A 57671-nucleotide genomic window follows, 5' to 3' on the forward strand; every position below is an offset into this window, starting at 1 on the left:
GCGGTGACCTTCTGGTCGGCGTGCTCGGCGTTCCAGGCCGCGACCATCTGCTTGCCCCAGGCCACTTCCTCGGCGTTGTTCGAGTACCAGATCGTGATCCTGCCGCGGGCCTGGGTCCCCGCGCCTGTACTTCCGTCGTCCCCGCAGGCAACGGAACCGCCTGCTAGAGCGAGAACCAGCGCGCCTGCGGCAATCTTGCGTTTCATTACTCCTCCAGTGGATGAATGCAGTGCTGGGTGACGGTGGACCGCGAGATCGTCAGTGCTGGTGATGCGGCCGATCCAGACGGAGGATGCTGACGGCGAGCAGGCGATCCTCACCTGCCTGGGAGCAATGGGCGCAGAGGTACAAGTCGCAGTGTTCGCGGGATCGCGCGCTGATCGTCCGGAACACCCATTTGGACTGGGCCGGTGTACCGGGTCCGCAGCGGGCGCAGGTCTCCCTGGGATCGAACGTGAGGTCTGTTGTGCTCTGCGGCGCAAGGACGGACCTGGTGATGTGTGCTGCGGTTGTCATGGCGACTGCCTTCTGTCCGTTGGCCAGCGTTCTCAGTAGCCGGGTGCGACTGTGTCTTGTGTTGCGGCGCCGGCCGGGCTCGGGTTCGCCAGCGGAGCGCCGGCGGGGGAGACGACGGTCCAGATGCCACCGTCGAGGTTGATGCCCTGACCGTTGGTCTGGCCCGGAGTGGAGTCGCCGACGAAGACGTACAGGGGGTGGCCGGCGACGGTCAGTTGACGGTGCCCGTCGGCACGGGTGGTGGAGCCGACCTTGCCGGTCACGCCCGGCGAGGACTTCGGCAGTGAATCGGGCGCTGGCACGTAAGGCCAGTCGATCACGCACGCAGCGGCGCAGTTCGACAGGTTGTTCCTGTCGTTGGCGAACTGGTAGATAGTGCGGCCTTGGCCGTCAACGAGGATGGTGCCGAGCGCGGTGGTTTGGGCGCTGACCGGATCACCGGTCGCCGCCGGGACGGGCACTGGCGCCGATCCGGATGGACTGCCGCAATTGGCGGCGGTGAACGTCAAGGCGCCGGCTGCCAAGGACGCCGCTGCGAGCGGGAGGCGCCGGCGATGGATCGTGGCTGACTTCCGATGGGTGAACACTGGTCGCTCCTACCGTGAGCTGGTCGTCAGCTGGTGTGCTGACGGATCTAGGCTCGCGGCTAGCGACGTCTGTCGGCGCCGGTAGGGCCCCGGGTCCGACCCCCGGTCTGCGTGACCAGGGCACGAACTGCCAAGGCAGAGGACTGCCAATCGCCTCGAGAGGCTTGCCAAACCAGTGGGCGCGCTCCCTACCATCGACCATGGGTCCGTCCAGCGGTCACCCGCGGTCAGTGTTGCGTGGTCGGCGCAGCGAGTGCGAGGCACTGACCAGGCTGCTGGACGCGGTACCTACGGGGCGGAGCTCCGTGTTGGTGTTGCGCGGCGAGGCCGGCTGCGGCAAGTCCGCGCTGCTCGACTTCATGGTCGAGCGCGCGTCGGGTTTCCGTGTCGCGCGGGTCGTGGGCGTCGAGTCGGAGATGGAGCTCGCCTATGCCGGCCTTCACCAGCTCTGTGCGCCCATGCTGGACCGGGTCGAGAGGTTGCCGGCCCCACAACGCGATGCGCTGCGCGTCGCATTCGGGCAACAGGAGGGCGACGCGCCAGATCGCTTCCGCATCGGTCTTGCTGTCTTGACGCTGTTGGCCGACACGTCGGAGGAACAGCCGCTGGCTTGCCTGATCGATGACGCGCAGTGGCTTGACCGGGCCTCGGTGCAATGCCTGGCCTTCGTGGCACGACGTGTGATGGCCGATCCCATCGCCTTGATATTCGCCGTACGAGAGCCCAGCGACGAGCTGAATGGCCTGCCGGAGCTCAAAGTTGAGGGCCTCGGCGAGCGCGACTCCCACCTGGTCCTGGCATCGGCGATTCGTGGACCGCTCGACGTACAAGTGCGCGACCGCATCGTCGCCGAAACGCGCGGCAACCCGTTGGCGCTGTTGCAGCTGCCGCGAAGCCTGACGCCGACCGAGCTGGCGGGCGGATTCGGCCTTCCCAACACGGCGGCTGTGGTGAGCCGCGTCGAACAGAGTTTCTATCGACAGTTCCGATCGCTTCCGGACGATACTCAACAGCTGCTGCTCACTGCTGCCGCTGAGCCCATCGGCGACGTGACGCTCTTGCGACGCGCGGCCGAATTGCAGGGAATCGGAGCCGACGCCGCAGCGGCTGCCGTGGCTGCAGGACTGGTCGAACTCGGCACCCGGGTCCGGTTCCGCCATCCGCTGGTCCGCTCGGCGGTCTACCAGTCGGTGTCCGTGGGCGACCGGCAAGCGGTGCATCGTGCTCTGGCAGAAGCAACTGATCTGGTGCACGATCCCGATCGTCGCGCCTGGCATCTCGCCTGTGCGGCGTCAGGGCCGGATGAGGCAGTGGCCGACGAGCTGGAGCGTTCGGCCGACCGGGCGCGCGCCCGCGGCGGCGCGGTCGCAGCGGCCGCGTTTCTGGAACGCGCGACCGAGCTGACGCCCGATCGCGCGCGCCGTGGGGCGCGTGCACTCGCCGCCGCTCAGGCCAAGCTCCTGGCCGGCGCGCCAGACTCGGCGCAGGCGCTGCTTGCGGCGGCGGAGCTGGCGCCGCTCGGCGGCACCCGGCGGGCCGGACTGGAGCGCCTGCGCGCACAGCTGTCGTTCTTGCTCAGACGCGGCAACGACGCTCCAGCGCTACTGCTCAACGCCGCCGAACACCTCAAGGCGCTGGACACACCGTCGGCGCGTGAGACTTACCTCGAAGCGCTCGGGGCGGCGATCTTCGCCGGCCGCCTCAGCAAGCGCGGTGGCGGCGTGGCCGACGCCGCTGGCGCAGCCCGCACGGCGCCCCAGGCCCCGGAGCCGGCACGTGCGATCGATCTACTCCTCGACGGTCTGGTGAGAAGGTTCAGCGACGGCTACGGGGCAGGGGTGCAGCCGCTCCGGCGAGCGCTGGGTGCATTGTCCGAGGACGAGGGCCGCAGTCAGGACGACACCCGATGGCTCTGGCTAGGATGCCGAATCGCCCCGGATCTGTGGGATGACGAGTCGTGGCATGAGCTGGCCACCCGGCAGCTTCGGCACGCGCGGGATGCGGGCTGGCTGACCGCCCTCCCGATCTCGCTCACCTATCGTGCCGGCGTTGACGTACATGCGGGCGAGTTCGCCTCCGCAGCAGAGCTCATCGACGAGGCCGACGTGATCACCGAGGCAACAGGCAGCCCCCCGTTGATGTACACCTCGCTGGTGCTCTCCGCCTGGCGGGGCCAGGAAGCGCAGGCCACGGCGCTGATCAGGGCCAGCATCGAGGATGCAACAGCCAGGGGTGAAGGAAGGGCGATCGCCTTGGCGGACTACGCCACAGCGGTGCTCTACAACGGTCTCAGCCGCTACCAGGACTCGCTCGCCGCCGCGCAACGGGTCTGTGAACACGATGACCTGGGTCTCTTCGGCTGGGGTCTGACCGAGCTGGTCGAGGCGGCTGTGCGCAGCGATCGGCTCGACATCGGCGCTACAGCCCTGCAGCGACTTGAGGAACGAACACGCGCCGCCGGGACGGAGTGGGCGCTCGGAATCGAGGCCCGCTGCCGCGCGACCCTGAGCGACGGCCAAGCCGCCGACGCCCTCTACCGAGAGGCAGTCGACCGCCTCGCCCGGACTCGGATCACCGTCCACCTCGCCAGGGCTCAACTCTTGTACGGCGAATGGTTGCGTCGTGGGAACCGCCGCGTAGAGGCCCGCGAACACCTTCACCGTGCCCATGACACGTTCAGCCGCATCGGTGCAGACGGATTCGCGGAGCGTGCCCGTCGCGAGCTGCTCGCCACTGGTGAGACGGTTCGCAGGCGGACAATCGAGACACTCCAGGAACTGACCGCACAAGAGGCGCAGATCGCCCGGCTGGCCCGCGACGACCTCACGAATCCCGAGATCGGCGCCCAGCTGTTCATCAGTTCTCGCACCGTCGAATGGCACCTTGGCAAGGTGTTCGCCAAACTTGACATCACCTCCCGAAGGCAACTGCGCCGCGCGCTGCCCGACTCGAGCTCGGCTACCTCGTAGGCGCACTCGCACGAGGTCTTTGCGGACTGACGATCTCCGTGGCTCAGCTGACGGCTTCCTGCCAGGTCGGCGGGTGGTGCTGGACTGTTGTGGCCGTTGGCTCGGCGAGGTGGAGTGCCGTCGTGATGAGGCCGGCGTGGCTGAAGGCCTGCGGCGTGTTGCCGAGATGCCGTCCGGTGCTCGGGTCGTATTCCTCGCTGAGCAGGCCGACGTCGTTACGCAACGACAGCAGGCGGTCGAACAACTCGGCGGCCTCGTCCGTGCGACCGATTCCGTGCAGCGCGTCGGCCAACCAGAAAGAGCACGCCAAGAATGCGCCTTCCTCACCGTGGACGCCGTCGACGTTCGTGCCCTCGGTGCCGACGGCGTAGCGGAGGACGAGTCCGTCGCGGGTGAGGTCTTTTTGGATGGCGTCGACAGTGGCCACCATGCGCGGGTCTGCCCAGGGCAGGAATCCGTAGCGCGGCATGAGAAGGACCGAGGCGTCCAGACGCACGGAACCGTACGACTGGGTGAACGCACGTCGCGCCTGGCTGAATCCGCGATGGCAGACTTCGGTGTGGATCGCCTCCCGCAGATCGCGGAGTTCGTCCAGGGACTCACGCGTGTGGTGGTTCTCGAGGACGCGGACGGCTCGGTCCACTCCGACCCAAGCCATCAGTTTGGAGTGGACGAAATGTCGTTGCGGTCCGCGCACTTCCCAGATGCCGTTGTCCGGTTCGGCCCAGTTCTGTTCGAGCTGTGTGACCAGGCCGCGTTCCAGATCTGCGTCATGTGGGTGCGGCGGATCTTCTGCGGCGCGGGTCGCGTGCAGGACGTCGAGGACTTCGCCCCAAACATCGTTCTGTCGTTGGGTTGCCGCCTCGTTCCCGATGCGCACAGGCGTGGAGCCGGCGTGTCCAGGCAGCCAGTCCAGTGTCAGTTCGGGGAGGTGACACGTGCCGTCGATGGCGTACATGATCTGTGTTCCGGTCGGGTCGCCGGCGACCGCGCGCACCAACCAGTCACGCCAGGCAAGGGCTTCTTCGACATATCCAGTGGCGAGGAAGGCTCGCAGGGTAAAGGCCGCATCGCGTAACCAGCAGAATCGGTAGTCCCAGTTGCGCGAACCGCCGATCTGCTCGGGGAGCGATGTGGTTGCTGCGGCAAGGATGCCGCCGGTCGGCGCGAAGGTCAGTGCCTTCAAAGTGATGAGCGATCGCTTGACCGGGTCTGCCCAGGGACCGGAGTACGTGCACCTGCCCATCCACTCGAGCCAGTACCTCTCGGTGGTCGCGAGGTCGTCGGCGGCATCGACGGTGGGGAGTTCGAGCTCCGACGAGGGCGAGTGTTCAAGAGTGAAGGAAAGCCGCTGACCTGCCGAGATCACGAAGTCACCGCTCACCGTGCCCTGTGTGGCAGTCAGAGCGACGTCACTTCTCAGCCGGACAGAGTCTGGTCCCGCGGTTGCGACGAGGTGTCCTCCGACGCTGTCGAGACTCGGCACGATCTTGCCGTAGTCCATCCTGAGGTCGATGCACGTGTGCATGGGAACCTCGCCCGCCAGACCTTCCAGACTGCGGACCACGTGCGGCCGTGCGCTGGTCGGTGACATGAAGTCGGTGACGCGTACGGCGCCGTCCGAGGTGATCCATTCGGTGTCGAGAATCAGCGAGTCGCCACGGTACCGGCGCCGCGTACATCGTCCGCCGCTGTGCGGCGCCATGGTCCATCGGCCGTTCCGGGCATCGCCCAGGAGCGTCGCGAAGACGGCCCGCGAGTCGAATCGGGGGAGACAAAGCCAGTCGATGGATCCGTCGAGGCCCACGAGGGCCGCGGTGCGGAGGTCGCCGATGAGCGCATAGTCCTCGATCTGCTGCGTCATCATCGGCTCCCTCTGCTCGCGGTGGACGACCTTGCAGCAACCGTCGCGGATCGGACAGTCCATCGCCCCGGTGAAGACCCGGGTCGTTGCCCCGGCGGAGCTGCCAGAAGCGCTTGGGCTACCTCACGCCTGTTGCTGATGTTTTGCAGCGCACTTCCTCGGTTGTCGCCAGCACCTCATGCGACTTCCTCCGACGGCCGACGACGCGGCTGGTCCAGCGCGGCGTGGACACGGATCTCGACGTTTCCCTGCAGGGCTCGGGAGACCGGACAGCCTCGTTCAGCCTCCTGAGCTGCCCGCTCAAGCGATGCGGCATCCACTTGGTCGGCTACAGCGTGGACGTCGAGCCGGCTCGAGACGATCGTAGGAACGCCGGACGTCTCCAGCGTCACGGTGGCCACGACCCGCAAGAACTCCGGTGGCGTTCCGTACCCCGCGAGTACCGAACCCAGCGCCATGGCGAAGCATCCTGCATGTGCCGCCGCGATGAGCTCCTCCGGGCTCGTCTTGCCGGCCGACTCACCGAAACGGGATGCGAGCGTGACTGGCAGCTCCCGGAGCGCACCGCTTCCTCCGGAGGTGATCCCGGAGCCCCGTGCGATGCTTCCCGTCCAATCGACCTGCGCGGTTCTCTGTACTGCTGTCATTGAGATGCTCCTTCAATCATCGATGCGCCAGTTGGTCTGAAATTGACCAGGCCGGTCTATTTGCCTGGGTCAACTGTCACGCCGCGCAGTGCTGATCGCGCCAGGGAGGCCACGGGCCTACACCCTGGGGATGGCCGGGGCAGAGCCGCCTCCTGACTTTCCGCTCCAAGGCGCCGATTGGTGCTGCAACGCTTCTCGGCGGAGAGTGTGTCTCGTGAGAGAACTGGCGACTCTGGTCGGACGGCTTCGGCCGTGAACGCGCGATTCGAGGAACTCGACTGGCAGCAGACGCAGCTGGGCGAGATCAGTCTGCGGCGGCGCCACGATCCGACGCTGAATGCGGAGGTCTATGAGGTCAAGCTCGGCGAGGAATTCTTGATGTCGAGCTTCTTCACCGTTGCCGAGGTGGAGTTGGCGCGATTGGGACTTGCCGCTGTGCCGGGCACCGGACTCGATGTCGTTGTGGGTGGCCTCGGGCTGGGATACACGGCCCACGCGGTCTTGCAGGACGCACGCGTCAACTCGCTGATTGTCGTCGAGGCACTCGATGCGGTCATCGGCTGGCATCGGCAGGCATTGCTTCCGTTGGCCGCTGAGGTCACCAGAGATCCTCGCAGTCGACTCGTGCAAGGTGACTTCTTCGCACTGGCCGGCGGGGACGTCGGGTTCGATCGTGGACGACCGGGACGGCTCTTCCACGCCGTACTGCTCGATATCGATCACACGCCGCGCCACGTCCTACACCCCAGCCACGCCGCCTTTTACACCCCAGAGGGTTTGCGTCGTCTCGCCGACCACCTGTATCCCGGCGGCGTCTTCGCCTTGTGGTCGAACGATCCGCCCGATGTGGCGTTCGGCGATGCTCTGTCCGAGGTGTTCGACAGTCAGCTTGCGCACGTGGTGACGTTTCCCAACCCTCTGCAGGGCCACGAGGCCACCAATACCGTCTACGTGGCCCGTCGCAGCCGGGATCTATGACGACCTCTTCGCGGACAGTGCCACGCGCTCACTGGCCAGGCCCGAGGAAGAAGGCCTGGCCAGTGAGCTGCTCCGCTGAGGTGGCGCGGGGCTCGCGGTCACCCCGTTCGGGTTGAGCACACCGCGTGTTCGATGAGTTCGGTGAAGCGTGACGCCAGCCGGGTGATTCCGCCGGCGTGACTGGCGGTGGGGAATTCGACGACGGTGGCGCCGACGCGTGCTGCCATCCAACGTTCCTCGGCCGGGTCGATCATGCGGTCCTCGCCGGACACGGCGTACCAGGACGGGATGTTGTGCCAGCCGACCGGACCGGATGGAGTCCCGACGATCGGGAAGTTGAGCGGCAGTTGGGCGGCGTTCAACACGGCTGCCTGTCGTTTGCTCAGGTCTTGAGCGAAGTACTGATGGAAGAAGGCCGGATCGATGAAGGCCGGTGAGGCGAAGGGTTCGCCGGTGAAGATCAGGTGCCCAAAGGCCTCCGATTGGGTGAAATCGGCGCCGAGGCTGGCGATCGAGTCACCCTCGTCAGGTACCAGGGCGGCTGCGTAGACGAATGCGGAGACGTCCGTGCGGCCGTGGGAGGCACCGGCGGTGACGATGCCGCCGTACGAGTGCGATACCAGCACCTTCCTGCCCGAGATCTTGTTCAGCGCCGTACTGACGATTGCGACGTCCTCGGCGACGCTGTTCAGGCCGAGCTTGGGGGTCACGGTGCTGTACCCGTCGTCCTTGAGTTGCCGGGTGACCTTGTCCCAGCTGGTGCTGTCGGCCCAGGCGCCATGGACGAGGACGATTGTCGGCTTGGTGGTGTTGCCGGCCTCGGCCGGCACGGTGAGTGACACGGCGGCGGTCAGGACGGCCAGCCCCGCGGCCCCGAGTGCGGCAATTCTTCGGCGGCTGCGTTGGGCCGTCGTGCTCTCGGGTGTGGGATGACTCTGCATGGGGTCCTCCTGGTGTGTGTTGAGGGGATGCCGCCACTCTGGATGTGAAGGCAGGCCCAGGGCGCCCGCGTAGTCCCGGGTCAATGCCCGGGTCGCTCTCCAGTAGGTGACCCGCTGCGGGGTTCTTCTGGCCCCTGGGCCGCAGACCCGGGGGTGGCAGGGGTAGTCACAGGCGCGCGGTCATGGGCTCTTCTCCGACAGTTGAACTGCCTGGACCAGAGGCACTGATCGAAGTCTTGAGACCTGTTGATCGAGAGGGGTGGCTCGGGGATGACCTGGACTCCCACCATTCAGTCCTGCGACTCCTACCTGGACGATCGCACCGGCAAGTACGACTTCCGTGCCGTCCGGTACCGCGCTGCGGCCGGCTGGTTGACAGCTAGCGGCCTCAGCCATGACATGACCGTCGTGGACGTCGGCGCCGGGATGACCGAACTGGACTACTGCCTGCGCGCGGAATTCGGGTGGCGGGGTCGGTACATCCCCGTGGACGGCGGCATCGACGGTGTCGATCTGAACGACTGGACGCCACCACGGGAGGCACATTTCTTCGTCGCCCTGGAGATCATCGAGCACCTGTCCAACTGGCGCGACCTGATCGAGCGGATGCAGCAGATGGCGCTCATCGGGGTTGTTGTGTCGACACCGAATCCCCGCACCACGGACGTGATCGGCATGGACCCGACGCACGTGGTCGAGGTCTGGCCGGCAGATCTGGAGCCGTATGCGTTCCAGGTCTCGGAGGAGATGTTCTACGGCGGGACACTTTCGGACGGAGAGCCGGACGCCCTGTTCGCGACCTGGCGCCGCTGACCTGTCATTCCACCATCGCCCATGGGCTGACCGCTCGCCGTCGTGACCCTGGTCATCGCTGTCCTGGTCCTGCGCGACAGCTGATCTAGGTTCTGGGGCGGCACATCGCTTGGTCGATCGCGGTGATCGCGGCCATCACGGCAATGTCCGGATCCGGGTCGGCCAGGTTGTGCCAGACCTGGGGATCGCACGGACGGCCGCCGAGGTCCGGAGGCGTGGCCGAGCTGTCCCAGACGGCGCGGGCTGTCGCGCCGCTGGCTGCGAGCGGGATGACGCTCACACCGCGCTCGAGCGCCAATCGCACCTCCTCGGTGGTGCCGCTTCCTCCGCAGATGACAAGTAGTGCGCGGCAGTTGTCGAGGACGCTGCCGACGAGTTCTTCCCGCTCGAGGTCGGTGAAGATCGCGGTGCCGAAGTGCGCGTCCATCAGTGGCGTGTGCTCTCTGGGGTTCTTGCCGAAGTAGATGCGGAACCGGTCAGGCGTGTAGCGACCACTGGCGCGCAGGAGCTCGGCGAGCCGGCTCGTGACGCCCCATCCCGCCGGTCCGCCGAGCGAGGCGAGCTGCCACGACGGAGGACGAGCGGTGAGCGCGACCGCGAGCTTGTCGTACCACGGTTTCAGCTGTGACGTGTCACCACTCCCGCTGACGAACAGGCGTTCCGGCCGGGTGCGGGTGGTGATCGCGCGCAGCATCGGGGTGAGTTCGCTGAAGTCGCTCATCTCGCAGACGTGCACACCGCTGTTCTCGAGGTCGCGGACGCGCAACTCGTGGAGTTGGATGTCCTTGGGGTCGGCCGGTCGACGCAGGGCGGTGAGGTGCCGGTCGGCGGCAGTGGTGCCGTATCGGCGGGCGAGTCGCAGCAGGACGTCGATGTTGGGGTCAGCGAAGCTGAAACCGAGGAAGAGCATGGTGCGGGTGAGGTACGACGCCCGCAGGAGTGCCCACATCCGAGGATGAGTTTCCTCGTATTGTTCGAAGTCGCTGCGGGTGATCACCGGCGGAGCGGTCCAGACCGATGGGGTGTCGAGGCTGAGGCTGCCGTGCATCTTGATGATCGTCCGGCGCCCAGTGCCGATGTCGAGAGCATCGTTGTCATGAACGGCGACGCTGGCATCGGGAGCCGCCGCTTCCAGGAGCGAGTCGAAGTTGGTTGTCCAGATCTCGTCGATCGGGAGCTTCGCGATCAGACGATGGCTCTCCGCTGGTGTCCGGTACTCCGACAGCACGTTGCGCAGGTGGTTCTCCAGCGCCGGCCGCCGACCGGGACCGTTCTGCTCGTAGTACTCGGCGAGCAGCGGTAGATCCGCGAACTCACCCGCTACGCCGATCTCGGCGGCGAGCGGGCCGAGGAGGTCGCCCCAGCTCGGCAGCCCGGCCGCCGCGGACAGGCCGGCGCCTACGAACAGCGAGGCGACGCCGGCATCGACAGCGCCGCCGAAGATCCCCACGAGCTCGTACCGGTCAGTGGTCACCCGACCAGCGTGCCACGTCCGACCCGCGCTCGTTCCCCTCCGAGGGTTCGTGGAGCGTTCGTACCACCAGCTGTTGTGCTGCACGTGTGAGATGATCCGGCGAAGGGTTCCCGCCCGTCCCAGCGTGTGTTTCCCGAACGATGACATGAGTCGTCGAGGCCGTCTGGGGAGACATCGACCTCATCTGGAGGCTCGATGGGCACGACAACCCGCGGTTCCCTGGGTCTCCGGTCGTCGTTGTGACGTCACACCGGCAGTCCACGGAGCTCTGCGGTAGGCGCAGCGAGTGCGTGACCCTTGACGCCCTCGTGGGTCAGGTACGCACCGGCGCGAGTCAGGTGCTGGTGCTGCGCGGCGAGGCAGGCGTTGGCAAGACAGCCTTGCTGGAATATCTGGCGACTGGACTCCAGCCGAGCTGCCGGCTCGCGTGGGCAGCGGGTGTCGAGTCCGAAGCGGAGCTGCCCTTCTCCGGCTTGCATCAGTTGTGCGCGCCGATGCTGGATCACCTCGATCGCCTTGCCGGGCCGCAGCGTGCTGCGCTGTCCACTGCTTTCGGCATGCGCATGGGGCCCCCGCCGGACCGGTTCCTGGTCGGACTGGCGGTGCTGAGCCTGCTTGCGGACGTGGCGGAAGAGCGGCCGCTGGTGTGTGTGATCGATGACGCGCAGTGGCTCGACCACATTTCTGCCCAGACCCTCGCGTTCGTGGCACGTCGCCTGCTGGCTGATCCGGTCGCGCTGGTCTTCGCGATACGGGGCGAGCACGAGGACAGTGAACTGGCCGGGCAGCCGACGATGGATGTTCGAGGGCTGAGGGACGCCGATGCTCACGAGCTGCTCGACACCGTCCTGACGAGCAATGTCGACCATCGGGTACGCGAGACCATAGTGGCCGAGACGCGAGGCAACCCGTTGGCGCTGCTGGAGCTTCCTCGCGGCCTCTCGATGGCCGAGCTCAGTTTCGGGTTCGGTCTGGCAGACGCCGTGCCGTTGGAGACTCACCTGGAGCGGGGCTTCTCGCAGCGCTTGACAGGACTTCCCGGACCGACGCGCCTGTTCTTGCTTGCGGCTGCACTCGAACCCGTCGGGGACCTGAGTCTGCTGGGACGAGCCGTGCAGCGACTCGATGTCGACTTCGCGGCCTCGGCGCCGGCTGTTCGGGCGGGCCTGATCGAGCTGGGCGCGCGGGTTCGGTTCCGGCACCCGCTGGTGCGATCCGCCGTTGCCCGGGCCGCAGAGGTGACCGACTTGCGAGCCGTGCACCTGGCTCTGGCCGAGGAGACCGATCCGGAGCTTGATCCCGATCGACGGGCGTGGCACCGGGCGCACGCGGCAAGTGGTCCCGATGAGGAAGTCGCCGTCGAACTGGAAAAGTCCGCGGATCGGGCGCGGGCCCGGGGAGGTCTGGCGGCGCAGGCGGCATTTCTCGAACGTGCCATCGAATTGACCGACGACCCTGCTCGACGTCCTGCACGCACTCTGGCTGCCGCGGGGGCCAGGCACCAGTCCGGCTCGTCGGATGCGGCACTGGCACTTCTGGCGGAGGTCGAGACCGCGCCGCTCGACGGGCCGACTCGCGCCAGGGCCGAGGTTCTCCGGGCCCAGATCGCGTTCTTCTCCAGTCACGGGCGCGACGCGCCGCCCTTGCTGCTGTCCGCCGCCCGGCGGATGGAAGGGTTCGACGAAGCGAGTGCCCGCGACATCTACCTCGATGCCTTGGCGGCGGGGCTGATGGTCGGACGTCTGGCGGGGAAGGTGGGCGCCCGCGAGGTCGCCGGGACGGCCCGCGGGGCACCTCCATCGACCGCTCGTCCTGCCGATCTGCTGCTGGATGGTTTGGCGCTGCTCATGACCGATGGATATGCGGAAGGCGTCCGGCCACTGCAGCTCGCCCTAATCGCGTGGCGAACCAACGAGGTGCCGATCACCGATGCGCTTCGCTGGCTATGGCTTGCTACGCACGCCGCCCACGATATCTGGGACGACGAGAGCTGGGAGGTGTTCTGTACCCGCCATCTTCGTCTCGCGCGGCAAGCCGGAGCCCTGGCGGTGCTGCCGATCGCACTCAACAGCCGCATGGGCCTGCATTTTTTGGCCGGCGAGTTCGCGGAGGCGTCCGCACTGGTCAGCGAGCTCTCGACGGTCAACGAGATCATGGGCAATCAGGTGCCGCCGTACGGCGCTCTGGCGCTCGCAGCGTGGCAGGGCCGGCAAGACATCGTCTCCGGGCTCACTCGAACCACCTTTGCAGGAGCCGTGGAGCGAGGTGAGGGCATGGGACTCACCATCGTCGACTACTCATCCGCCGTGCTCCACAACGGTTTGGGTCAGCACCGAGCAGCCATGAGGGCAGCAGAGCGAGGAGCTGGGTACCCAGACGAGCTCGGCTTCTCGACGTGGTCGCTGGTGGAACTCGTCGAAGCTGCTGCGCGTAGCGGCGACCCCGACCGCGCAGCGGACGCACTGGAGTCGTTGATTGGGACAACGAGCGCGAGCGGCACCGAGTGGGCATTGGGAATCGAAGCCCGATCTCGCGCACAGGTGAGCCAGGGCGACGTGGCCGAGGGTTACTACGTCGAGGCGGTCGAGCGGCTCGGCAGGACGCGCATGCGGGTTGAGCACGCCCGTGCTCAGCTGCTCTACGGCGAATGGCTGCGACGGGAGAACCGTCGTCGCGATGCACGCAGCCTCCTGAGGTCGGCCTACGACCTGCTCACCGAGATAGGCGCGGAGGCCTTCGCCGAACGAGCCGGTCGCGAACTGGTCGCCACTGGCGAGACACTCCGCCGGCGATCTGTCGAGGCCAGGGAAGGATTGACGGCTCAAGAGGCTCAGATCGCTCGGCTGGCGGCGGAGGGCCGCACGAACCCCGAGATCGGCGCGGAGCTCTTCATCAGCCCACGTACGGTCGAGTGGCACCTCCACAAGGTCTTCGCCAAGCTGGGAATCGGCTCCCGCAGGGAACTCTCCGGCACACTCCTCAACGCGTAGCGCCGCCTCGCCCGGCCTGGCTCATCGGCGCAGTTCGGGTTCGAGGTACTCGAAGGTCGGGCCGGCTGTACGGTCGTCCCCGCCGGGCATCTGCATCAGGCTCTGCGCCTGTGCCTTGAGCGTATACATGGTGCCGACCGCTGCCCCGAGCATTTTCGGGCGGCCGTTGAACGCCTGCTCCAGCGATCGGAGCAGTGTGCAGTACGTGTGATTGAACTCCGCCTGAGCGGCTCGGATCGGGCTGTCGACGGGATGGTCCGTCAGTCGTGGATTGCGACGCATCGGGTGGACGCTCCTGTAGTCAATCGCGAGCGTCTCGCCGGTGGGCCCGGATTGTGGAGTGTCGCCACGTCGATAGCGGCGACCCAGCTTGAGTTCGACGAAGCGGTAGTAGTGCGCAACCTCGTCCCGGTAGGGGTGAAAGATGTCCTGATCGCCGTCCCAGACCTCGCTGCGGGTGGTGCCCTCGCCCTGCTCGACGATCTCCGCCAGCGCCACGAGGGCCGTGTCGAGATCTTCGACCTCCGGTTCATTCGTTCCGCGAACAGACGGACGGGCAGCGAGACTGCGGGGTCCCGCTCTTGACGGCCCGGCTTCTTCACTCGATAGTCGAAGCGCTTCGATAACTGCCGAAGGGGAGTCACCATGACCTATCGCCATCGAGTTGGAGGCGCCCTCGTGGCGCTGCTACTCGTCCCCGCGTTCCTGGTAGGGCAGCCCGCGCGCGCCGAGCCCCTTCCGGAGTTCCGGAACCCCGACCTGTCGCTGAAAGTCCGGTTGGACGACCTGACCAGCCGCCTGACGCTGGACGAGAAGATCTCGCTGCTGCACCAGTACCAGCCCGCGATACCGAGACTGGGCATCGCTTCCTTCAAGACCGGTACCGAGGCGCTGCACGGGGTTGCCTGGCTGGGTAAGGCGACCGTCTTCCCCCAGGCCGTCGGGCTTGGCAGCACGTGGGACCCGAACCTGATCAAGCGGGTCGGCTCAGCGGTCGGAGATGAGGCGAGAGCGTTCAACAAGCTCGACCCGGCGAAGAACGGGCTGAACCTGTGGGCGCCGGTGGTGAACCAGTTGCGTGATCCCAGGTGGGGTCGTAACGAGGAGGGGTACGCCGAGGACCCTTTGCTGACGAGTGAGATCGCGACGGCGTACGGCCGCGGCCTGGAAGGCGATGACCCGCGCTATCTCAAGACTGCTCCGACGCTGAAGCACTTCGCCTCTTACAACGTCGAGACGGACCGTGCCCGCGTGTCGGCGAGTGTCCGGCCTCGAGTGCTGCACGAGTACGAGTACAAGGCGTTCCAGCCGGCGCTTACCGCGGGGGCTGCCACCGGCGTGATGGCGTCGTACAACCTTCTGAACGGCAGGCCGACCCACGTGTCGCCCGAGCTCGGAGAGACGGTGCGTTCCTGGTCAGCCGACGATCTGATGATCGTCGGCGACGCCTCGGGCGCGGGCAACGTCAGTGGTCTGCAGCAGTACTACCCGACCGCGGCAGAGGGCGCTGCCGCGGCGATCAAGGCAGGCCTGGACAGTTTCACCGAGAACGACACCAACGGCGGTCCGACCGTCGCCGCGGTGAAGGAAGCGCTGGCCAAGGGCCTGCTCACCGAGGCGGACATCGACGAGCCGGTCGAGCACTTGCTGTCGATCCGCTTCCGGCTGGGCGAGTTCGACCCGGCCGGGCGGAACCCGTACGAGAAGATCGGGCCGGACAGCATCGACAGCCAGGCTCACAGAGCACTCGCCCGCGAAGCCGCCCGCAAGCAACTCGTACTGCTCGAGAACAAGCACCAGACCTTGCCGCTCGATTCGGCAAGGACCAAGGACGTCGCGGTGATCGGTCCGTTGGCCGACACCGTCTACGAGGACTGGTACTCGGGCACTATGCCGTACCGGATCACCCCGCGGGCCGGTATCGCCGAACGACTCGGCGCCGGCAGCACAGTCACCGCGACCGAGGGTGTGGATCGGATCGCACTCCGTTCCATTGCCACCGGCAAGTATGTGACCGCGCCGGCCGGTGCCGGCGGTGGCGCCCTGACCGCCGATGCGGCGACGGCGGGAGCGGCTCAGTCGCTGGATGTGTTCGACTGGGGTGGCGGCACCCTCGCCCTGCGCTCGGCTGCCAACGGCAAGTACGTCTCGCGGAGCGGGAACGGGTTGGTGAACGACCAGGACAAGCCCAACGGCTGGTTCGTGCAGCAGCAGTTCGGCCTGGAGGAACTTGCCAATGGCAACTACGTACTGCGGTACCGCGGCAACGAGGTCAAGGAGCCGTGGAACGGCCCCAACCAGTACATCGTGCTGCAGGCCGACGGGAAGCTGGCAATCGGCGCGGCGACCCAGGACACAGCGGCGCAGTTCGCGCGAGAGATCCTCGTCAGCGGCACGGCCGCGGCGGTGGAGGCCGCGAAGAAGGCGGACACGGCGGTAGTGGTGGTCGGCAGTACTCCGTTCATCAACGGGCGCGAGGACGACGATCGTCAGGACACCGCCCTCGCCGCCGGCCAGCAAGCGATCGTGAAGGCCGTCACCGCTGCCAATCCCAGGACCGTTGTGGTACTGGAGAGCAGCTATCCGTTGACGGGAGACTGGTCACGGGCGCAGGGGGTCCTCTGGACATCGCACGCGGGCCAGGAGACAGGCCGCGCTCTCGCGGACGTGTTGTTCGGGGACTACTCGCCGTCGGGCCGGCTCCCGCAGACGTGGTATCGCACGGACAAGGAGTTGCCGGATCGGCTCGACTTCGACGTGATCAAGGCCGGCTGGACCTATCAGTACCACCGGGCGACTCCGCTCTACCCGTTCGGCCATGGTCTGACCTATGGCACCTTCCGGTACTCCGGACTGCGGGTGGACTCACCCGTCGTCGCGGCGAACGGACGGCTCAAGGTCAGCGTCGATGTGACCAACACCAGCCGGACCGCGAGTGAGGAGGTCGTCCAGCTCTACACCGCCCAGCGCACCTCGCGGGTAGCCCAGCCGGTCAAGACGCTTCGTGGGTTCCAGCGGCTGGCCTTCGCGCCCGGCCAACGTCGTACTGTCTCCTTCGACGTGAAGGCGAGTGACCTGGCGTTCTGGGACGTGACCCGGAACAAGTGGGTGGTCGAGTCGGCTGTCCAGGACGTGCAGGTGGGCAGTTCTTCGGCCGACGTCAGGGCCCGTACGACGGTGGCGGTTCGTGGTGAGGTGATCCCGCCTCGGGATCTGAGCAGGCGTACGGCGGCCGCGGATTTCGACGACTACTCGGGTATCGAGCTCATCGACGCCGCCAAGGTGCGCGGCGATGCAGTCGGCAAGACGTCAGCAGGCGACTGGATCTCTTTTCAGGATGTCCAACTGGGCAGTGGCGCCACCCGACTGGAAGCCGCCGTTTCGCGAGCTGCGGAAGGAACCGGCAAGGTGGAGATCCGCCTTGGCAGCCCGGCCGGGCCTCTCGCGGGCACGCTCACCGTCCCTGTCACCGGCGACCGCTACACCTGGGCCGCGACGACGACCCAACTCAACCCGCGGTTGACCCGCGGCGTCCGCGACGTCTATCTGGTGTTCACCGGCGCCGGCACGAACATCCGCGACCTGACCATCAGGTAGGTCACTCCCGGGTCGGGCCGGCCGATGCCCGACCCGGGACCGACCGGACCACGCCTGAGGTTTACCGGTAGCTTCGCCATGTCGATGGTGGTCCGGAAGCTCATGTTTTTGACGTGCTGGTAGTTCCAGACCATAAGCGACGATTGCCGTACGGCGTTGCTCGATCGGCGCCCACTCCAACCATCATGATCAGCGGACGCCGACGGCTCGTTCTTTCGGCATGATCGACTCGACCTCTCGATAAGTTGGAACGACGAAGGTGCCCAGCGCTGCTGGGCTCCGTCGGTGTGGGTACGGCGTACTACTTGATCGCGCCCTGCGAGATCCCTTTGATCAGGCGGCGTCGGGCGAAGACGTAGAGAGCGATGATCGGCGGCGTGCAGGATCTGCTGCTCGGGCGTCTCGGCCGAGAGGAACTTCGTCAGGCCGCCCTGGACCGGCATCAGATCCTCACTGTTGAAGAGCACCAACGCCATCAGGTACTCGTTCCAGACCGAGAGAGCCTGGATGACTGCGAGTGCGGCGAGTGCTGGCCTTGCCCATGGCAACATGATCCGCCAGAAGGTGCCGAACGCCGTACAGCCGTCCAGTGCGGCGGCTTCCTCGAGCTCCTGCGGTTGCCGGGTGAAGAAGCTGCGCATGATCAGGATCGAGATCGGCAGGCCCGCGGTGATCAGTACCAGGAGATACCCGGCAGGCGTGTTCGAGAGACCCATGCCGACCAGCAGCGATGGGAATCGGTCATTTCCGGGAATGCATCCTGGCTGGCTCGGGCGCTGGGCCGGTGGAGTTGCGGATGACTACATGGGTGCCGATCACGGTGTGCTGGCTCATGGCGTGCCGGTCGCGGTTGAGGGCATAGCGTACGGCGGTGCGGCCGAGTTCCTCGTGGTCCACGTGGACTGTAGTCAGCTCCGGTGTGAGGTCTCTGGCCAGCGGGATGTCGTCGTACCCGACGACTGAGACGTCCTCGGGAATCCGGAGGCCGGCTTCTCGCAGCGCGACCAGCACGCCGCTGGCCACGACGTCGGTCGCGGCGAAGATGGCGGTGAACTTCTGGCCGCAGGCCAGCAGTTCGCGGGTTGCCTGGTACCCGGACTCGCGGTCGAAGGTGATCGCGCGGGTTCGCTGCGGCGTGACCGGGAGGTGGTGTGCCTCGTGGGCGCGCTCGAACCCGCCGAGGGTTCGAGTCCCCTCACCGGCTCTCTGACCTGGCCATATGACCCGGAAGTGATGAACTTCCGGGGCCCAACTCACTCTTTACTCACACTTTTGCCTCGGCGGATGCCTGAGATCTCCCGTCACATCTCAGGTCCTGCCGACGCTTCGCGATCCTTCTCATGGATGTGTCTGAGCGCGTCCTCCAGGTGCTGAGCGGCCCCGGGATTTCGGCGCCGACGGCGGAAGGAGTCGTCGATCGTCGTTGAGGTCTGCGTGTGGCCGAGCTGGTCGGCGACCTGTCGTGGTGCGTGCCCGGCGCTCTCGAGGATCGTGGCGGTGGTCTTCCTGAACGCGTGGGCGGTTACCCACTCGAGCTCGTCGGCGAGGGATCGTATGCCGGCCAGTTCGGTGAGTTCGAGAAGCGTGGTCCGATCTCGATACGGTTGAGCGTCCTGAAGACGATGCGGCCGATGCCGAGCCCGATGGGGATGTCAACGCCTGGGGCGCGGAACTTGAGTGGCGTCTCCAGGAACGAGATGGCGAGCACCATGCCGAGCCAGATGAAGACGGCGGCAGTGGCAACGGCGGCTGGTGCGGCGTTCACTATTGCTCCTTCTGGATCCGTGACGTTGCATCCGGGCTCGGGGGATCGTGGCGGATTCCCGGCGTGGTTGCCGATGGCCCCTATGCGGCCGGCCAACCCGTGATTCGCGCGACGAAGTCGGGCGGTGAGGCGACGATCATCATGACGGCGGGTTCGGTTCCTGGGTTGGTCAGGCTGACGCGTTCCCCTGTGGCGATGTGTGCGACGGTGCCGGGGGCGAGTCTGTGCTGCTGGTCGCCTTGCTGAAGCTCGATCGAGCCCGAGACGTGGACCAGGACGATTTCCGAGGGTCCGTGGTCGTGTTCGGGCAGGCCGCCGCCGGGCGGGATCCATACCTGGACCATCGCGATGTTGTCGGAAGTCTCGGCCGCGACGAGTACTTCCATCGTCGGACCTCCGGGGATTGGCGCGCGGCGCCGGGGCGTGGTGCCGATCCTGGTCAGGTACATCATGTGCTCCTGTTGCGACGATTGTGCGCCTGGGCGCCGACGCCGGTGCTGCGGGCGGGGGAGAGGTGGACGATGCAGGCATCGGGCTCGGCGAACGGCTCGAGGCTTGTCGCGGTGATCGGTGCGCGGATCTCGGTGAGGGCACCTCGCATCAGGCCGAGATGCAGCGGGCACAAGGTGGACGAGTACTCCTCCGCGAGTTCCAGGAACGGGCAGTGCCGCAGCCTGATGCGAGCGGCTGCGTCGCCGTCGGGTTCCGGGGCGAAACCGAGGTCGGTCATCATCGCGCTCAGCCGCTGGGTGGCCTCGGCGACGCCGATCTGATGGGACGGGGGGATGTGCTCGACCAGATAGCCGCCCCAGTTGCGGCCCGCGGCCTCGGCCGCGGCGCCGGCATCGGGATTCGTGGACAGCTGACCGAGCAGGATCTTGGCCAGTAGGTGGTACTGACGCCGGCCGCCTCGGTCCATCCCGGGATGTGGTGTGTACGCAGTCCGCGGCCGTCCTCGCCCTGCCGGTTTCTGGAGTTGGCGGTCGACCAGTCCTTGCGTCACGAGGGCGTCGAGGTGGAAGCGGACCGTGTTGGGGTGGATACCGAGTTGGTCGGCGAGTTCGGTGACCCCCTGCGGTGCGTCGGCGGCGCGCAGAGCTTCGAGCAGTGCTTGTCGGCGGGGCTGATCGCCGGCGGTCTGGTCAGTCCTGGTCATGGTGGTCAGCTTGCCTGCTCCTGCGGCGGTAGTGCCGCGATGAGGGGATGGTCGTGGGGCATGGCGCCCACCTTGAAGGCCCCGCCTGGAGAACCGAGCTCGTCGAAGAATCCCGCGTTTGCGGCCTGGTAGTCCTTCCACTGCTCGGGCAGATCGTCCTCGTAGAAGATGGCCTCGACCGGGCAGACGGGTTCACAGGCGCCGCAGTCGATGCACTCCTCGGGATGGATGTAGAGGGAGCGCCCGCCTTCGTAGATGCAGTCGACCGGGCACTCCTCGACGCAGGCGCGGTCCTTCAGATCGACGCACGGCAACGCAATCACGTAGGTCACAACCGACTCCCTCACCAGCGCTTGTAATTACTACAAATATCACATGTAATAATCATTGAAAACAGCGACGTGAGGAGAGTGGCACGATGCCGGCTGCGGAGATCTTCATCCAGGCGACCGAGACCGACCCGGACGTCATCGCTCGAGGTGCCGTCCAAGAGGCCCACGAGCGACTAATGTCCGGACTGGCGGAGCTGACCACGGCGCAGCCAGTTACCCAGGGCGCCGAGCCATGGTCTGCGGAGTTGGTGGACTTCTGCCTTCATGAAGTGCGCCGATATCTGGTCACGGCGGATCGGAATCTCTATGCGCCCGCGTCCGAGGATGATGAGACACGGCTTCTGGTCGAGGCTCTCCGAGTGGGAGCCGCAGCGCTCAATGCTCAGATCGACGAAATCGCGGCTGCCGGCCCGGTTGATGTGGCGAGGCTCGGCATGATGATCACGGCGGCCTTGGATGCCCAGCTTCAGATCGAGGAGTCGGTGTTGCTCCCCGCGCTGGCCGGTTTGCCTGGCGTGGATCCGTCGTCGCTGGCCGCCGACCTGCGGGCTTACCTCGCGGGGGAACAGGTCGAACAACCGACGGTCATCGACGTACGGCGAATCGCGCGTGGCGGCCGCCATCCGCGCGTCTTCGCCCGGTACGCCCGGCTGGCTCCGGGAGAGGCGTTCATCCTGGTCAATAGTCACGACCCCAAGCCGTTACGCCGGGAGTTCGAAGCCATTCACGCCGGCGCCTTCAGCTGGGACTACCTGCGGGCCGGGCCCGACGAATGGCACGTACGGATCGGCCGGGTCGCCAGTGATGCCTGAGGAGTCGCCGGCGCGGGTCCTACTCGACGTGCACGAACTCGTCGATGACTCGCCCGTACCGTCGGGTGCCCGGTGGACCCTCACCGAGCCCGGGCGCCAGCTCGACGCGAACCTCATCCATCTGCCTGCCAGGCAGCGCGTGGACACCCATAGCGAGCCGGATCTCGACGTGCTACTCGTCGTCGTCGCGGGTGACGGCAGAGTCGGTACACCCGACGAAGAACAGACTCTTGCTGACGGCAACGTTGTCTGGTTGCCCCGCGGTTCGACTCGCAACATCACCGCCGGCACCACCGGCCTGTCCTACCTGACCATTCATCGTCGCCGTCCCGGCCTGCAAATCAGGAACCGCCCCGGTCAGTAGCATGGCCGGAGCTGTCCGACACGCGAGCGAGGTGTGCCACCGGCGGAGCGCGGTCTATCGGTCCGGCTGGCAAAGGGAATCAGCGGGGTTCGCTCAGCAGCCGTGCCAGGACCGTTGCCTGGCTGTGGTCCACGTCCCTGGTCGCGGTCACCAAGGTAAGGGCATCGCGTTTCGCCAGCGTACGCAGGTGGTCCAGCGCGGTCCGTCCGGCCTCTGTTGCCAGCTCATCACGGTAGCGTGCCTCGAACTGCTCGAACTTCTCCGGTACATGGCCGTACCACTTGCGGAGCTCCGTCGACGGTGCGACGTCCTTGGCCCATTCGTCGATGGCGGCGGCGTCCTTGCGGATCCCTCGCGGCCACACCCGATCGACCAAGACCCTGATGCCGTCGTCGGCTGCGGGATGATCGTAGATCCTGCGGACCCGGACAGTGTGGTGTGTCATGCGGCACCGCCGGCAGTGTCGCTCCAATCGGGCACTGCAAGGGCGGTACCCAAGCGTCGAAGCTCATCGCGGTGCAGCGCACTCAGCCGTGCCAACGCCCGCTCGCCGTGCCGCGTCAACTCCACCCGGACAACTCTGGCGTCCGTCGGATCTGACGCCCTGGTCACGAGATCTTGCGCCTGCGCACGGTTCACGAGTTCCACGACGCTGTGGTGACGCAGCTGGAGACGGTCGGCCAACTCGGTCAGGGACGCCCACTCACGGCCGGGAAACCCCTTCAACGCCAGCATCAACTGGTACTGCTGCGGCGTGAGGCCATGACCGCGGACGGCCTGCTCGCTGAAGCGCAGGTACCGGCGGATGCCGAAGCGGAAACGAGCCAACGCCTCGAAATCCGCCTTCGTCAACGGCTCTGCCGCCTGCTCGTCGTGCATCGTGTCGGGTTGCATGTGATCACGTCCTCAGTGGTTTCACCGGGAGAAACCCGGCCACAAGCCAACTATATCGTGTTACGATACAACTGCGCGGTCGCTCCCTAGGCGCCGGATGCGCGAGGAGGTGCGCCTTGGTTCGTGAAACCGGGGGAGTGCGCGGCCCATACCAGCGATCGCCGTTGTGCTCTTCTTCTCGCCTGGCCGGCCGCCGCTCTGCGGACGACTGTCGGCGCCTTCGATTGATCCGTAGCCGGCGAGCCTGAGAGGCGACGTCGTGGACTGGTTCGGGTGGGCGATATTCGGGTTGGTGGCCACCTCCGCGCTGACTGCCGTGATGATCACCGCGCAGCTGGCCGGCCTCACCCGGCTGGACCTTCCGCTCGTGCTCGGCACCCTGGTAACAGAGGACCCCGACCGTGCCCGGGCCGCAGGGTTCCTCATCCACCTCGTTGTCGGCCAGGTGTTCGCGCTTGGCTACGCGACCGCCTTCGCCCTGCTGCATCGAACCACCTGGTGGCTGGGCGGGCTGCTTGGCCTCCTGCACGTCGCAGTTGCGCTGATGGTGCTGCTTCCGGTGCTCCCCGGTTTGCATCCCCGGATGGCGTCACACCGCGCCGGACCCGCGAGCAGGGCCGTGCTCGAGCCACCGGGTCTGCTCGCCCTCAACTATGGCGTGCAGACTCCAGCCGTAACCATCGCCGCCCACCTTGTCTACGGTGCCGTGCTCGGCCTGCTGCTCCAGGCCCGTTGAGATGAAGCCGATCGCCGATTACGGGCTGCTGGGTGACACCCGCACCGCGGCACTCGTCTCCAGCGACGGCTCCCTCGACTGGCTGTGCGCGCCGCGCTTCGACAGCGCCCCGATCTTCGGAGCACTTGTCGGCGGTCCTGACGCAGGCAGATTCCGGTTGGGACCAGCCGCCACCGCCACTGTTGTCGAGCGCAAGTACCGCCACCACACCGCGACCCTGGAGACCACCTGGATCACCCCCCGCGGCAAGCTGACCCTGACCGAGGCGATGGTGGCCGAGGTAGCCGGACGCCTGTTGCCTGCGACGGTCCTCGTGCGGCGATTGTCCGCAGAGGGCGGCGCGGTCGAGGCTCTGGTCGAGTTCGACCCGCGCCGCGGTGAGGAGCACACACAGCCGCGCAACCGACGCCGCGGTCAGGATCTCGTGTGCGCGTGGGGCGCGCTGGCGATGTCGCTGAGCTCCGATGCCGGGCCGGCCATCGAGCCCGGCATACCGACGCCCTTCACGGTCACGCCTGATCGGCCAGTCACGTTCGTCCTCACCATCGCGCATCGGGAACCGCTGATCCAGGTTCAGGCTGCCACCGCCTGGGCGCTTCTCACCGAGGACGAGAGCCGGTGGCGTGCCTGGACGGCTCGGGTCGACCAGGGGCTGCCCTTTCGTGAGGAAGTGCTTCGCAGCCTGCTGACGCTGCGCCTGTTGACGTACTCGCCGTCCGGTGCGTCGGTGGCCGCGCCGACCACCTCACTTCCCGAGCAGCTCGGCGGGGTGCGGAACTGGGACTACCGCTTTGCCTGGCCCCGTGACGCAAGCATCGGGATCGCGGCGTTCCTCGGTGTCGGCATGGTCGAGGAAGCCCGAGGGTTCCTGTGGTGGCTGTTGCACGCCAGTCGCGTGCAACGTCCCCGGCTACCGGTCCTGCTCACCTTGGACGGTCGACAAGCACCCCCAGAACGTGGCCTGCGAAACTGGCCGGGCTACGCCGGCAGTGTCCCGGTCCGGGTGGGCAATGGTGCGGCCCAGCAACATCAACTTGACGGCTACGGATGGGTGCTCGACGCCGCCTGGACCCTCGTGCAGGCGGGTCATCCGTTGTACTCCGAAACGTGGCGCGCGATGCGAGGTTTCGCCGACCTTGTGACGCGACGGTGGAGTGAGCCGGACGCAGGCATCTGGGAGGTCCGCGGGGACCAGGTCCATCACGTGCATTCCAAGCTGATGGCCTGGCTGGCGCTCGACCGAGCCCTGCGGATCGCCGAGACGCACCGGCTCTCCGACCGTCAGCGACAACGCTGGCAGGCCGCCCGCGAGGCGATCCGCATCGAGGTCAAGAAGCTGGGTTTCGACACCGGCATCGGTAGCTACACCAGAAGTTACGGCTCACAGGAGCTCGACGCCGCTCTCCTCATCCTGCCCCGGATCGGACTCGAGGAGCGCGGATCACTACGTGTCCGCGGGACACTGGACGCCATCCGCAGCCAACTGTGTGCCGAGGGTCCCTTGCTGTACCGATACCCACCGGGGCGTGACGGTCTGCCGGGCACCGAGGGCGCGTTCCTGCCCTGTTCCTTCTGGCTGGTTGAAGCGCTGGCGCTTGACGACCGCCGGCGCGAGGCCCTCGACCTGTTCACCGAACTGCTGGACCGAGCCAGCCCGCTCGGCCTGTACGCCGAGGAACTGGACCCGACGACCGGCGAACATCTCGGCAACTACCCCCAGGCCCTGACCCACGCCGCCCTCATCCAGGCCGCTCTCGCCCTCCGGGACCTCCCGCCCGTCTCGTGACGTGCCTGCCCGCAGCAAGATCCAGCGCCTCGCATCCGCCCACCTGGCGTGAGCAGGGCGCCCCGGTCGTCGAACCCGCATCCCAAGGCGTTGCGCCGCACCACAAACGTTCGGTTGAGAACGACCTTCGGGCCAGCTACACCCATTGCCGGTTCCCGGCAATCAACGAGATGCGACCTTCGCCGAAGGTGCCAATACCCGGCGAAGCGTCGCAACGGCAGTCTCAGAGGTACCCGATCACGCATCCGGGAGTGTGCCATGCAATCCCTTGTTGCTACCCGAAGTGAACTGCTGGACCGCCGGCGGCGGGTGGTCTTCGTCGCTCAAGGCCGCGATCTGCTCAAAGACAAACGAACCGCGCTGGTGCGGGAGTTCCGGCACCACCAGACCGAACTGCTGGACGGATTGGAACGGCTGCGGACCCTCGCCGTTCAAGCCCGGCAACGCCTTGACGAGGCCACCGCCGTGTGCGGCCCCGAGGCACTCGCATCGGGCGCGCTGACCGCCGCCACAGGGATCGGCGCGGAGCTGCGGTCTCGGACCGTGGCAGGGGTCCACGTGTTCGACCTGAGCCATGACCCCGTCCGCCGCAACACAGCCACCCGCGGCTGGGCACCCGCCCTGGCCTCGGCCCACCTCGACACCGTCGCGCTGGCCTACGAAGAGCAACTCGAGTGGCTACTAGACCTGTGCGCGGTCGAGCTCAGCGTACGACGCCTGGCCACGGAGATCGCACGGACCACCAAGCAGGTCAATGCCTTGGACAACATCGTGCTCCCGCAACTGCACGACGAAGCGCGCCGGATCGCGCTGACACTCGACGAGCGCGAGCGTGAGGAGCACGCCCGGCTCAGACGGGCCCGCACCCGCAGGGCATCGCGTGACGCCAACGGCAACGAGCCGAACTCCACTCGGAGCGCCGCATGAGCCGCACGCACGACGGCGAAACAACAGACCGTACGACGCCGCACGAATTGGTACGGGCCCTCGAGAAGTCGATCGCGGCCCGACTGGCCGCGGCGAACCAAGCCGGCGATGAGGTGGCACTAGCTCAAGTGCAGGCGGATCACCTCATCGCCGAGGCCGAAGCGCAGGCGGCGGAGGTGGCGCGGCAACGGACAACCGCGATCCTGTCCGCCGCCCGCGCCGAGGCCGCCCGGTTGACCCAGGCCGGCATCCGCCACGCCGCCGATCTGACCGCGATCGCCGCCCGGCGCCGCGACCAGGACATCGCAACTGTTGTCGCCGCGGTGCTGCCGCAACAGACGCGGTCATCACAGGACGAGGTGAGCCGACCATGATGGTCCCACTCACCCAACTCGAGGTCGCCGGACTCAGACCGCGCCTGGACGACGCCCTGACAGCCCTGCAGGAACTGCGGCTGGCCGAAGTCGTGACCATCGTCGATCCCGGCGAGACCCCGCCCGACCTGGCGGACCTCATCGACCGCACCGACGCCATGATGCCGCTCGCCGGCAGGTCCGCGACCGGCACCGTGCTGAGCGACACCGCCCTGCGGACCACTCTCGACCACCTCGAACCCCAGGTAGCAAAGCTGCTGGCCGGAGACGAGGAACTACGCGGCGAGGCCGAGGCACTGCCCCGGTCCATCGACGCCCTCGACGCGCTACAGCCGCTCGTGCCCGAACTGGGCCGGCTCAACGATCGGCAACTGGCGAACCTGGGCCTGGCCAGCATGGCGCTGGTCCTCGACGACCCGGACCTGCGAATCGTCCCCGAGCTGACCCGGCAACTCGCCGAGCTGCTCGGCCGCGGGCACCTGATGGTCACCTCGACGGCGACGCCCGGCGGACCGGTCGGCTGCCTGCTCGTTCTTCGCCGCGCCGACCTGCCCGACGTCAATGCCCTGCTCGGCACCGAACGCATCGTCGAGGTCGGGGTCCCCGCCGCCTACGCCGGCAAGTCGCTGCGTGCGACCGTCGAGGCGATGCGCGAACGGCTCGCCAAGCTGCCCGGCGAACGCAACCGCGTTCAGACCGAGCTGGCCGCGACGGTCATTCCCGTCGCGGGGTCGCTGCACGCAACCATCGCCGTGCTGCGGGCTCGAGCCGAACGAGCTGTCGCTGCCGCACAGGCGGACCTGTCCTCGCGTACGTTCATCCTGAGGCTCTGGGTCCCGACCAAGCAGACCGAACAGGTCGAGCGCGCACTGGCCGACCGCCTCGGCCAGGCCGTCGCCGTCGAGCGCCTCGACACCAGCGAATCGGTCGAGGACCAGCCGGTCCTGCTGCGCAACCGGCCCGGCTGGCAGCCGTTCCAGCGGTTGGTTGGGCTGTTGTCCTGGCCGGCGCGCGGCGACCTGGACCCCACGGGTCTGACGGCGCTGGTGTTGCCGATCTTCTTCGGCGTGATGGTCGGCGACGTCGTCTACGGCGGCCTGCTGCTGGCTGGCGCGTGGTGGCTGAGATCGCACTGGCCCAAGAACAGCACAGTCGGCCAGGTCGGCCGGGTGATGGCTTTGGGCGGAGCCTGGACGATTCTCTTCGGCTTCCTCTACGGCGAAGCGCTCGGCAGCCTGGGCCACAGCATCGGCATGCCGGCGCTGTGGTTCTACCGGGGTGGCCCGACCGCGCTCCAACCATTGCTGCTGTTCGCCCTGGCCATCGGCCTGGTCCATGTCGTCTTGGGATTGCTGCTGGGCGTATGGACGGCGGCCCGCGGAAACCACCGCCGACAGGTTGCCTCGAAGGCGGGAACCCTGCTGGTGCTGGCCGGGCTTTTCGGCCTGGCCGGTGCCGCCGCCGCGGGATTCCCCGCGGGGGTGCTGACCCCTGCGGTCGCCGCCCTCGTTGTCGGTGTCGTGGTGGCCTGTGTGTCCCAGGGCGCGCTCGGGTTGCTGCTGGGCCCGCTCGATCTGCTCGGTGCCCTCGGCAACGTCTTGTCCTACCTGCGGCTGGCGGCGGTCGGCCTCGCCTCGACCTACCTGGCTGAGGTCGCCAACCAACTCGGCGCCCGGGGACCGCTGCTGCTCGGACTCCTGGTGGCCACCTTGTTCCACGCACTGAATCTCGCCCTCGCGGCGTTCAGCCCGACGATCCAGGCACTTCGCCTTCACTATGTGGAGTTCTTCGGACAGTTCTACGAGGGCGGTGGCCGACTCTTCGCGCCGCTCGGCGCTGCTGGGGCCACCGGCTCCGAGCCCGACAGCGCCACTGGCCTCCCGTCCCACGTCCGCACCACACCCGAGCCGGTCCCGGCCCGGTCACCGGTCTGAAAGGACAAACATCATGGAACTCGGACTGATCGCCCTAGCAGCCGGCCTCGCCGTCGGACTGTCCGCACTGGCCACCGGCTACGCCCAGGCCCGCATCGGAGCCGCAGCCATGGGCGCTGTGGCGGAGAAACCTGAACTGACCGGCCGCGCGATCCTGCTCGTCGCCATCCCGGAAACGCTGGTCATCCTCGGGTTCGCGGTCTCGGCGATGATCATCTTGCTGCTCGGCGGCAAATGATGGCGCTGCGCGATCTGCTCACCGCACTGGAGGAAGAAGGAGCAGCAGAGCACGAGAAGGCCCAACAGAACCGACGCCGGCAGGCAGCCCAGATTGTCGCCGATTCCCGCGAACGCGGAGCCAGGCTCCAGACGGACGCCGTGACGGCAGCCGAGGCCGCAGCCCGGCAGGAGGCACAGAGCCTTTTGACCGCAGCGCGCTCGGGTGCGCGCCGGGCGGTCCGGACCGCCCGGGACGACGCGCTGGAGGAGGTCCTCGACAAGGTCCGAGCGCAGCTGCTCACACTCCCGGGAAGCCAGGTCGGCGTGAAGGCCGCGGTCGCCTGCGTCGACGAAATACTCGCCGCGCTGCCTCACGCCACCACGCTCCGCGTCCACCCGGCCGACGCCGCGACGCTACGCCCAGACCCGTCGGTGAGGCTGGTCGCCGACCTCGGGACCGGCGGCGCCATCGCCGAGGACGACCGAGGCCGCTACATCGACAACACCTTTCCCACCAGGCTCGCGAACCTGTGGCCGGAGGCCCGCGTCGGGCTGAGCCGCTCCTGGGAGCAAGGCTCATGACAGCCCGAGCCGACTTCATCGCGGGCAACACCCGGCTGCGGGCACGGCTCCCCGCCCTGCTCGCCCCGTTCGACTACGACCAGCTCGCCGGACTATCCCGCGACGCAGCCGCCGAACGGCTGGCCACGTCGACCTACCGCCGCTACCTGAACCGCGACCAGGCAGGCGGCTCGCTGCTCGACGCTGTCGCGCGCCGACTGCGCGACCAACTGCGCGGAGTCCGGGGATTGTACGGCGGCATCGCCGGCACCGCGGTCGGGGTGCTGCTGGCCCGGCACGACCTGCACGACACCCTTGCACTGCTGCGGGGCGCGCGCACCGGGCAGCCCGCCGCTGACCGGCTCGACGCGGTGATGGGGGTCGGTGCGCTCGACCAGCGCTCCGCCGCCGACATCGCCGCAGCACCCGACGGCACCACGGCAGTCATCCGGCTGGCGGCACACCGGCTGCCTGACCCGCTGACTGCCCGGGCTCTTCCGCCGGCCTGGGAACGCTACGAACTGACCGGCGACCCCGATGAGCTCGAGACCACCATCGCGGCAGCCGCGATCGACGGATGGACCGACCGGCTGGAATGGGTCGGCCGGGCGGCTCGCCCGATCCTGGAGCTGATCCAGGCCGAATGCGATCGGGCCAACCTGCTCGCCGTACTGCGCGATCCGGCACCCCAGCCACCACGTCTCCTGCCCGCAGGCCTGATCCCCGTGCCTGCGCTGCTGGCCGCCCGGCGCGGCGATCCGCAACCCGCAGCGGCCACTCGCCCTGGCTGGCGGCAACCCCTTGAACGACACCTCCACGACGGGGACCTCATCGCGCTCGGGTGGGACCTGGATGTGGACCTGTGGCGCCAAGCCGTGCGCGGCCTGCGACGCGGCGACCCCCTCGGAGCCGACGTGCCCGTCGGCTACGTGCTGGCCGTCGAATGCGAGGCGCGCACCATCCGGCTCCTTCTCGCCGGCACGGCTCCAGCTCACGACGTCCGAGACCTGCTCGTCTGATGAACACGACGGCGCCGCCCGGAAGGGACAAGCCCATGACCGACGCGCTGGTCATCGCCACCCCCGCGACCGCCACGGGGTTCCGTCTCGGCGGCGCCCGAACCATCACCGCCGCCGACGCCGACCAGACCATCGCCGCGGTCACCCAGGAGATCGCCGACGGCCGAGCCGCGGTGATCGCCGTACACGGGGCACTGTGGTCGCTCGTCGGACCGTCGGTCCGCGCGGCCTGGACCAAACAGGCCTCCCCGCTCATCCTGAGCCTCCCCGACGAGGATGGCGAGGTCTCCGCCGCCAAGGACGCGGCGCTGCGCGACCTGCTCGCCCGCGCGATCGGCTACCAGATCACCTTCACCCCCAGCGGAGGCCAGCAATGACCCCGACCAGACCACACACCGAGTCAGCACCACCGGGCCGCTCCGGACTGGCCCGGACGGTGACCAGCGACACCGGCCGAGTCGTCAGGATCTCCGGCCCGGTGATCAGCGCGACTGATCTGCCCCACACCCGCCTGTTCGACGTGGTGCGGGTCGGGACCGAGAGACTGCTAGGCGAGGTCATCAAGATCGACGGCGACCTGGTGGTGATGCAGGTCTTCGAAGACACCACGGGACTCCAGGTTGGCGAACCGGTCGAGGCGACCGGTGAACCGCTGTACGCCGAACTGGGCCCCGGGCTGCTCGGCGGCATCCTCGACGGCACCCAGCGACCGCTGGCGAATCTGAGCACCGACGGCGACCTGTACATCGCTAGAGGCGCGGACCCGCACCGGCTCGACCGCAACCGCCAGTGGGATTTCCGGCCCGCCGTGGAGGTCGGTGACCGCGTCGGGCCCGGTGACCTGCTCGGATCGGTTCCCGAGGGACACGCCATCGAACACCGGATCCTGGTGCCCGCCGGTGCGGCCGGCATCATCAGCGCGATCCATCCCGGCCCAGCCACCGTCCTCGACCCCGTCGTCGACATCGACGGGCATCCGATCGCGATGCTGCGCCGCTGGCCGTTGCGCCGCGCCCGCCCGGTCGCGGACCGGCTGCCGCTGACCGTACCGCTGATCACCGGCCAACGGGTCCTCGACCTGCTCTTCCCGGTCGCCCGCGGCGGCAGCGCCATCATCCCGGGCGGCTTCGGGACCGGCAAAACCGTGCTGGAACAGGCCCTGGCCAAGTTCTCGACCGCAGACATCGTTATCTACGTCGGCTGCGGCGAACGCGGCAACGAACTGACCGAGGTGCTCGAGGAGTTCCCCGGACTGACCGATCCGCGCACCGGTGCCCCGCTGATGGAGCGCACCGTGCTGATCGCGAACACGTCCAACATGCCGGTCGCGGCCCGGGAAGCCAGCATCTACAGCGGGATCACGATCGCGGAGTACTACCGGGACCAGGGCTACGACGTCGCCATGATGGCCGACTCGACCAGCCGCTGGGGCGAGGCGCTGCGTGAGGTGTCGAGCCGACTGGAGGAGATGCCCGCCGAGGACGGCTACCCCGCCTACCTGGCCACGCGCCTGGCCGGCTTCTACGAACGGGCCGGCGCGGTCCAGTGCCTCGGCAGCCCGGAACGCACCGGGTCGGTGACGGTCGTCGGCGCCGTTTCACCAGCCGGCGGTGACTTCTCCGAACCCATCACCCAGAACAGCCTGCGGCTCGCGGGCTGCTTCTGGGCGCTCGACACCGCGCTGTCCCGGCAACGTCATTTCCCTGCGGTGAACTGGCTGCGCAGTTTCTCGCAGTACGGCCTCGACGCATGGTTCGACAGGGAGATCAGCGCCGACTGGTCGCCACTGCGTCGCTGGGCGGCCGCCTCGTTGCAAGACGAGGGCGTCTTACAGGAGGTGGTGTCGCTGCTCGGCGTCGAAGCGCTGGCTGCCGAACAACGGATCACCCTGCGCATCGGGCAAGCCCTGCGAGAAGACCTGCTTCAACAGTCCTCGTTCGACGACCTCGACGCGTCCTGTCCACCGCAGCGACTGCTGGCGATGCTGCGCGTTGTCCACGAGGCCGGCGCCGCGATGAGGTCAGCGCTCCAGCAGGGCGTCGCCATTACCGACATCACGGCAGCGAGTGTGCTGGCCGACCTCGGCCGGATGCGTCGCTGGCCCGCCGACAACATCGACGAATCCGCCAGCCGCCTCATCCAGCGGATCGCCGAAGAAATGAGCTCGCTGTGACCACCACCGACGCCCAATCCCCCTTCACCGTCGGGCATCGCACGGTGACCCGGGTGGCCGGGCCCCTCATCGTCGTGGACGGGATGGACGGCGTCGGGTACGGCGAACTGGTCGAGGTCGAAACCGGCGACGGCCCGGCCCGGGAAGGCCAGGTGCTCGAGCTCGACGGGTCGACGGCGATCGTCCAGGTCTTCGGTGGAACCGTCGGAATCGGACGCCGTGAAACCTCCGTACTCACCCGCGGCCGCGCCGCCAGGACCGGTGTCGGCAACGACTATTTCGGCCGCGTCCTCGACGGAGCCGGCAGGCCGCGCGACGGCGGCCCGCAACCCGTCCCGGACGACTACCGCCACGTCAACGGACTGCCGCTCAACCCGATCACCCGCGCACACCCCGACCAGTTCATCGAAACCGGTGTGTCGGCGATCGACGGACTCACCACCTTGGTCCGGGGCCAGAAGTTGCCGATCTTCTCCGGCGCCGGGCTTCCTGCGAACAGCCTTGCCGCCCGGATCGCCGCGCAGGCCCGGGTGCCCGGCGACGATGCCGAGGTCGTGGTCATCTTCGCTGCCATGGGCGTTACTCGTCGGGAGGCGGAGTTCTTCCGCACGGAGTTCCTCATCGGTGGGGCTGCCGCGCGCAGCGTCCTCCTGTTGAACCTGGCCGACGATCCCACGATCGAACGGCTGCTGACACCGCGGGTCGCGCTCACCATGGCCGAATACCTGGCGTTCGAACAGCACCGGCACGTCCTGGTCGTGATGACCGACATGACCGCGTACTGCGAAGCGCTGCGCGAGATCGCCGCCGCGCGGGAGGAGATGCCGGGCCGCCGGGGGTACCCGGGCTACATGTACACCGACCTGGCCTCGCTGTACGAACGGGCGGGCCGGGTCCGCGGGGGCGCCGGATCACTGACCCAACTGATGATTCTCACCATGCCCGACGACGACATCACGCATCCGATCCCGGACCTCACCGGCTACATCACCGAAGGCCAGATCGTGCTGTCGCGTGACCTCGACCGGCAAGGCATCCAGCCACCGATCGACGTACTGCCGTCACTGTCGCGCCTGATGAACGCAGGCATCGGCGTCGGCAAGACCCGCGACGATCACCGCGGCCTCGCCGACCAGCTGTACGCCTGCTACGCCCGCGGCCGTGAGGTCCGACGGCTGATGTCGATCGTCGGCGAGAGCGGACTACCCACAGAGGACCGGCGCTATCTGGCCTTCGCCGCCGCCTTCGAACGCACCTATCTCGGCCAAGGACCAGCCCGCCGTACTCTGACCGACACCCTCGAGGTGGGCTGGCAACTCCTGGCACCCTTCCCGGCAGCCGAGCTGAAACGCGTCAGCGCTGAACACCTGGCGCATTACCACCACGAGGCGTCCGTGACAGCGACCGATGCTTGATGCATGTTCCCTCACTCGTTTGGGCCCTGACGATCCTCGGGATCCTTGCCCTGCTGCTGTTCGACTTCCTCTTCCATGTGCGCACCGCACATACTCCAACGCTTCGCGAGGCTGCAGTCTGGTCAGCCATCTACGTGGGTATCGCCGTCTTGTTCGGCGTCGGCGTCTGGCTCCTGGGCGACGCGACGCTGGGCAGCGAATACTTCGCCAGCTACCTGACGGAGAAGGCGTTGTCGGTCGACAACCTCTTCGTGTTCCTCATCATCATGGCCAGCTTCAAAGTGCCTCGCGCCGACCAGCAGAAGGCGTTGCTGTTCGGCATCGTGTTCTCTCTCCTCGCGCGCACCGTCTTCATCTTCCTCGGCGCTGCGCTCGTCAACTCCTATGCCTTCGTGTTCTACATCTTCGGGCTGATTTTGCTCGTCACCGCCGGCCAAATGCTCAAACCCGGGACCACGACCGGCCGATCGGCGAACAACGTCATCGTCCGCGTCGCCAAGAGGTTCCTGAGGACCTCTGAAACCTACGACCGCGACCGACTGTTCACCATCGACCAGGGCCGTCGGGTGATGACTCCGATGCTGCTGGTCATGGTGGCCATCGGCGGCACCGACGTCCTGTTCGCGCTGGACTCCATCCCGGCGATCTTCGGCCTCACCCAGAGTGTCTTCATCGTTTTCACCGCCACCGCGTTCTCTCTGCTGGGGCTACGGCAGCTGTACTTTCTCATCGACGGTCTCCTGGACCGTCTCATCTACCTGTCCTACGGCCTCGCCGCGATCCTGGCTTTCATCGGGGGCAAACTCATCCTGCACGCGCTGCACGAGAACAACCTCCCGTTCATCAACGACGCGGAGCCCGTCGATGTCCCCGAAATCAGCACAGGCGTCTCGTTGAGCGTCATCGCCGGCGTCCTGACCGTCACCGTGATCGCTTCGCTGGCGAGCGTAGGGCTCCTCGCCACGCGGGCCGAGCGCGATGCCGGGGGGTCTCGCGACAACGGGTCGAAGACCGACGCCGCCGGCGACTGACACCCAGCACGACCGCGGCGGACGACCGTCAACGGAGAGCCGCACCAGCAGTCACCCGAACCAGCGCAGCAGGCTGTGTCGAAGCCTCGAGTTGGTTGCCGTGCCGCTCCCGAGAGCCCCGCACCAGGCACCGATACCCCGGCATCCACCAACCGCAGCAGACCAGCGCACTCCTTCGAATACGACACGGTCCTCGCAACTCCTCATATCGAGGTGTTGCGAGGACCGCGTGAACCCGCGTTGCCCGGGGGCCCGCTTCCGATACGGCGCTCCGCTTTCGGTCAGCGTGCTGTTGGCGAACCTGGCCGTAGCTCACTGGGCGGGTGTGGCCGGACATACAAACCACGGCTGACCCGGGTCCGCCGGCAAAGTACGAAGCGGTCAGGCGCTGAGACGCAGCCCGGTAGAGGTCGAGAAGAGGTGCAGCTTGTCGGGCTGCGGGGCGAGGTGCACGATGGCGCCCGTCTCGCTGTGCATCCGGGTGCTGATCCGGGCGATGATGTGCTGGTTCAGGCTGGAGTGCTCCGCGATGCCGTAGAGGAATGCGTCCGAGCCGAGCTCCTCGATCACCCCGACCTTCACCGCCAGTCCTTCGTCCGCGAGATGGAACGCCTCCGGCCGGATGCCCAGCACCAGCGTCTTGTCGTTGCCGGCCTTCGCCAGCAGGCCACGCTCGATCGGCACCACGTAGTCGCCGATCTTCGCCCCGCCGTCGGTGATCTCCGCCTCGATCAGGTTCATCGCCGGCGAGCCCATGAAGCCCGCGACGAACACGTTCTTCGGCCGGTCGTAGAGGCCCAGTGGCGTGTCGACCTGCTGCAGCCGGCCGTCCTTCAGGACGGCGACCCGGTCGCCCATCGTCATCGCCTCGATCTGGTCATGGGTTACATAGACGGTGGTGACGTCCAGGCGGTGCTGGAGTTCGGCGATCTGGGTGCGGGTCTGGACCCGCAGCTTGGCGTCGAGGTTCGACAGCGGCTCGTCCATCAGGAAGACCTGTGGGTTCCGCACGATCGCGCGGCCCATCGCGACGCGTTGACGCTGACCGCCGGACAACGCCTTCGGCTTGCGGTCGAGGTATTCCTCGATGCCGAGCAGCTTGGCCGCCTCGGTGACGCGCTTGGTCCGCTCGTCCTTGGGCAGGCTCTGCATCTTGAGGGCAAAGCCCATGTTGTCGGCGACCGTCATGTGTGGGTAGAGCGCGTAGTTCTGGAACACCATCGCGATGTCACGCTCTTTGGGCGGAAAGTTTGTGACGTCGCGGTCGCCGATGTAGATCTTGCCCTCGTTGACCTCTTCGAGCCCGGCGAGCATCCGCAACGACGTGGACTTCCCGCACCCCGACGGGCCGACGAGGACCATGAACTCGCCGTCGGCGATGTCCAGGTCCAGCCCGTCGACGGCCGGGGCGTCGGAGCCCGGATACACCCGGGTGGCTCCCTTGAACGAGACGGTTGCCATGTCACGATTCCTTTCTTCACCGGCAGATACGTGCCGGACGACCGCCAACTGCACGCCGATCGCGCGTCCTCACGGTTGCCACGCCGGGTCGGCACAACCGGCGTGGAGTCCACCCCACTGAGGTTGTGCCAACCCGGCCGTTTCGGGGACAGGCAGGGCCGGCGGTTTGGCGGTGACCGCTGGGGATGCCGTCAACGAATCGAATGAGATCGGCCCACTCGTGCGCTGGGCCTGCTCGATCTCGCGGACCGGCGCGATGTCAGCCGCCGACGAGCCGTTCCTCGCGACCGGTGCTGTAGTCGGCGTCGCTTGCTCGGCGCCGGTTGCCTTGACGGGCTCCGGCGGTGTCGATCGCTCTAGAAACCGGAGCAGCTCGACCGGGAAGGGCAGTACCAGCGTGGAGTTCTTCTCGGCAGCGACCTCGACGACAGTTTGCAGCAGACGCAATTGCAGCGCGGCTGGGTGCTCTGTCATCACCTCGGCGGCCTGCCCGAGCTTCTCCGAGGCCTGCAGTTCGCCGTCCGCGGTGATGATGCGTGCCCGCCGCTCCCGCTCCGCCTCGGCCTGGCGCGACATCGACCGCTTCATCGTCTCCGGCAGCGCTACGTCCTTGATCTCCACCCGCTCAATATGGACACCCCAGTCCAACGCCGGGCTGTCGATCATCAGCTCCATCCCCTGGTTGAGACGCTCCCGGTTGGACAGCAAGTCGTCCAGGTCACTCTTGCCGATGATCGAGCGCAGAGACGTCTGCGCGACCTGGCCGATGGCCGAGATGTAGTCCTCGACGTCGACGGCCGCCCGCACCGGATCGACTACGTTGAAATAGACGACCGCATCGACGCGGACCGTCACGTTGTCGCGGGTAATGCCGTCCTGTGCGGGAACCGGCATCGTGATGATCTGCATGTTGACCTTCTGCAGCCGGTCGGCGATCGGCACCAGCAAGGCAAGACCAGGCGGCCGGATCGTCGGGCGCACCCGGCCAAACCGGAACACGACGCCTCGCTCGAACTGCTTGACCACGCGGACGCACGCCGCCGACCCGATCAGGCCCACTGCCATCGCTGCGAGTAGTAGATAAAGGACGATCATTTCTTCTCCGTTAGGACGTCGCCCGCGGTCTCGTCGATAGACACTCGACGACTGACGGACATGTGCCAGGAACTAGTTGCCCCATTTCCGGCCGGAACCGGCGGATCACACCGCCGGAGGGCCAGATCAGCGGGTGGGCGGAGCCTTTGTCGACGGGGTCATGAACTGTTCGTTGTTCTCGTTAGGAGCTGTGGCGGGCTGGGGCGTATTTGGTGGCGAGGCGGGCCAGGGCGAGGGCTGCGACGAGGAGCCCGAAGTCGCGCAGGGCAACGTCGTAGAAGCCGGACAGTGTGAGCAGGTTGATGATGATGCCCGCGAGCCAGGCGGCGACGAGGAGTGCGCCGTAGCGGGGGATCAGGGCGACGGCGATGCCGGCGACGATCTCGATGACGCCGATGATGTACATGGCGTCTTGGCCGGAGCCGGGGACGATGTCGTTGATCCAGGGGGCCAGGTAGCCGGGCCAGTCGGTGAGCAGGTTGGCGAACTTGTCCAGGCCGAACACGATCGGGGCCACCGTGAAGACGGTTCGCAGGGCCAGGAAGGCCTGGTAGGCCGGGTCGGACAGTGTCTCCCGGCTTGGTGTGCGGGCGGTGCGCCCCTCAGTACTCATAATCTGCTCCTTCTAGAGCGTCGATGTACTTCCATGCTTGTCTGACGGCCGCGGTCTGACACCGCCCCCGGTCGGCTGACTTGGCGTCTGTCTGGTTGCCGACGTCCGGCAACGCGCGGATCACCGGACCGTTGGCAGAGCCAACGTGTTCCCGCCGGTGCATGTCGGGGGCCGACGAGAAGTGTGTTGCCGCGCGCGGTTCGCGGTTGTCGCCGCAGGGATCAGGGATGCGCGGCGTGGGCCAGTTCCGCTGCGAGTCCCTGTCGCCATGAGCTGTAGTGCGGGGCCCAGTCGAGGGTGCGCCGGGCGAGGGTGTTGTCGGCGCCGCGCAGCTGGGTCATGAAGGCGAGTCCCCAGGCTCCGGCGGTCAATCTGGCAAGGGCCAGGGGTATGTGCTTCGGTGGGGGAGCCTCTAGCAGTTCGGCCAGGATGGGCAGCCACTCTCGGACTGGCGCCGGCTCGTCGTCGACGATGTTGAGCGCGCCGCGGACGTGGCTGTGCAGCGCCGCGGCGATGGCTGAGGCGGCGTCGTCGACGTGGGTGAAGGAGAAGGTGCCGTCGCCGGAGCCGATGAGCGGTATCTTCCCGGCCTGTACCTGACGGACGAATGATCCGTGTCTGCCATAGATCGTGCCGTGGCCGTAGAGCTGTCCTAGCCGTAGTACCAGCCCATCTGCCTGCCTGGTGCGCTGTTCAAGCGTCCGCAGGGCGGCGAGCACCGGGGCGAACTGCCGGGGTGGATCCCGCCATAACGGCGTGACCTCGGTGGCCGGGACCCACGTGTTCGGTTCGTAGATGCAGGCCAGGCCTTGGGTGATGATGCGTTTGGCGCCGGCCTGTTGTGCGGCGTACAGCAGGTTGCGGGTGCCTTCGGTGCGGAGCCGGTTGGTCTGCGCGAAGTCGCGGCTCATCCGCCGCGGGTTGATCTTGGCCGGGATCGCGGTGAGCAGGTGGATGACCGCGTCGGGTGCAGCGTCCGTGACGACCCGGGTCAGCGCGTCGGAGTCCAGCGCATCGGCTTCGGCGACCACAGCTCCCAGCATCTCGACCTCGACGGCGGCGCCGTACGAGCGCGCTAACCCGATCACCTCATGGCCCTGGGAGGTGAGTACAGGCAGCAGTCGGCGGCCGATGACTCCGGTTGCACCGGCTACGAACACGCGCATGATCCCTCCTGGAACGCAGTCCTGTGGGCGCCGCGGGGCTACTGTGGGGTGCCATCGCCCCTGGACGCCGTGTCCGCCTGCTCCTGCCCAGTCAGGTAGGTCGACCTGGCTAACCGCGGGACCGAGTCGTCCAGCTCGCCGCATTCGGCCAACTGCTGCAGCGTTCGCACGACGATTGATTGCGCGTCGATCCCGAAGTGGCGGCGCAGTGCGGCGCGGGTGTCGGAGTGGCCGAATCCGTCGGTGCCCAGCGACGTCCAAGGCCTGCGGACGAACGGAGCGATCTGGTCGGGCACCGCGCGCATCCAGTCCGAGACCGCGAGGACTGGACCGACGGTGTCGGCCAGCCGCCTCGTGACGTAGGGAAGGCGGGGACGCTGGTCGGGGTGGGACTGATTCCACTCCTCTGCGGCGAGTGCGTCACGGCGTAGTTGGGTCCAGGACGTGACCGACCAGACGTCGGCCTGGACTCCCCAGTCGGTGTTCAGCAGGCCTTGAGCTTCTAGTGCACAAGGCATGGCGATGCCGGAGGCAAGGACTTGTGCCTGCGGGCCGTCGCCGGCTGGGGCGGGCGCGTATCGGTGTATCCCGGCCAGGATGCCCTCGACGTCGACATCGGACGGCTCGGCCGGTTGCAGGATCGGCTCGTTGTACAGCGTCAGGTAGTAGAAGACGTTCTGGGCCTCGCCAGGGCGGGGTTCGCCGTACATGCGCCGGAGTGCGTCGGCGGTGATATGGCCCAGCTCGAAGGCGTAGGCGGCGTCGTAGGCGATGCACGCGGGGTTGGTCGATGCCAGCAGCAACGAATGGCCGTCCTGGTGCTGCAGGCCTTCACCGTTCAGGGTGGTTCGGCCTGCGGTGGCCCCGAGCAGGAACCCTCTGGTCATCTGGTCCGCAGCTGCCCAGAGTTGGTCGCCGGTGCGCTGGAACCCGAACATCGAGTAGAAGATGTACAGCGGGATCATCGGCTCACCGTGCGTTGAGTACGACGTACCCGCGGCTGTCCAGGACGCGGCGGAGCCGGCCTCGGTGATGCCCTCATGCAGAAGGACACCTCGGACGTCTTCCTGATAGCTCAGCATCTGCCCGCGATCGACCGAAAGGTAGTGCTGTCCGTGCGGGGAGTAGATCTTCTTGGACGGGAAGAGGGAATCCAGGCCGAAGGTGCGGGCCTCGTCGGGGATGATCGGCACAAATCGGTGACCGATCTGAGGGTCTTTCATGAGGTCCTTGAGCAGCCGGACGAACGCCATCGTGGTGGCGACTTCTTGCCGGCCTGAGCCGCGCCGTGCGACTGCGTACGCCGCCCCGCCCGGCAGCGTGAGCGGTCTGCTGGTGACTCTGCGGGCGGGCAGGTACCCGCCGAGATCGCGGCGCCGCTCGTGCAGGTATTGCAGTTCCGGCGAGTCCTCCGGCGGCCGGTAGTACGGCGGCTTCACCGCATCGAGCGCCGAGTCGGGGATATCGAGGAACAGTCGGTCGCGGAAACCCTTGAGATCGTCGAGGGTGAGCTTCTTCATCTGGTGGGTCGAGTTGCGGCCCTCGAAGTGGGAACCCAGAGTCCATCCCTTGATGGTCTTGGCCAGGATCACCGTGGGCTGTCCGGTGTGCTCGGTGGCCGCCCGGTACGCGGCGTACAGCTTGCGATAGTCGTGACCACCGCGTTTGAGGTTCCAGATCTCGTTGTCGGACAGATGCTCGACCATGGCCGCCGTGCGCGGGTCGCGGCCGAAGAAGTGTTCGCGCACGAACGCGCCGGACTCGGCCTTGTAGGTCTGGAAGTCGCCGTCGGGTGTGGTGTTCATCAGGTTGAGCAGCGCGCCGTCGGTGTCGGCGGCCAGCAGCGGATCCCATTCGCGGCCCCAGATCACCTTGATGACGTTCCAGCCGGCGCCGCGGAAGTACGACTCGAGTTCCTGGATGATTTTGCCGTTGCCGCGGACCGGGCCATCGAGGCGCTGCAGGTTGCAGTTGACGACGAAGGTCAGGTTGTCGAGCTCTTCACGGGCGGCGACGCCGATCGCGCCGAGGGATTCCGGCTCGTCCATCTCACCGTCGCCGAGGAAGGCCCAGACTCGCTGCTGGCTGGTGTCCTTGAGGCCGCGGTTGTTCAGGTACCGGTTGAAGCGGGCCTGGTAGATCGCGTTGAGCGGCCCGAGGCCCATCGAGACCGTGGGGAATTCCCAGAAGCCCGGCATCAGCCGCGGATGCGGGTACGACGGCAACCCGCCGCCCGTGCCGGCGTGGGAGATCTCCTGCCGGAAGCCGTCGAGTTGGTCGCTGGTGAGTCGTCCTTCCAGGAACGCGCGGGCGTAGACGCCGGGGGAGGCGTGTCCTTGAAAATAGATCTGGTCGCCGCCGCCGGGGGCGTCGTGGCCGCGGAAGAAGTGGTTGAAGCCGACCTCGAACAGCGCCGCTGCGGAGGCGTAGGTGGAGATGTGCCCGCCGACGCCGATGCCGGGCCGTTGCGCGCGATGGACCATGACCGCGGCGTTCCAGCGGTTGTAGGCCCGGATCCGCCGCTCGATGTGCTCGTCGCCGGGAAAGGCCGGCTCGGCATCGGGAGCGATCGTGTTGAGATAGTCGGTACTGCGCAGATTCGCGACACCGACGCGACGGTCGCGGGCTCGCTGCAGGATGCTGAGCAGCAGGTACCGCGCCCTGTTCTGCCCAGCATGATCGACCACCTGATCGATCGACTCCAGCCACTCCTGCGTCTCCGACGGGTCCAGGTCGAGCAGTTGACTGTGCAAACCAAGGCTTTCTGGCAGGCCTTGCGGTGTCGGTGTCATGACAGCTCCTTCAGATCCGCGAAACGATGCGGTGCGGCGATCTGAAGGATCGACTGCTGCGCAGGCATTGGCTTGTCAGACTTGGTTCGGTGGGGGTGGACGACCGCGACCGGACAGGCGGCGTGGTGCAGCACGGCCTGGCTGATCGAGCCCAGCAGCATGCCGGTGAAGCCGCCGCGCCCGCGCGACCCGACCACGATCAGCTCGGCGCTGTCAGCCTCGTCGAGCAGCGCCTGGACCGGGTGGCTGTGGACAAGTTTGGTCTTCACGTCGATGCCGGGGATGAGTACCCGCTTGCTTTCCATCGCCTCGGCGAACAGTTGCCGGTCGACCTGCTCGACGATGTCCGCGGGGACACGCAGCGACGGGTGCTGACGGGTCGGCATCGCGGCATGTACGGCGGTGATCCCGACGCGGCGGCGTGCCGCTTCCTGGAAGGCGAAACGGATCGCCGCGGCCGAGACCTCCGACCCGTCGACGCCTATCACGACCCGGCCGGTCGGCGACGCGGGGAACGCCGTACCGTCTCGGTGCGGGTGAACGACGATCACCGGGCACGGGGCGTGCGCGGCCACGGTGGAGCTGACCGACCCGACCAGCAGGCCGCGGAAGCCGCCGAGACCTCGACTGCCGACAACTACTAACTGCGCGTCTTGTGCCTGGCTCAGCAGCGTCGGCGCCGGGGCCGCAGCAAACAACTCGGCGGTGACCGTAATGTCGGGCGCAGCCTGGCGGGCCTGGTCCTTCGCCTCGGCGAGGATCCAACCGGCCGCGGCCCGGAGGCCGTCGTTCATCGGTTCGGTCAGGTCCAGGCCGAAGGGGTCGCCGATCATCGGCCAGGTGAAGGTGTGAACGATGTGCAGCGGGCAGCGTCGGTACGCCGCCTCGCCGGCCGCCCAGGTGAGCGCGGCCTGCGCGGATACCGAGCCGTCGACACCCACCAGGACCGGCCGACGGCCGCGGTTCACTACAGCAGTTGTCTTGGTCATGTCACCGCTCCGCTTCAGCTCTTGGTACCCCAGTGGTTTCGACTGTGCCGCTCCAGCGGTCAGGCAGGTAGGGCGCCGATCGGCGAACCTGTGACCAGGCTTATGGCCGACGTCCGGCAACGATGCTCTACTGGGACATGGCCCGAGACCTGCGTAGATCCAGTGCGAGGGGAGCGGCATGAGCGAGTCCGGGGGGCTGCGATGGCCCGGTTCCGCCGCGAACAGCGCGGATGAGGCATGGCTGACGGCGATCGCAGAAGCGGCCGCTGGAGACTCCCAGGCGCCGCTCGAGCTGCTGGTCGAATACCTCACCCTGCTCGCGGACGCCGCGATCTCCGGGCGACGGCCCCGTGAACATGAATTGGCGATCGTCCGCGAACTCGGGCGCCGCGCCGCCGAACAGGGCATCCCTGCCGGACGCGTCGTCGACCTCTACCTGTCAGCGGCATGGCGGATGTGGCGCGACCTGCCCGACGTCGTGCCGTACCGCGACCGCGACACCGTCCGCGCTTCTGCACAAGCGGTACTTCGCGCTGTCGGTGAAGCGATCGCCGTCCTCGTCGACAGCTACCAGATCGCCACTCAGCACCTGATCCGGCAGGAGGAGTCGCTACGCCGCGAACTGGTCGACGACCTCCTGCGCGGCGACCCCGACGTCGCCGGAATCGTGGAACGCGCCGAACCGTTCGGGCTCGACCTCGGCCGGCCGCACCAGGTGGTCCTGGCCCGCCCCGCCGACAGCCTCCCCGAGGGCGACACGAGCGTGAACATGCTGGAAGCCTTCATTCTCGACCGTTTCGGCGACCGTGAGGTTCTGGTCGCCACCAAAGAAGGCCTGCTCGTGGTGTTGATCCCGGCGACAGCCCCCAGCACGGCACCCCGCACCATCAACCATGGTGTGGGAACCCTGATCCACGACGCGTTGACCCGGCACCGGTCGGGCCGCGAATGGCGCGTCACAACGGGCCGGCCCTACCCCGGTTCCTACGGCATCGCCCGCTCCTACGAAGAGGCGCGAGAAGCGCTGACGCTAGCCGACCGGTTGCAGCTCGACGCCGCTGTCGTCGACGCAGAAGACATGCTCGTGTACCGGGTTCTGATCCGTGACCAGGCCGCCATCGTCGATCTCATCCAGGCCGTGCTCGGCCCGCTGACCCAGGCCCGCGGCGGCGCAGAGCCGTTGCTGCAGACACTCGAGGCGTACTTCGCGACCGGTGAGGTCGCCACCGAGGCGGCCCGGCGCCTGAACATGTCAGTTCGCACCGTCACCTACCGACTGGACAAGGTCAAGATCCTCACCGGACAAGACCCGGGCGACCCGGCACAACGGTTCACGCTGCACATCGCCGTCCTCGGCGCACGACTCCTCGACTGGCCCGCCCGCGACCTTCCATCCGGCGCGGAGGCCCACGCCTAACCGACCCGACATGATTCCCGGGGGACCGTCGTTGCCGGGCGTCGGCCAACAGCCCAGCCCCAGGTTCGCCGATCGTTGCCGTACCTGTCATCGCGACGTCGCGGCACAGTCGTAGCTGCACGAGCAGGGCCCCGCCGCCGCAAGGAGGTTTGTCGTGGACCAATCAGTCGCTGCCCGCCTCGACGCGTCCGACGCTACGGGACAGGTGAACACACCATGAAGGCCTATCGAGTCTCCTGGTTGTTGTTCTGTGGTGTGCTCGGCGCGCTAGGCGCAGTCATGGCCTCCACCTGGTCACTCACGAACGTCATCATGCTGCTCATCCTCGCGGCACTCACGGGCGCAGTCGTGGCCATGGTCGCTTTGGCAGACCCCGACGGTCCCAGCCGACCGCCGCGGGATCGACGACGGATCGTGGCTACCAGCACAGCCCTCGCCGCGGGTGGCACGGTCTCGTTCGTCGGCCTGGGCAACCTGGTGGGCGCTGCGACAGCGGTGCTGCTCCTGGTCATCGTCGTCGGCGGATCCCCTTACGTGATTCGCTACAGTGTTCGCTGGCTCAGCGAACACGGCCATCTGACCAGGTCTTCACCTCAGCCTCGCCAGCCGGATCGTGCCGACGACTCGGCAATGTTGGCGATAGCAGCCATTCTGGGGACAGACTCAGACCAGGCGCCGAAGCCTCACGTCGCGCCGGATGCCCTGAGCGACGGGGCCCTCTGCGTGGCGTGGCGGGCCAGCTTCTCGGCTCTGCAAAGGGCCGGTTCGCCGGCGCAGCGGTTGCGGATCGTCGAAGAGCGGCGGGCGTATCTCGACGAGATCGAGCGCCGCACCGCCCACGGCATGGCCGCGTGGCTGGCCTCAGGACCCCGCGCAGCCGGAGACCCCAGCAGGTTCGTCCTGGGAGACGGCGCGGCAGGTCGCGCCTCCATTGACTGGGACGACCTGCTCCACGACACCGACAAATGAACCAGCCCCCGATAGCCGCAGCTGGCTGATGCCAGGGAGAGCCGAGAACACGATGACCAAGCTGGAACACCTGTATGGCCACTTCGGACAGAGCCCATGGCTGGACAACCTCACCCGCGCATACCTGCGCGACGGCACGCTGGCGCGCATGGTCGCCGAAGGGATCCGCGGCGTCACGGCCAACCCGACGATCTTCGCCCGGAGCATCACCGGCTCCCACGACTATGACGAGCAGTTCTCGGAACTGATGGCCGCCGGCAAGTCGGTGGACGAGGCCTACTGGGAGCTGGTCATCTCCGACGCCGGCCAGGCGCTCACCGTACTGCGACCGGTCTTCGACGGGGGTGACTGCATCGACGGGTTCGTCTCGGTGGAGGTCTCTCCAGAGCTGGCTCATGACGCATCGGCCACGATCGCCGCCGCGCGCTGGCTACGCCGTCGTATCGCCCAACCCAATCTGCTCGTGAAGATTCCCGCAACTGCGGAAGGTGTCACCGCCGTCGAAACGCTGATCGCCGAAGGCGCCAGCATCAACGTCACGCTGTTGTTCTCCTTGCCCCGCTACGCCGAGATCATCGAGGCCTACCTGTCCGGGCTGGAGAAATTCACCGCGAACGGCGGCGATCCTTCGACTGTCAGCAGCGTCGCCTCGTTCTTCGTCAGCCGGGTCGACACCGAGGTCGACCGGCGGTTGGAGGCCCTCGCCACCGACGAGGCCCTGGCTCTGCGCGGCCGGGCCGCGGTCGCGCAGGCCAAGCTGGCGTACAGGTTGTTCAGCGAATTGTTCTCTACCAAGCGCTGGCACCGGCTCGCCGGCCTGGGCGCAGACGTCCAGCGTCCGCTGTGGGCATCGACGTCCACCAAGACCCCGAAGGACCGCGACACCCGCTATGTCGAGGAACTCATCGGCCCCGAAACGGTCACGACCTTGCCCGAAGCAACCATCGCCGCCTTCGAGGATCACGGCACGATGACTCGCACCGTCGACAACGGTGTGCCGAAGGCAGCCGAACTGATGGAGCGCTTGGCAGCCGTCGGCATCGACATGACCGCCGTCGGTCGCACCCTGGAGGACAACGGCATCGCCAGCTTCAACAAGGCCTACCAAGACGTGCTGGCCAATCTGACAAACCTGGCGGCAGTCCCGCCGACACCCGGTCATACCCGCGAGAAAGACTCCCCGCCTGTCTCTCGACGACGCACCGACGCCCGCCGCAGCTGAACCTATCTCGCACGCCAGGCGGGCTTGCCCGGCCCCGGCCGAGTCTGAGCAGACGAGGCTCCAGGGCCTCACACGGTCTCGGCCACATCGGTGTGCAGTACCCCATCTGGACCGCGCCCAACGAGAGCGAACTGGACCGCTGTGAACAGGTACTGACGCAACAGTCGGGCCAAGTGAGGCGGTCAAGCCGCGACGGGGTCGCCCTCGTTGAGGGCCGTGGCCCCGATAACGCCCCGATCCTCATCGCCTACCCTGGGCCGCAGGAAGCGCCGCGGCATCAGGTCATGCAACGAGTCTATAGGTGGTGACGGCTGCCGAGCCCGTTGCGCGCAGCAGCGCGGAACGGGGTACGTCGAAGACGGCAGGATCCAGGGTCACTCTGTCGAGTCAACGTCTCGGCCTGACCCGTCGGGGTGTTGTTGTTGCATGTTCTCTTCCAGGTTCTCCACGCGTCCCTCGTCGTCGCCGGCATCCAGCAGATTGTCCGCCGGCGCGCGGTTGCCCGGGTACTCCACGAGCGCCACCTCTGGGTGGTGTCGGTCGAAGGCGGGGCTTTCGGATCGGATCCGGGGCAGCTTCTCGAAGTTGTGGCGCGGTGGAGGGCAGCTGGTCGCCCACTCCAGGGAACGGCCCCAGCCCCACGGGTCGTCCACTCCCACCAAAGGCGCTCGGCGGTAGGTCTTGTAGACGTTGTAGAGGAACGGCAAAGTCGAGGCGCCGAGGATGAAGGCGCCGACGCTGGAGATCTGGTTCAGCGTGGTGAAGCCCTCGGTCGGGCTGTAGTCGGCGTAGCGCCGCGGCAGGCCCTCGACACCGAGCCAGTGCTGCACCAGGAACGTGGTGTGGAACCCGATGAACAGCAGCCAGAAGTGCAGCTTGCCGAGCCGCTCGTCGAGCATCCGCCCGGTCATCTTCGGCCACCAGAAGTAGAACCCGGCGAACATCGCGAACACCACGGTTCCGAAGACCACGTAGTGGAAATGCGCCACCACGAAGTAGGTGTCCGTGACCTGATAGTCCAGGGTCGGCGAGGCCAGGATGACGCCCGTCAGACCGCCGAACAAGAACGTCGTCATGAACCCGAGTGACCACAGCATCGGGGTCTCGAACGACACTGCGCCGCCCCAGATCGTGCCTATCCAGTTGAAGAACTTCACCCCGGTCGGCACCGCGATCAAGAACGACATGAACGAGAAGAACGGCAAACTCACCGCGCCAGTGGCGAACATGTGATGTGCCCACACCGTCAACGACAACGCGGCGATCGCCAGCGTCGCGCCGACAAGCCCCATGTAGCCGAAGACCGGCTTACGGCTGAACACCGGCAGGACCTCGGTCACGATGCCGAAGAACGGCAACGCGATGATGTACACCTCGGGATGCCCGAAGAACCAGAACAGGTGCTGCCAAAGTATGGGCCCGCCGTTGGCCGCGTCGAAGACATGGGCCCCGAGTGTTCGGTCCGCCTCCAGCACCAGCAGCGCCGCCGCCAGGATCGGGAACGCCACTAGCACCATGATCGACGTGATGAGAGTGTTCCAGGTGAAGATCGGCATCCGGAACATCGTCATCCCGGGCGCTCGGAGGCTGATGATCGTGGTGATGAAGTTGACGGCACCGAGGATGGTGCCCAGGCCGGCCATCCACAGACCCATGATCCACAGGTCGCCGCCGATGCCCGGGGAGCGGACTGCGTTGGACAGCGGTGCGTAGCCCGTCCAGCCGAAGCTCGCTGCGCCGCCGGGAGTGAAGAATCCACTGAAGGCGATGAGCCCGCCGAACAGGAACAGCCAATAGCTGAACATGTTCAGCCGTGGGAACGCGACGTCGGGGGCGCCGATCTGGATCGGCATGATGACGTTGGCGAAGCCGACGAACAGCGGGGTCGCGAACAGCAGCAGCATGATCGTGCCGTGCATCGTGAAGAGCTGGTTGTACACCTCTTCGTTCACGATCTGCAGGCCCGGCTTGGCGAGCTCGGCGCGGATCAGCAGCGCCATCAGACCGCCGATCAGGAAGAACGCGAACGACGTGATCAGGTACAGCTGCCCGATCAACTTGTGATCTGTGGTGGTGAGGACACGCACTACCGCACGGCCCAGCGGGCGGCGCCCTCCTGCCGCTGTGACGACTCTTGTCGTCGTCGACCGTTCCGCGAGGCCGGTCATCGAACTGCTCCGGTACCACGCAGGGTCATATGGGTCAGATTCGCCACCGCGGCCGCTCCTCCATCAAGTCTTCGTAGGCGCGCGCTTCTGCGTGTCGCCCTTCACCAGTTCGCGGGCGGATCGCTGGCCGGAAACGAGTCATAGCCCCACACATCGACAATGTCTCGAGGACCTGGTTCGCGGTTTGCCTGTCGGCGCGGAACACTCCGGGCCGACCGTGCGGGGACGGGTCGCAGACCGCTGTGTCGCCGTGGAGACTGTTCGCTGCCGGAACCGCTTGCCTCCGTTGCGTACTGGCAGGACATGCACAGGCTGGCCATCGGCAGCGCCGTCAGACGGTCCACGGCGATGTCGTCGCCGCACCCCTGGCACATTCCGAAACGGTCCTCATCGATGCGGTGCAACGCGGCATCGATGACGGCCAGGGCCGTTGCCGCGGCTGTCATCAACGCGGACGCGACCCCGTCCTCCGCATCATCGGATCCGGTCGCCATGTCGGCGGTGAGCTCGTTGAGCTCTTCGACCCGGAACCGCCGCAGTTGCTCAAGATCCGCGCGGAGACCATTCACGTCCACGTCCGCCCGGCCGCGGCATTCGCGAGTCGGGACCGCAGATCTGGGCTCGGTCATGGGACCTCCTTGCATCGCAACGGGGCAACCGGGCTGGTCACTTGGACACACAGCAACCTCGAGACCTGTCGGATCGCTGTCCCGGCTCTGACCCACAATGCCGCCCCGCGCCTGCGGTAGACATACCCGTGTCCGGCCAAGGCGGCCGCTCTTCCTTGCCGAACATCGGCAACCGGGCCTCGAACTCGATCACCCGGTCACACCATCACGGTTCGATCAGGCCGGCGCGGATGGCGTAGCGGGTGAGGTCGAGACGGTCGCGTAGGCCGAGCTTGTGCAGCATGTTCGCTCGGTGCCGTTCGACCGTTTTGACGCTGATGAACAGCTCTTCCGCGATCTCCTTGGAGGAGTGACCCTCCGCGACGAGCTTGAGGACCTCTTCCTCGCGGACGGTGAGAACCTGCTCAGGCACACCCTCACCACGCCGGGCGCGGTCCAGGTAGTCGCGGATCAGGGCGGTGACCGCACCCGGGTAGAGGAAGGGCTCACCCCGCATCGCGGCCCGGCAGGCCTCCACCAGGTCGCGGTCGGCGACCGATTTCAGGACGTAACCGGACGCTCCGGATCTGAGTGCTTTGAAGAAGTACTGCACATCGTCGTACATCGACAGCATCAAGATACGCAGATCAGGAAGGAGAACAGACAACTCCCGAGCTGCCTGCAGCCCGGTCATCCGTGGCATCGCGACGTCGAGAATCGCCAGGTCGACGGGCTGGCGCCGGGCCGCGGCGACTGCCTCCGCGCCGTCGCCGGCCTCAGCGACGACGGTCAGGTCAGGTTCGCTGTCCAGGATGAGCCGCACTCCGCGACGAACCAGCGCGTGGTCGTCGGCGAGCAGGATACGAATAGGCGCCCGTGCCGGCATCGTCATCCGCCGCTCTGCGAAAGCGGTACGGACAGGATCACTTGAACGCCGCCCTGAGGAGCGGCTTCGAGGTCCAGGGACGCTCCGATCAGCAGAGAACGCTCGCGCATTCCGCGGATCCCGGCGCCCTCATGCGCGAGGCCGATCCCACGGCCATCGTCACAGATCAGCAGGCGGACGACATCCCCCGCGCGGCGCAAGCCGACTGTGACCTCTGTGGCCTCAGCGTGCCGGGCGACATTGGTGAGACTTTCCTGGGCGACTCGGTAAAGCACCAGTTCTGTTTGCTGGTCCAACTGGGGCAGGTCGGCGTCGAAGTGTCGGTGCACCGCCAGCCCTGTGTGGATGGACAGATCGGTCGTCAGGGTAGTCAAAGCGCTGATCAGACCGAGATCCTCCAGCACCCCGGGACGCAGCCTCACCGCGAGTCGACGTACGTCGTCCAGGCTGGCGCGAGTGGTCTCCTGCGCGTGCTGAAGGTCGGTTCGCAGAACGGGATCCTGCGTGCGGTCGGCGGCGCGCTTCAGCTCGAGCAGCACCGCGGTCATGCTCTGCCCGACCTCGTCGTGGAGTTCCTGCGCGATGCGGCGCCTCTCGCCCTCTTGGGCCGACAACGCTCGCGCGCTGCTCGTAGCCCGCTCGTTCTCGAGCCGGTCCAACATGTCGTTGAACGCGCGAACGAGATCCGGAACACCGCCGTCGCCAGTCACTGACACACGCTGGCCGGGACGGAGGAGATCCACCGTGGCCATTCGTCGAGTGACGCGCTCCAGCGGTGCCAGGCCGACGTGCAGCAGAACGGCGTTGGCCACGAGCATGACGCCCAGGCCGCCGATCAGGACAACAGCCTCAGTCAGGGCCACCGGGACCGACACTGTCACCGGCGCCCACAGCAGCAACGCCGTGGCCACCCCGAGCACCACCGCATTGAGTCCGAAGATTCGCCAGAACAACGCCATTCCCAGCCGGCCTTTCTCGATGACTGCTATGCCCACTATCCCCCGTTTTCGCGACGCAGTCGGGTGCGGCGGTGCCGGCGGCCAAACTGATAGACGCCGTGGAATCACAGAGGCTGGCCGGTCAGGGTGGGGTGGCGGTCGGCGGCGACCATGGCCAGACCCGCGCCGCGGACGGCGGCAGTCTGGGGGGCGGGAGCAGGCCGCACCGGCGCCGCCAGCTGTTTGGCCAGCCGGTAGGTGATCTCCGGACGCAGCGCGCCGCCTCCGGTGAGTAGCGGGCCACGGTCCAAGGCATCGACAACCAGTCCACCGCAGTCAAGGCGCAGGAGATCGGTCACCACTGCGACGATCGACTGCACGAGCTCGGCAACGGTCGTGGTCGCGCCAAGATCGGAGGTTCCCACGTCCAACCGATGGGCCTGTGTCAGGCCACCATCCACTAGCAAACCCACTTCGGTCAGGCCTGCTCCGATGTCCAGCACCAGCAGTGGCCGGGCCAAGTCAGCTCCTGCTCCGAGCGCGGCGGCTTTCACACCGTCAATGGTCAGCACGACCCGCGCATCGAGAACCTCCAGTGCGGCGCGGACCACGCGCTGATGCTGACCGGCGCACAGGACCGGGGTGGTCAAGACAACCATCGAGTAGTGACCGAGGCCGGCTCGATGGCCGAGGAGGCGCTCGAGTATGCGAGCGGCGCCCGCCTCGTCGACGACGACGCCGCGGTGCACGGGACGACTGCCGCCGTCCGCGCCAGGCGAAATGATCGTGGGCTCGTCGACGATCAGACCATGGTCCGGCATCCAGGCCTTGGTGCGGGCACTGCCCAGGTCGATCGCCACGCCGGACGACCGCTGGCTGGCCGGCCACGTACCGCGGCGCCGTAGCGCCGCCGTACGCGAAAACGGTGTACGCGAGGCCGGAGTCACGAGACTGCGTTCTTGAGGCGCCACGAGACTGACTCCTTGAGTTGGTGGCACGGGCCGCAGTACCGGGCGTGCGGCAGGATGCGCAGGCTCGCCAGCGGAATGGGCCGGTCGCAGAGGTGACAGCCGCCGTACAGGCCGGCGTCCATCCGGCTCAGCGCGGCATCGACATCGGTGAGCACCTGCTGGGCGGCCGCGGCAAGAGCGGTCAGCACCTCTTCACGCGCTTGCGCGTGCTGGCAGGCCGGCAGATCGTCGGGGCTCGGCCAGGTCTCGCCGAGGCCGTCCAGCTGCTCCAGCCGGAACAGGCGCTCATCATGAAGGCATGCGCGCAGCGCGTCCAGGTCCTCGGGACCCAGTTCGGTCCGGCGAACAGTGGCGAATGTGTAGCTCAAGACTTCACACCCTTTACAAGGCGTCAGAAGACAACAGATTGGACAGGCCATCCACGGGGGAGCAGCGCAGCGCCACCTGGGTCCGTGGCCCGATTTTGGTAGGCGCCGATCAGGTGGCGCGCTGCTGACAGCTGACGCAGTAGCGCACGTAGGGCAGGATCTCCAGTCGTTCAACCGGAATGCGGGTGCTGCAGCCCTGGCACGTGCCATAGGTGCCGTCGGTCAGGCGGTCTTCAGCTGCCGTGATCTCGGTCAGCACGCGCCGGATGGCGGCTGTCTGCGCCGTCGCAAGGTCCCCGTCCGCAAGGGCGGCACCGTCTTCGATGGCGCTGAGTTGGGTGAGACGAGAGTTGCGTTCGTGTTGCAGGCGCTGGCGGGCCTCATGCACGGTCATTTTCGGGGAGCGGGCCACGGTGGTCACTGAAGGTACGTCCTCTCACGAACGCTGGGGAGCGAAAGTAGACGCCGCTGCCGCCAACGGCACCACATGAAATGCACCGTTCGCCCCAGTTGCGTCCTGCCTCCACCATGCGCGACACCGGCCGCAGTGACCATCGGGGCCAGCACCCATTTAGCGAGGCGCTTAGGCCGTATGCAGGACCAAAGGCGGGCGAGGTAGACGTCCAGGGCGTGAGGCTGTGTATCGCACCCCGGCCACGTGTGAAGTCATGGTGCAGAGAATGCGGCCTTCGGATGGATCGACACTGTCGCTGGCTGGCCTGTATGAGGTCTGGCACGACAAGTCGCTGCCCGAGGACGACCCGAAGCGGGTCGTGCCGACGTACACGATCATCACCACCACCGCGACCGACAGCGTCGGCCGGATCCACGACCGCATGCTCATGGCGATAGCGCCCGATCACTGGGACGAGTGGCTCGATCCCCGCAACCACGACGTCGACCAGTTCCGCGGCCTGATGGCCCCGCGAGCGGTGCGGCAGCCGGCTGGGTCAAGACGGGCTGGTTGAGCGCTGGACGTTGCTGGTTGACGATCAGGACCTGGTGCTGCTGGTAAGCATGGTGCGACCATATTCGGGTTTCATGCGGGTCCCCTCTCCACTTGCTGTCCTATTAGACGCGCGGTGTGATCAGATCGCCTCTGCAGACCGCGATCGCATCGAGCCAGGAATTGCGGCGAACCAGCTCGCACCGTCCCTCACCAGGCCGCTTGATGCGCCGGAGAGCCTAGTCACCGCCTACCTCGAGTAGGTCCCCACCCCGGAAGGAGTGTTGAGAACGAACGATTCTCAACACCCCAGGCGTAACGCGCAACCCTCTCCGATGGATGTAGCGATTACGGGGGGGAGGGGGAAGACATGGGCCTGCCTGATGTGCTGGTGACGCTCGGCGCTGTTGCCGCAGGGATCGTGTTCTACCTGGTCGTGCAGAAGCTCAGATCCGTGCCGCTACGGACCTGGTGGCGACTCGGTGGCGGCTTCCTCAACGCGCTCAGATACATCGGATATGGCATCGGCGGCGTGTGGATGATCCTCTGTATGGCCTGGGGAATCGGCCTGCTCCTGTGGTTCGCGCTCCTGGTTGGACTGGCCGCTTGGATCGTCCAACACTGGTGGATCGGACTCCCCGCACTGGCGGCTCTCTTCCTGGCCGGCCGGGCGATTCTGATCTGGGCGGCCAAAGTGCGGTGCGACATCTGCAAGCACTCCATCGGAGAAGACCCGGACGCCCGGACCATCGTTAACCTGCGCACGAAACGCCTGAATGAACCCCTGCGATTCGTCCACAAGGACTGCATGGCTGAGGATGCGCAGCATTAGGCTTCGCCGCCCCTCCGCCTCCTGAGCTGCAATCCCGCGCGCCTGATGCCGGCGGAATCAACGGAGAGCTTCTCGTAGCGCTCGCGCGGGGTCGGCTGTGAGAACGAACTGCACGTAGTCGCTCTCCTCCGGAGCTCCGAGGTGTGGGCCCACAGAGACATCGATGAGGTACTCACCGTCGGCAGATCGGCTGAGCGAGAGAATTCCGGAGACGACGGCTGGATCACCGTCGATGCTTCTATTCCGCGGTCTCGACCGCGGTGCCCAGTCCGTCCAGAGCTCGAGCGAGCGTGGCGAGCTTGGCCTGGACGAGCGCGGGGTCGTCGACCAGGTAATAGGCGGCACTCCGTGCGCGATCGGGGTCCGTCACTCGGACCGAATCCACCAGCGGGTGCTGGAGCAAGTTCAGAACAGCCTCGATGTCCTTCGGTTGCGGACGTGCACCGGTGCCACCTTCGCGAGCGATCAGATAGATCTGATCACCGGTCAATGCGCCATGCGTCACCTCGTCTGTGTCGCGCGCTTCCTCCGCAAGCACAGTGACGATCTGAGCCAGCAGGTTCGTTCGACGCTCGGCGGTGGACCGCGCGCCTCGAGTTCGCGGCGGTCGTCGTCCTTGCCGGTGATCAGGCCGAGGTAGTAGTGGGCCGACAGCGGCGTGCCGGCGTGGCGTGCAAGGTCTCGTGCGAGCTCTACCGTCGTGATGAGGCTGACATCGTTCTGCTCGGCACGCGTTCTGATGCGCCCGGAGTCGAAGCCCGGACCGATCAGGACCACGTGATCGGCCCGATGCTGAGTCTGGTGCTCACGCAGCGTGTCGAACGACACCGCGCCCTCATTGACCGATCCGGATCGCGCGGACTTGGCGTCCACGATGATTCGCACCGGCTTCAGATCCGTGTTCTCCACAGTCGCCAAGACGTCCGTCTTGCCCCCGCCACCCACATGGCGAGACTCGAAGCCCAAGAACTGAAAGGCGCGCACTGTCGTCTCCTCAAGCCGAGTCGGGTTGTCGGAGTCTGTCCCAGCGGCAACCAGATCGCGACCGATATCGCGGGCGAGACGGATCGCGCTTGGCTGGTCCGGCTCACCTGACAGGTCAGGCTCGTTGCGTCCGCTGGACTCCACCTCGTCGCGCGGCGCCTGGAGTAGGAATTCGCTAGCGACTCGCTCGCCGAGCGGTGTGGCCTGATATCGCGCGTTGGCCCGTTCGACGATCAGGCCGGCGGCCTTGAGGATCTGGAGACGTGTGCGGACTCCGCCCACGTCGGGACGCTTGAGGCCGTAGTACTCCACAGCCGCGCGCGCCAGATCCGGTGCACGGTCGTACTCGCGCAGCATCGGGATAATCTCGAGCACGAAGAGGTAGCGCGTGTGCATCATGAGCGCGAGGTCGAGCGGGTCCACCGTCTCCAGCCAGGCGCGGGCGGCGGGCGTCGGTTCGAAGACGTTCAACGCCGTCTGCTCGATGAACCCGGATTTGGTCAGCGTTGTGAGTGTCGGGCCGAACGACGCTTCGCTGACGCGGAACTGCCGCTCCGCAAAAGCCTGAAGGTCAGCCTTGGTGGTGGAGGGAGACGCGGCGTTGACCAGCGCCTGCAGCGCCTGCACGATGTCGGACTCACCGCTGCCGCGGGGCACGTACCCTAAGACTGAATGCCGCACCGCGAGCGTGGTGGGAGTCAGGCCGGCAAGGAGGTCGGCGATAGCGGGCGGTGGATCCTTTCTGTCGAGCGGCTGGGATGCGAGGAGTTCCACACTCGGAGGTCCATCGAGCACCAGCCCGGCCAGCAAAGCCTTGCCGCGCTCCGTGATCTCGACGAGTGTTGCGGTCCGGTACTCGGCCGCCCCCATGCATGAAAGCCAGGTCACCCGCCGCCGTGCCTGATCGAGCGTGGTCCACGCGAGATCGTATTGATGGTGCGCCGCCTCCATGAGGTCCCGCATCGAATGCGGACCGTTCTGAAGGACGTCCAGCACCTCGCCCATGTACCTGATGTGCCGGTGGAAGATCGCAAGCAGTGCGGCATCGTCGGCCGACTCCAGCCATGCCTGCGCCTCGTCGGTTACCTCGACGTGGTCGCGATCCGTCCGTTGCACGAATCCGGCACTCGACAACGGCTTCAAGGCATCCCCGAGGGAGCGCTCCTGGCCGCCGCCATCTGTGACGGTGGCTGTCATCAGGCCGTCGTTCGCGAGGACGGCCTCCAGCAGTTCGCGCAGAGCGACGATCTGTTGTGCCCCGCCACCTGGCAGATGCGGCATCGACGAGAGACGCGACGCCCAAGGTAGGGGCCTCACGAGCCCGTGCGGTGACTCAATGGAGTGGTCGGCGCTATCAAGGTCCTCTGGAGCATTCCCCATGCCGAAATCATGCACATTGTGGCCGAGGTCAAACCCGGCCAGACAATCTCTTTAGTATCTGTCGTGCTACAGCGCGTTCGATGTCCGTGAGCCTGGTGACGGGATGGGAGACGACGAGGCCAGGGGCGCCCCAGTACGCCCCCCGGTCACCTCCGCTCTAAGCCGTTTCATGCCCACCGCAACTCACCGTTTTACTCACCGGATTGGATGAAACATGCTGAGCACAGTCGCCAACAACTGCTTACTCTCCATTGGAGAGTAAGCAGGTCAACGGCAACTTTCGGGTAGTTGTGCGGTACGACGACAGGCCTAGGCCGATAAAGCGGGGGTTAGGGGTTCGAGTCCCCTCACCGGCTCTTGTGATCTCTCAGGAGATACCGGACAGACCGGACACTTATCGGGGTCCGGTCTTCTGTTTTTGGGTGGTGGGCCTGGGATCTGCCGAGGGGGTTGGGAATCGCGGGTGGGGTCGAGTGAGCTCGCGGACGAGTTCGCCGGTGGCGGCCTTGATGATCCGGATGTGGAGGTCGTCGACGAGCTTGAGGACGGGGGTTCGGGCGTGCTCGCTGCCGATGGGGATGTGGTGGAGGCGGCCGGCGCGGCGCAGGGTGAGTTTGCCGGCGGGGTCTGAGATGTCGTGGAGCATGCGGTAGTGGGGTGTCGGTGGTGCGGTCGGTGCCGAGGCTGGCTTTGGGGCGGGGCTGGAGGCAGCTTGGGTTCGAATGATCGTCGCGACGAGGGGTGGTCGGCGTTCCGTGACAGCTCCGTGCGACGTCGGCAAGCGGTGGGAACCGACGGCAAATGCCGAGTGGCAAAGCCGCAGGTCAGGGACGGATCGGTGCTTCGGGCTGGGCTGTTCTGGCGAGCACCGAGGAGATCTACACCATCTTCGATAGGACGTCGGAAATTCAGCGCCTCGTCATCGCCCGAGCCATCTCCGGCATGCGCATCAGGTAACTGCCGACCGGGAGGAGCGTGATCGACCCGCGCGA

54 protein-coding genes and 1 pseudogene are annotated in these 57671 nt (G+C 67.0%); 25 read left to right on the forward strand and 30 right to left on the reverse strand.

Annotated features, from left to right (window positions below):
• Positions 1–206 (reverse strand): annotated as a pseudogene (locus tag E0H45_RS14150) (sugar ABC transporter substrate-binding protein); the annotation flags it as partial.
• 342 nt (positions 207–548) lie between these two features.
• Entirely contained in the window at positions 549–1103 is a 555-nt protein-coding gene (locus E0H45_RS14155; RefSeq protein WP_131337809.1) for a COG4315 family predicted lipoprotein, read from the reverse strand.
• Positions 1104–1303: 200 nt separating this feature from the next.
• Here E0H45_RS14155 and E0H45_RS14160 point away from each other — a divergent pair, with 200 nt between their 5' ends.
• The gene (locus E0H45_RS14160; RefSeq protein ID WP_131337810.1) at positions 1304–4072 is read left to right on the forward strand and encodes a helix-turn-helix transcriptional regulator; all 2769 of its coding nucleotides are present in this window, start codon (positions 1304–1306) and stop codon (positions 4070–4072) included.
• Positions 4073–4115: 43 nt separating this feature from the next.
• Here the strand turns inward: E0H45_RS14160 and E0H45_RS14165 are convergent, their stop codons facing one another.
• Positions 4116–5939 carry a glycoside hydrolase family 15 protein gene (locus tag E0H45_RS14165; RefSeq protein WP_238154999.1) on the reverse strand — a complete coding sequence of 608 codons (1824 nt, stop codon included), beginning with the start codon at positions 5937–5939 and terminating at the stop codon, positions 4116–4118.
• Positions 5940–6112: 173 nt separating this feature from the next.
• A complete protein-coding gene (locus tag E0H45_RS14170; protein ID WP_131337811.1) occupies positions 6113–6583 on the reverse strand; it encodes an OsmC family peroxiredoxin in 471 nt (156 codons plus the stop codon).
• A 252-nt stretch (positions 6584–6835) separates the two neighbouring features.
• Between E0H45_RS14170 and E0H45_RS14175 the strand changes: the two genes are divergently transcribed.
• Entirely contained in the window at positions 6836–7561 is a 726-nt protein-coding gene (locus E0H45_RS14175; protein WP_131337812.1) for a polyamine aminopropyltransferase, read from the forward strand.
• Between the two features lie 98 nt (positions 7562–7659).
• Here E0H45_RS14175 and E0H45_RS14180 read toward each other — a convergent pair whose 3' ends face one another.
• Entirely contained in the window at positions 7660–8502 is an 843-nt protein-coding gene (locus tag E0H45_RS14180; RefSeq protein ID WP_131337813.1) for an alpha/beta hydrolase, read from the reverse strand.
• A 270-nt stretch (positions 8503–8772) separates the two neighbouring features.
• On the opposite strand from E0H45_RS14180, the gene E0H45_RS14185 reads away from it, so the two are divergent.
• Positions 8773–9315: a hypothetical protein gene (locus tag E0H45_RS14185; protein WP_131337814.1), complete on the forward strand. Its 543-nt coding sequence runs from the start codon at positions 8773–8775 to the stop codon at positions 9313–9315.
• Between the two features lie 85 nt (positions 9316–9400).
• On the opposite strand, the gene E0H45_RS14190 is transcribed toward E0H45_RS14185, so the two are convergent.
• On the reverse strand, positions 9401–10789 hold the full coding sequence (locus E0H45_RS14190) for an SIR2 family protein (RefSeq protein WP_165546459.1): 1389 nt from the start codon (positions 10787–10789) through the stop codon (positions 9401–9403).
• A 239-nt stretch (positions 10790–11028) separates the two neighbouring features.
• Here E0H45_RS14190 and E0H45_RS14195 point away from each other — a divergent pair, with 239 nt between their 5' ends.
• Complete coding sequence (locus E0H45_RS14195; RefSeq protein WP_131337816.1) at positions 11029–13779, forward strand: ATP-binding protein; 2751 nt, start codon at positions 11029–11031, stop codon at positions 13777–13779.
• Between the two features lie 21 nt (positions 13780–13800).
• Here E0H45_RS14195 and E0H45_RS14200 read toward each other — a convergent pair whose 3' ends face one another.
• Positions 13801–14439 carry a ferritin-like domain-containing protein gene (locus tag E0H45_RS14200; protein WP_131337817.1) on the reverse strand — a complete coding sequence of 213 codons (639 nt, stop codon included), beginning with the start codon at positions 14437–14439 and terminating at the stop codon, positions 13801–13803.
• Between E0H45_RS14200 and E0H45_RS14205 the strand changes: the two genes are divergently transcribed.
• Positions 14425–17376, forward strand: coding sequence for a glycoside hydrolase family 3 protein (locus E0H45_RS14205; protein WP_131337818.1), 2952 nt, complete (start codon positions 14425–14427; stop codon positions 17374–17376). The genes E0H45_RS14200 and E0H45_RS14205 overlap by 15 nt on opposite strands.
• On the opposite strand, the gene E0H45_RS14210 is transcribed toward E0H45_RS14205, so the two are convergent.
• From E0H45_RS14210 to fdxA, 6 genes are all read right to left on the reverse strand, one after another.
• A complete protein-coding gene (locus tag E0H45_RS14210) occupies positions 17322–18092 on the reverse strand; it encodes a carbohydrate ABC transporter permease (protein WP_131337819.1) in 771 nt (256 codons plus the stop codon). The genes E0H45_RS14205 and E0H45_RS14210 overlap by 55 nt on opposite strands.
• Positions 18093–18117: 25 nt before the next feature.
• On the reverse strand, positions 18118–18633 hold the full coding sequence (locus tag E0H45_RS14215) for a LacI family DNA-binding transcriptional regulator (protein WP_131337820.1): 516 nt from the start codon (positions 18631–18633) through the stop codon (positions 18118–18120).
• Between the two features lie 265 nt (positions 18634–18898).
• Positions 18899–19141, reverse strand: a complete 243-nt coding sequence (locus tag E0H45_RS14225; protein ID WP_131337821.1) for a hypothetical protein — start codon at positions 19139–19141, stop codon at positions 18899–18901.
• An 80-nt stretch (positions 19142–19221) separates the two neighbouring features.
• Positions 19222–19593, reverse strand: coding sequence for a cupin domain-containing protein (locus E0H45_RS14230; RefSeq protein WP_202872337.1), 372 nt, complete (start codon positions 19591–19593; stop codon positions 19222–19224).
• Positions 19590–20297, reverse strand: a complete 708-nt coding sequence (locus tag E0H45_RS14235) for a helix-turn-helix transcriptional regulator (RefSeq protein WP_131337822.1) — start codon at positions 20295–20297, stop codon at positions 19590–19592. Before E0H45_RS14235 ends, E0H45_RS14230 begins: the two co-directional genes overlap by 4 nt.
• 5 nt (positions 20298–20302) lie before the next feature.
• Positions 20303–20629, reverse strand: coding sequence for a ferredoxin (gene fdxA / locus E0H45_RS14240; RefSeq protein ID WP_130383222.1), 327 nt, complete (start codon positions 20627–20629; stop codon positions 20303–20305).
• 86 nt (positions 20630–20715) lie between these two features.
• Here fdxA and E0H45_RS43230 point away from each other — a divergent pair, with 86 nt between their 5' ends.
• Together E0H45_RS43230 and E0H45_RS14250 are read left to right on the forward strand one after the other, a co-directional pair.
• Positions 20716–21441, forward strand: a complete 726-nt coding sequence (locus E0H45_RS43230) for a DUF2249 domain-containing protein (RefSeq protein WP_131337823.1) — start codon at positions 20716–20718, stop codon at positions 21439–21441.
• Positions 21442–21469: 28 nt separating this feature from the next.
• Positions 21470–21805: a cupin domain-containing protein gene (locus E0H45_RS14250; RefSeq protein ID WP_202872338.1), complete on the forward strand. Its 336-nt coding sequence runs from the start codon at positions 21470–21472 to the stop codon at positions 21803–21805.
• 79 nt (positions 21806–21884) lie between these two features.
• Here E0H45_RS14250 and E0H45_RS14255 read toward each other — a convergent pair whose 3' ends face one another.
• Positions 21885–22250, reverse strand: a complete 366-nt coding sequence (locus E0H45_RS14255; RefSeq protein ID WP_131337825.1) for a DUF488 domain-containing protein — start codon at positions 22248–22250, stop codon at positions 21885–21887.
• Positions 22247–22684: a MarR family winged helix-turn-helix transcriptional regulator gene (locus E0H45_RS14260; protein ID WP_131337826.1), complete on the reverse strand. Its 438-nt coding sequence runs from the start codon at positions 22682–22684 to the stop codon at positions 22247–22249. Before E0H45_RS14260 ends, E0H45_RS14255 begins: the two co-directional genes overlap by 4 nt.
• A 274-nt stretch (positions 22685–22958) precedes the next feature.
• Here E0H45_RS14260 and E0H45_RS14265 point away from each other — a divergent pair, with 274 nt between their 5' ends.
• The 12 genes from E0H45_RS14265 (at position 22959) to E0H45_RS14320 (ending at position 34874) form a co-directional block, all read left to right on the forward strand.
• A complete protein-coding gene (locus E0H45_RS14265) occupies positions 22959–23435 on the forward strand; it encodes a hypothetical protein (RefSeq protein WP_131337827.1) in 477 nt (158 codons plus the stop codon).
• Position 23436: 1 nt separating this feature from the next.
• On the forward strand, positions 23437–25221 hold the full coding sequence (locus E0H45_RS14270) for a glycoside hydrolase family 15 protein (protein ID WP_131337828.1): 1785 nt from the start codon (positions 23437–23439) through the stop codon (positions 25219–25221).
• A 258-nt stretch (positions 25222–25479) separates the two neighbouring features.
• Positions 25480–26148 (forward strand): V-type ATP synthase subunit D, encoded by a 669-nt coding sequence (locus E0H45_RS14275; RefSeq protein ID WP_131337829.1) that lies wholly within the window; start codon positions 25480–25482, stop codon positions 26146–26148.
• The gene (locus E0H45_RS14280; protein ID WP_131337830.1) at positions 26145–26522 is read left to right on the forward strand and encodes a hypothetical protein; all 378 of its coding nucleotides are present in this window, start codon (positions 26145–26147) and stop codon (positions 26520–26522) included. Before E0H45_RS14275 ends, E0H45_RS14280 begins: the two co-directional genes overlap by 4 nt.
• Positions 26519–28456 (forward strand): V-type ATPase 116kDa subunit family protein, encoded by a 1938-nt coding sequence (locus tag E0H45_RS14285; protein ID WP_131337831.1) that lies wholly within the window; start codon positions 26519–26521, stop codon positions 28454–28456. Before E0H45_RS14280 ends, E0H45_RS14285 begins: the two co-directional genes overlap by 4 nt.
• A 13-nt stretch (positions 28457–28469) precedes the next feature.
• Positions 28470–28694 carry an ATPase gene (locus tag E0H45_RS14290; RefSeq protein ID WP_130383213.1) on the forward strand — a complete coding sequence of 75 codons (225 nt, stop codon included), beginning with the start codon at positions 28470–28472 and terminating at the stop codon, positions 28692–28694.
• Positions 28691–29257: a V-type ATP synthase subunit E gene (locus E0H45_RS14295; protein ID WP_131337832.1), complete on the forward strand. Its 567-nt coding sequence runs from the start codon at positions 28691–28693 to the stop codon at positions 29255–29257. The genes E0H45_RS14290 and E0H45_RS14295 overlap by 4 nt, the downstream gene beginning before the upstream one ends.
• On the forward strand, positions 29254–30255 hold the full coding sequence (locus E0H45_RS14300) for a V0D/AC39 family V-type ATPase subunit (RefSeq protein WP_131337833.1): 1002 nt from the start codon (positions 29254–29256) through the stop codon (positions 30253–30255). The genes E0H45_RS14295 and E0H45_RS14300 overlap by 4 nt, the downstream gene beginning before the upstream one ends.
• Before the next feature lie 35 nt (positions 30256–30290).
• On the forward strand, positions 30291–30632 hold the full coding sequence (locus E0H45_RS14305) for a V-type ATP synthase subunit F (RefSeq protein WP_165546460.1): 342 nt from the start codon (positions 30291–30293) through the stop codon (positions 30630–30632).
• Positions 30629–32428: a V-type ATP synthase subunit A gene (locus tag E0H45_RS14310; RefSeq protein ID WP_131337835.1), complete on the forward strand. Its 1800-nt coding sequence runs from the start codon at positions 30629–30631 to the stop codon at positions 32426–32428. The genes E0H45_RS14305 and E0H45_RS14310 overlap by 4 nt, the downstream gene beginning before the upstream one ends.
• On the forward strand, positions 32425–33843 hold the full coding sequence (locus E0H45_RS14315; RefSeq protein WP_131337836.1) for a V-type ATP synthase subunit B: 1419 nt from the start codon (positions 32425–32427) through the stop codon (positions 33841–33843). Before E0H45_RS14310 ends, E0H45_RS14315 begins: the two co-directional genes overlap by 4 nt.
• Positions 33843–34874 (forward strand): TerC/Alx family metal homeostasis membrane protein, encoded by a 1032-nt coding sequence (locus E0H45_RS14320; protein ID WP_131340393.1) that lies wholly within the window; start codon positions 33843–33845, stop codon positions 34872–34874. Before E0H45_RS14315 ends, E0H45_RS14320 begins: the two co-directional genes overlap by 1 nt.
• A 381-nt stretch (positions 34875–35255) precedes the next feature.
• On the opposite strand, the gene E0H45_RS14325 is transcribed toward E0H45_RS14320, so the two are convergent.
• The 6 genes from E0H45_RS14325 to E0H45_RS14350 form a co-directional block, all read right to left on the reverse strand.
• A complete protein-coding gene (locus E0H45_RS14325) occupies positions 35256–36335 on the reverse strand; it encodes an ABC transporter ATP-binding protein (RefSeq protein ID WP_131337837.1) in 1080 nt (359 codons plus the stop codon).
• A gap of 69 nt (positions 36336–36404) precedes the next feature.
• Entirely contained in the window at positions 36405–37361 is a 957-nt protein-coding gene (locus tag E0H45_RS14330) for a slipin family protein (protein WP_238155001.1), read from the reverse strand.
• A gap of 250 nt (positions 37362–37611) precedes the next feature.
• Positions 37612–38043 carry a DoxX family membrane protein gene (locus tag E0H45_RS14335; RefSeq protein ID WP_131337838.1) on the reverse strand — a complete coding sequence of 144 codons (432 nt, stop codon included), beginning with the start codon at positions 38041–38043 and terminating at the stop codon, positions 37612–37614.
• A gap of 221 nt (positions 38044–38264) precedes the next feature.
• A complete protein-coding gene (locus E0H45_RS14340; RefSeq protein ID WP_131337839.1) occupies positions 38265–39209 on the reverse strand; it encodes an NAD-dependent epimerase/dehydratase family protein in 945 nt (314 codons plus the stop codon).
• A gap of 38 nt (positions 39210–39247) precedes the next feature.
• Positions 39248–42001 (reverse strand): pyruvate dehydrogenase (acetyl-transferring), homodimeric type, encoded by a 2754-nt coding sequence (gene aceE / locus E0H45_RS14345; protein WP_131337840.1) that lies wholly within the window; start codon positions 41999–42001, stop codon positions 39248–39250.
• Complete coding sequence (locus E0H45_RS14350; protein WP_165546462.1) at positions 41998–42990, reverse strand: universal stress protein; 993 nt, start codon at positions 42988–42990, stop codon at positions 41998–42000. The genes aceE and E0H45_RS14350 overlap by 4 nt, the downstream gene beginning before the upstream one ends.
• Positions 42991–43168: 178 nt before the next feature.
• Between E0H45_RS14350 and E0H45_RS14355 the strand changes: the two genes are divergently transcribed.
• The 3 genes from E0H45_RS14355 (at position 43169) to tal (ending at position 46598) form a co-directional block, all read left to right on the forward strand.
• Positions 43169–44407, forward strand: coding sequence for a PucR family transcriptional regulator (locus tag E0H45_RS14355; RefSeq protein WP_131337842.1), 1239 nt, complete (start codon positions 43169–43171; stop codon positions 44405–44407).
• A 216-nt stretch (positions 44408–44623) separates the two neighbouring features.
• Entirely contained in the window at positions 44624–45376 is a 753-nt protein-coding gene (locus tag E0H45_RS14360) for a hypothetical protein (protein WP_131337843.1), read from the forward strand.
• A 52-nt stretch (positions 45377–45428) separates the two neighbouring features.
• Complete coding sequence (tal, locus tag E0H45_RS14365; RefSeq protein ID WP_131337844.1) at positions 45429–46598, forward strand: transaldolase; 1170 nt, start codon at positions 45429–45431, stop codon at positions 46596–46598.
• 374 nt (positions 46599–46972) lie between these two features.
• Here tal and ctaD read toward each other — a convergent pair whose 3' ends face one another.
• From ctaD to E0H45_RS14400, 7 genes are all read right to left on the reverse strand, one after another.
• Positions 46973–48766, reverse strand: a complete 1794-nt coding sequence (gene ctaD / locus E0H45_RS14370; protein ID WP_131337845.1) for an aa3-type cytochrome oxidase subunit I — start codon at positions 48764–48766, stop codon at positions 46973–46975.
• Between the two features lie 101 nt (positions 48767–48867).
• The gene (locus E0H45_RS14375) at positions 48868–49395 is read right to left on the reverse strand and encodes a TraR/DksA family transcriptional regulator (protein ID WP_165546463.1); all 528 of its coding nucleotides are present in this window, start codon (positions 49393–49395) and stop codon (positions 48868–48870) included.
• A 205-nt stretch (positions 49396–49600) separates the two neighbouring features.
• The gene (locus E0H45_RS14380) at positions 49601–50266 is read right to left on the reverse strand and encodes a response regulator (RefSeq protein WP_165546464.1); all 666 of its coding nucleotides are present in this window, start codon (positions 50264–50266) and stop codon (positions 49601–49603) included.
• A complete protein-coding gene (locus tag E0H45_RS14385) occupies positions 50263–51219 on the reverse strand; it encodes a HAMP domain-containing sensor histidine kinase (protein ID WP_131340397.1) in 957 nt (318 codons plus the stop codon). Before E0H45_RS14385 ends, E0H45_RS14380 begins: the two co-directional genes overlap by 4 nt.
• Before the next feature lie 104 nt (positions 51220–51323).
• The gene (locus E0H45_RS14390) at positions 51324–52058 is read right to left on the reverse strand and encodes a rod shape-determining protein (protein ID WP_202872339.1); all 735 of its coding nucleotides are present in this window, start codon (positions 52056–52058) and stop codon (positions 51324–51326) included.
• A gap of 83 nt (positions 52059–52141) precedes the next feature.
• Positions 52142–52537 carry a TraR/DksA family transcriptional regulator gene (locus E0H45_RS14395; protein ID WP_131337847.1) on the reverse strand — a complete coding sequence of 132 codons (396 nt, stop codon included), beginning with the start codon at positions 52535–52537 and terminating at the stop codon, positions 52142–52144.
• A 109-nt stretch (positions 52538–52646) separates the two neighbouring features.
• The gene (locus tag E0H45_RS14400) at positions 52647–52958 is read right to left on the reverse strand and encodes a TraR/DksA family transcriptional regulator (protein ID WP_131337848.1); all 312 of its coding nucleotides are present in this window, start codon (positions 52956–52958) and stop codon (positions 52647–52649) included.
• Between the two features lie 259 nt (positions 52959–53217).
• On the opposite strand from E0H45_RS14400, the gene E0H45_RS14405 reads away from it, so the two are divergent.
• Both E0H45_RS14405 and E0H45_RS14410 read left to right on the forward strand, forming a co-directional pair.
• Positions 53218–53505: an SOS response-associated peptidase family protein gene (locus E0H45_RS14405; RefSeq protein WP_165546465.1), complete on the forward strand. Its 288-nt coding sequence runs from the start codon at positions 53218–53220 to the stop codon at positions 53503–53505.
• Positions 53506–53853: 348 nt separating this feature from the next.
• Positions 53854–54315, forward strand: a complete 462-nt coding sequence (locus E0H45_RS14410; protein WP_131337850.1) for a hypothetical protein — start codon at positions 53854–53856, stop codon at positions 54313–54315.
• A gap of 238 nt (positions 54316–54553) precedes the next feature.
• Here E0H45_RS14410 and E0H45_RS14415 read toward each other — a convergent pair whose 3' ends face one another.
• Both E0H45_RS14415 and E0H45_RS14420 read right to left on the reverse strand, forming a co-directional pair.
• Entirely contained in the window at positions 54554–54805 is a 252-nt protein-coding gene (locus E0H45_RS14415) for a hypothetical protein (RefSeq protein WP_165546466.1), read from the reverse strand.
• Between the two features lie 11 nt (positions 54806–54816).
• A complete protein-coding gene (locus E0H45_RS14420; protein ID WP_131337852.1) occupies positions 54817–56580 on the reverse strand; it encodes a restriction endonuclease in 1764 nt (587 codons plus the stop codon).
• Between the two features lie 562 nt (positions 56581–57142).
• On the opposite strand from E0H45_RS14420, the gene E0H45_RS42465 reads away from it, so the two are divergent.
• Entirely contained in the window at positions 57143–57310 is a 168-nt protein-coding gene (locus tag E0H45_RS42465; protein WP_165546467.1) for a hypothetical protein, read from the forward strand.
• Positions 57311–57671 lie beyond the last annotated feature (361 nt).

This window comes from Kribbella soli, assembly GCF_004331345.1.
GTDB lineage: Bacteria > Actinomycetota > Actinomycetes > Propionibacteriales > Kribbellaceae > Kribbella > Kribbella soli.

Bases quoted from the DNA above. Each gene is read 5' to 3' on its own strand.
- E0H45_RS14160 (WP_131337810.1), top strand. From the start codon at position 1,304: ATGGGTCCGTCCAGCGGTCACCCGCGGTCAGTGTTGCGTGGTCGGCGC.
- E0H45_RS14165 (WP_238154999.1), bottom strand. From the start codon at position 5,939: ATGATGACGCAGCAGATCGAGGACTATGCGCTCATCGGCGACCTCCGC.
- E0H45_RS14170 (WP_131337811.1), bottom strand. From the start codon at position 6,583: ATGACAGCAGTACAGAGAACCGCGCAGGTCGATTGGACGGGAAGCATC.
- E0H45_RS14180 (WP_131337813.1), bottom strand. From the start codon at position 8,502: ATGCAGAGTCATCCCACACCCGAGAGCACGACGGCCCAACGCAGCCGC.
- E0H45_RS14185 (WP_131337814.1), top strand. From the start codon at position 8,773: ATGACCTGGACTCCCACCATTCAGTCCTGCGACTCCTACCTGGACGAT.
- E0H45_RS14205 (WP_131337818.1), top strand. From the start codon at position 14,425: ATGACCTATCGCCATCGAGTTGGAGGCGCCCTCGTGGCGCTGCTACTC.
- E0H45_RS14200 (WP_131337817.1), bottom strand. From the start codon at position 14,439: ATGGCGATAGGTCATGGTGACTCCCCTTCGGCAGTTATCGAAGCGCTT.
- E0H45_RS14210 (WP_131337819.1), bottom strand. From the start codon at position 18,092: ATGGGTCTCTCGAACACGCCTGCCGGGTATCTCCTGGTACTGATCACC.
- E0H45_RS14230 (WP_202872337.1), bottom strand. From the start codon at position 19,593: ATGATGTACCTGACCAGGATCGGCACCACGCCCCGGCGCCGCGCGCCA.
- E0H45_RS14235 (WP_131337822.1), bottom strand. From the start codon at position 20,297: ATGACCAGGACTGACCAGACCGCCGGCGATCAGCCCCGCCGACAAGCA.
- E0H45_RS43230 (WP_131337823.1), top strand. From the start codon at position 20,716: ATGCCGGCTGCGGAGATCTTCATCCAGGCGACCGAGACCGACCCGGAC.
- E0H45_RS14255 (WP_131337825.1), bottom strand. From the start codon at position 22,250: ATGACACACCACACTGTCCGGGTCCGCAGGATCTACGATCATCCCGCA.
- E0H45_RS14260 (WP_131337826.1), bottom strand. From the start codon at position 22,684: ATGCACGACGAGCAGGCGGCAGAGCCGTTGACGAAGGCGGATTTCGAG.
- E0H45_RS14270 (WP_131337828.1), top strand. From the start codon at position 23,437: ATGAAGCCGATCGCCGATTACGGGCTGCTGGGTGACACCCGCACCGCG.
- E0H45_RS14275 (WP_131337829.1), top strand. From the start codon at position 25,480: ATGCAATCCCTTGTTGCTACCCGAAGTGAACTGCTGGACCGCCGGCGG.
- E0H45_RS14280 (WP_131337830.1), top strand. From the start codon at position 26,145: ATGAGCCGCACGCACGACGGCGAAACAACAGACCGTACGACGCCGCAC.
- E0H45_RS14285 (WP_131337831.1), top strand. From the start codon at position 26,519: ATGATGGTCCCACTCACCCAACTCGAGGTCGCCGGACTCAGACCGCGC.
- E0H45_RS14290 (WP_130383213.1), top strand. From the start codon at position 28,470: ATGGAACTCGGACTGATCGCCCTAGCAGCCGGCCTCGCCGTCGGACTG.
- E0H45_RS14295 (WP_131337832.1), top strand. From the start codon at position 28,691: ATGATGGCGCTGCGCGATCTGCTCACCGCACTGGAGGAAGAAGGAGCA.
- E0H45_RS14300 (WP_131337833.1), top strand. From the start codon at position 29,254: ATGACAGCCCGAGCCGACTTCATCGCGGGCAACACCCGGCTGCGGGCA.
- E0H45_RS14305 (WP_165546460.1), top strand. From the start codon at position 30,291: ATGACCGACGCGCTGGTCATCGCCACCCCCGCGACCGCCACGGGGTTC.
- E0H45_RS14310 (WP_131337835.1), top strand. From the start codon at position 30,629: ATGACCCCGACCAGACCACACACCGAGTCAGCACCACCGGGCCGCTCC.
- E0H45_RS14320 (WP_131340393.1), top strand. From the start codon at position 33,843: ATGCATGTTCCCTCACTCGTTTGGGCCCTGACGATCCTCGGGATCCTT.
- E0H45_RS14325 (WP_131337837.1), bottom strand. From the start codon at position 36,335: ATGGCAACCGTCTCGTTCAAGGGAGCCACCCGGGTGTATCCGGGCTCC.
- E0H45_RS14335 (WP_131337838.1), bottom strand. From the start codon at position 38,043: ATGAGTACTGAGGGGCGCACCGCCCGCACACCAAGCCGGGAGACACTG.
- E0H45_RS14340 (WP_131337839.1), bottom strand. From the start codon at position 39,209: ATGCGCGTGTTCGTAGCCGGTGCAACCGGAGTCATCGGCCGCCGACTG.
- aceE (WP_131337840.1), bottom strand. From the start codon at position 42,001: ATGACACCGACACCGCAAGGCCTGCCAGAAAGCCTTGGTTTGCACAGT.
- E0H45_RS14350 (WP_165546462.1), bottom strand. From the start codon at position 42,990: ATGACCAAGACAACTGCTGTAGTGAACCGCGGCCGTCGGCCGGTCCTG.
- E0H45_RS14355 (WP_131337842.1), top strand. From the start codon at position 43,169: ATGAGCGAGTCCGGGGGGCTGCGATGGCCCGGTTCCGCCGCGAACAGC.
- E0H45_RS14360 (WP_131337843.1), top strand. From the start codon at position 44,624: ATGAAGGCCTATCGAGTCTCCTGGTTGTTGTTCTGTGGTGTGCTCGGC.
- tal (WP_131337844.1), top strand. From the start codon at position 45,429: ATGACCAAGCTGGAACACCTGTATGGCCACTTCGGACAGAGCCCATGG.
- ctaD (WP_131337845.1), bottom strand. From the start codon at position 48,766: ATGACCGGCCTCGCGGAACGGTCGACGACGACAAGAGTCGTCACAGCG.
- E0H45_RS14375 (WP_165546463.1), bottom strand. From the start codon at position 49,395: ATGACCGAGCCCAGATCTGCGGTCCCGACTCGCGAATGCCGCGGCCGG.
- E0H45_RS14380 (WP_165546464.1), bottom strand. From the start codon at position 50,266: ATGACGATGCCGGCACGGGCGCCTATTCGTATCCTGCTCGCCGACGAC.
- E0H45_RS14385 (WP_131340397.1), bottom strand. From the start codon at position 51,219: ATGGCGTTGTTCTGGCGAATCTTCGGACTCAATGCGGTGGTGCTCGGG.
- E0H45_RS14405 (WP_165546465.1), top strand. From the start codon at position 53,218: ATGCGGCCTTCGGATGGATCGACACTGTCGCTGGCTGGCCTGTATGAG.
- E0H45_RS14410 (WP_131337850.1), top strand. From the start codon at position 53,854: ATGGGCCTGCCTGATGTGCTGGTGACGCTCGGCGCTGTTGCCGCAGGG.
- E0H45_RS14420 (WP_131337852.1), bottom strand. From the start codon at position 56,580: ATGCCGCATCTGCCAGGTGGCGGGGCACAACAGATCGTCGCTCTGCGC.